52 protein-coding genes (2 of these 52 running past the window's edge) are annotated in these 56,821 nt (G+C 67.0%); 30 read left to right on the top strand and 22 right to left on the bottom strand.

The annotated features are described in order from the left end of the window. Together ACFPPA_RS03145 and ACFPPA_RS03140 are read left to right on the top strand one after the other, a co-directional pair. Positions 1-1,069 carry the 3' portion of a GH39 family glycosyl hydrolase gene (locus ACFPPA_RS03145; protein WP_377317190.1) on the top strand. Its footprint begins 482 nt before the window's first position, so only the last 1,069 of its 1,551 coding nucleotides appear in the window; the start codon falls outside the window, past its left edge; its stop codon occupies positions 1,067-1,069. A gap of 210 nt (positions 1,070-1,279) precedes the next feature. Further along, positions 1,280-2,176, top strand: coding sequence for an SPFH domain-containing protein (locus ACFPPA_RS03140; RefSeq protein ID WP_377317188.1), 897 nt, complete (start codon positions 1,280-1,282; stop codon positions 2,174-2,176). Positions 2,177-2,282: 106 nt separating this feature from the next. On the opposite strand, the gene ACFPPA_RS03135 is transcribed toward ACFPPA_RS03140, so the two are convergent. Continuing rightward, positions 2,283-3,860: a tryptophan halogenase family protein gene (locus ACFPPA_RS03135; RefSeq protein ID WP_377317186.1), complete on the bottom strand. Its 1,578-nt coding sequence runs from the start codon at positions 3,858-3,860 to the stop codon at positions 2,283-2,285. 150 nt (positions 3,861-4,010) lie between these two features. Here ACFPPA_RS03135 and ACFPPA_RS03130 point away from each other — a divergent pair, with 150 nt between their 5' ends. Beyond that, positions 4,011-6,431 (top strand): TonB-dependent receptor, encoded by a 2,421-nt coding sequence (locus ACFPPA_RS03130; protein WP_377317184.1) that lies wholly within the window; start codon positions 4,011-4,013, stop codon positions 6,429-6,431. Between the two features lie 379 nt (positions 6,432-6,810). Here ACFPPA_RS03130 and ACFPPA_RS03125 read toward each other — a convergent pair whose 3' ends face one another. Both ACFPPA_RS03125 and ACFPPA_RS03120 read right to left on the bottom strand, forming a co-directional pair. Further along, positions 6,811-9,417 carry a glycoside hydrolase family 3 protein gene (locus ACFPPA_RS03125; protein WP_377319432.1) on the bottom strand — a complete coding sequence of 869 codons (2,607 nt, stop codon included), beginning with the start codon at positions 9,415-9,417 and terminating at the stop codon, positions 6,811-6,813. Positions 9,418-9,495: 78 nt separating this feature from the next. Beyond that, positions 9,496-10,509 carry a LacI family DNA-binding transcriptional regulator gene (locus tag ACFPPA_RS03120; protein WP_377317182.1) on the bottom strand — a complete coding sequence of 338 codons (1,014 nt, stop codon included), beginning with the start codon at positions 10,507-10,509 and terminating at the stop codon, positions 9,496-9,498. Between the two features lie 320 nt (positions 10,510-10,829). Here ACFPPA_RS03120 and ACFPPA_RS03115 point away from each other — a divergent pair, with 320 nt between their 5' ends. From ACFPPA_RS03115 to ACFPPA_RS03100, 4 genes are read left to right on the top strand one after another with little or no spacing between them, the layout of a single operon-like run. Further along, positions 10,830-13,022, top strand: coding sequence for an alpha-L-rhamnosidase-related protein (locus ACFPPA_RS03115; protein ID WP_377317180.1), 2,193 nt, complete (start codon positions 10,830-10,832; stop codon positions 13,020-13,022). Continuing rightward, a complete protein-coding gene (locus tag ACFPPA_RS03110; RefSeq protein ID WP_377317178.1) occupies positions 13,019-14,518 on the top strand; it encodes an MFS transporter in 1,500 nt (499 codons plus the stop codon). The genes ACFPPA_RS03115 and ACFPPA_RS03110 overlap by 4 nt, the downstream gene beginning before the upstream one ends. Beyond that, positions 14,515-16,200 carry an alpha-amylase family glycosyl hydrolase gene (locus tag ACFPPA_RS03105; protein ID WP_377317176.1) on the top strand — a complete coding sequence of 562 codons (1,686 nt, stop codon included), beginning with the start codon at positions 14,515-14,517 and terminating at the stop codon, positions 16,198-16,200. The genes ACFPPA_RS03110 and ACFPPA_RS03105 overlap by 4 nt, the downstream gene beginning before the upstream one ends. 31 nt (positions 16,201-16,231) lie before the next feature. After that, positions 16,232-16,972, top strand: a complete 741-nt coding sequence (locus ACFPPA_RS03100) for a sulfotransferase family protein (RefSeq protein ID WP_377317174.1) — start codon at positions 16,232-16,234, stop codon at positions 16,970-16,972. A 36-nt stretch (positions 16,973-17,008) separates the two neighbouring features. On the opposite strand, the gene ACFPPA_RS03095 is transcribed toward ACFPPA_RS03100, so the two are convergent. The 4 genes from ACFPPA_RS03095 to ACFPPA_RS03080 all read right to left on the bottom strand — a co-directional run bounded on the left by ACFPPA_RS03095 (position 17,009) and on the right by ACFPPA_RS03080 (position 22,254). Next, positions 17,009-18,031 carry a LacI family DNA-binding transcriptional regulator gene (locus tag ACFPPA_RS03095; RefSeq protein WP_377317172.1) on the bottom strand — a complete coding sequence of 341 codons (1,023 nt, stop codon included), beginning with the start codon at positions 18,029-18,031 and terminating at the stop codon, positions 17,009-17,011. A gap of 189 nt (positions 18,032-18,220) precedes the next feature. Beyond that, positions 18,221-19,642, bottom strand: a complete 1,422-nt coding sequence (locus ACFPPA_RS03090) for a sugar porter family MFS transporter (protein WP_377317170.1) — start codon at positions 19,640-19,642, stop codon at positions 18,221-18,223. A gap of 312 nt (positions 19,643-19,954) precedes the next feature. After that, positions 19,955-21,784 (bottom strand): DNA helicase RecQ, encoded by a 1,830-nt coding sequence (gene recQ / locus ACFPPA_RS03085; protein ID WP_377317168.1) that lies wholly within the window; start codon positions 21,782-21,784, stop codon positions 19,955-19,957. A 128-nt stretch (positions 21,785-21,912) separates the two neighbouring features. Next, positions 21,913-22,254, bottom strand: coding sequence for an MGMT family protein (locus tag ACFPPA_RS03080; RefSeq protein ID WP_377317166.1), 342 nt, complete (start codon positions 22,252-22,254; stop codon positions 21,913-21,915). 82 nt (positions 22,255-22,336) lie between these two features. Between ACFPPA_RS03080 and ACFPPA_RS03075 the strand changes: the two genes are divergently transcribed. Further along, positions 22,337-22,741, top strand: a complete 405-nt coding sequence (locus tag ACFPPA_RS03075) for a hypothetical protein (protein WP_377317164.1) — start codon at positions 22,337-22,339, stop codon at positions 22,739-22,741. 23 nt (positions 22,742-22,764) lie between these two features. On the opposite strand, the gene ACFPPA_RS03070 is transcribed toward ACFPPA_RS03075, so the two are convergent. Continuing rightward, positions 22,765-23,877 (bottom strand): inorganic phosphate transporter, encoded by a 1,113-nt coding sequence (locus ACFPPA_RS03070; RefSeq protein ID WP_377317162.1) that lies wholly within the window; start codon positions 23,875-23,877, stop codon positions 22,765-22,767. A 90-nt stretch (positions 23,878-23,967) separates the two neighbouring features. Then, positions 23,968-24,597, bottom strand: a complete 630-nt coding sequence (locus ACFPPA_RS03065) for a DUF47 domain-containing protein (RefSeq protein WP_377317160.1) — start codon at positions 24,595-24,597, stop codon at positions 23,968-23,970. 134 nt (positions 24,598-24,731) lie between these two features. Here ACFPPA_RS03065 and ACFPPA_RS03060 point away from each other — a divergent pair, with 134 nt between their 5' ends. Further along, positions 24,732-26,054, top strand: a complete 1,323-nt coding sequence (locus ACFPPA_RS03060) for a hemolysin family protein (RefSeq protein ID WP_377317158.1) — start codon at positions 24,732-24,734, stop codon at positions 26,052-26,054. A gap of 123 nt (positions 26,055-26,177) precedes the next feature. Here the strand turns inward: ACFPPA_RS03060 and ACFPPA_RS03055 are convergent, their stop codons facing one another. Further along, on the bottom strand, positions 26,178-26,942 hold the full coding sequence (locus ACFPPA_RS03055; protein WP_377317156.1) for an RNA methyltransferase: 765 nt from the start codon (positions 26,940-26,942) through the stop codon (positions 26,178-26,180). A 123-nt stretch (positions 26,943-27,065) separates the two neighbouring features. On the opposite strand from ACFPPA_RS03055, the gene ACFPPA_RS03050 reads away from it, so the two are divergent. Beyond that, positions 27,066-27,869: an inositol monophosphatase family protein gene (locus tag ACFPPA_RS03050; RefSeq protein WP_377317154.1), complete on the top strand. Its 804-nt coding sequence runs from the start codon at positions 27,066-27,068 to the stop codon at positions 27,867-27,869. Here ACFPPA_RS03050 and ACFPPA_RS03045 read toward each other — a convergent pair. The 4 genes from ACFPPA_RS03045 to ACFPPA_RS03030 are packed head-to-tail and all read right to left on the bottom strand — an operon-like array spanning position 27,859 to position 31,310. After that, the gene (locus tag ACFPPA_RS03045) at positions 27,859-28,434 is read right to left on the bottom strand and encodes a hypothetical protein (protein WP_377317152.1); all 576 of its coding nucleotides are present in this window, start codon (positions 28,432-28,434) and stop codon (positions 27,859-27,861) included. The genes ACFPPA_RS03050 and ACFPPA_RS03045 overlap by 11 nt on opposite strands. Before the next feature lie 26 nt (positions 28,435-28,460). Next, complete coding sequence (gene hda / locus ACFPPA_RS03040) at positions 28,461-29,162, bottom strand: DnaA regulatory inactivator Hda (RefSeq protein WP_377317150.1); 702 nt, start codon at positions 29,160-29,162, stop codon at positions 28,461-28,463. Beyond that, positions 29,159-30,352: an AI-2E family transporter gene (locus tag ACFPPA_RS03035; RefSeq protein WP_377317148.1), complete on the bottom strand. Its 1,194-nt coding sequence runs from the start codon at positions 30,350-30,352 to the stop codon at positions 29,159-29,161. Before ACFPPA_RS03035 ends, hda begins: the two co-directional genes overlap by 4 nt. Beyond that, positions 30,321-31,310 carry a DUF2066 domain-containing protein gene (locus ACFPPA_RS03030; RefSeq protein ID WP_377317146.1) on the bottom strand — a complete coding sequence of 330 codons (990 nt, stop codon included), beginning with the start codon at positions 31,308-31,310 and terminating at the stop codon, positions 30,321-30,323. The genes ACFPPA_RS03035 and ACFPPA_RS03030 overlap by 32 nt, the downstream gene beginning before the upstream one ends. Before the next feature lie 161 nt (positions 31,311-31,471). Between ACFPPA_RS03030 and purM the strand changes: the two genes are divergently transcribed. Genes purM through ACFPPA_RS03015 form a run of 3 tightly spaced genes read left to right on the top strand, consistent with a single transcriptional unit; the run spans position 31,472 to position 33,934 of the window. Then, complete coding sequence (gene purM / locus ACFPPA_RS03025; protein ID WP_377317144.1) at positions 31,472-32,500, top strand: phosphoribosylformylglycinamidine cyclo-ligase; 1,029 nt, start codon at positions 31,472-31,474, stop codon at positions 32,498-32,500. Positions 32,501-32,519: 19 nt separating this feature from the next. Beyond that, on the top strand, positions 32,520-33,191 hold the full coding sequence (purN, locus tag ACFPPA_RS03020) for a phosphoribosylglycinamide formyltransferase (protein WP_377317142.1): 672 nt from the start codon (positions 32,520-32,522) through the stop codon (positions 33,189-33,191). Positions 33,192-33,226: 35 nt separating this feature from the next. After that, on the top strand, positions 33,227-33,934 hold the full coding sequence (locus ACFPPA_RS03015) for a DUF3108 domain-containing protein (protein WP_377317140.1): 708 nt from the start codon (positions 33,227-33,229) through the stop codon (positions 33,932-33,934). Between the two features lie 67 nt (positions 33,935-34,001). Here the strand turns inward: ACFPPA_RS03015 and murA are convergent, their stop codons facing one another. Beyond that, entirely contained in the window at positions 34,002-35,261 is a 1,260-nt protein-coding gene (gene murA / locus ACFPPA_RS03010) for a UDP-N-acetylglucosamine 1-carboxyvinyltransferase (protein ID WP_377317138.1), read from the bottom strand. 44 nt (positions 35,262-35,305) lie between these two features. Further along, on the bottom strand, positions 35,306-35,545 hold the full coding sequence (locus tag ACFPPA_RS03005) for a BolA family protein (RefSeq protein ID WP_377317136.1): 240 nt from the start codon (positions 35,543-35,545) through the stop codon (positions 35,306-35,308). Between the two features lie 212 nt (positions 35,546-35,757). Here ACFPPA_RS03005 and ACFPPA_RS03000 point away from each other — a divergent pair, with 212 nt between their 5' ends. The 12 genes from ACFPPA_RS03000 to ptsP all read left to right on the top strand — a co-directional run bounded on the left by ACFPPA_RS03000 (position 35,758) and on the right by ptsP (position 45,985). Beyond that, the gene (locus ACFPPA_RS03000) at positions 35,758-36,768 is read left to right on the top strand and encodes a KpsF/GutQ family sugar-phosphate isomerase (RefSeq protein ID WP_377317134.1); all 1,011 of its coding nucleotides are present in this window, start codon (positions 35,758-35,760) and stop codon (positions 36,766-36,768) included. Positions 36,769-36,879: 111 nt separating this feature from the next. Next, positions 36,880-37,428, top strand: coding sequence for a KdsC family phosphatase (locus ACFPPA_RS02995; protein WP_377317132.1), 549 nt, complete (start codon positions 36,880-36,882; stop codon positions 37,426-37,428). After that, positions 37,425-38,027, top strand: coding sequence for an LPS export ABC transporter periplasmic protein LptC (lptC, locus tag ACFPPA_RS02990; protein ID WP_377317130.1), 603 nt, complete (start codon positions 37,425-37,427; stop codon positions 38,025-38,027). Before ACFPPA_RS02995 ends, lptC begins: the two co-directional genes overlap by 4 nt. Beyond that, positions 37,984-38,574, top strand: a complete 591-nt coding sequence (gene lptA / locus ACFPPA_RS02985) for a lipopolysaccharide transport periplasmic protein LptA (protein ID WP_377317128.1) — start codon at positions 37,984-37,986, stop codon at positions 38,572-38,574. Before lptC ends, lptA begins: the two co-directional genes overlap by 44 nt. Before the next feature lie 3 nt (positions 38,575-38,577). Continuing rightward, positions 38,578-39,297: an LPS export ABC transporter ATP-binding protein gene (gene lptB, locus ACFPPA_RS02980; RefSeq protein WP_377317126.1), complete on the top strand. Its 720-nt coding sequence runs from the start codon at positions 38,578-38,580 to the stop codon at positions 39,295-39,297. Between the two features lie 105 nt (positions 39,298-39,402). Continuing rightward, positions 39,403-40,863: an RNA polymerase factor sigma-54 gene (locus tag ACFPPA_RS02975; protein ID WP_377317124.1), complete on the top strand. Its 1,461-nt coding sequence runs from the start codon at positions 39,403-39,405 to the stop codon at positions 40,861-40,863. A 167-nt stretch (positions 40,864-41,030) separates the two neighbouring features. Then, positions 41,031-41,354 (top strand): ribosome hibernation-promoting factor, HPF/YfiA family, encoded by a 324-nt coding sequence (gene hpf / locus ACFPPA_RS02970; RefSeq protein ID WP_377317122.1) that lies wholly within the window; start codon positions 41,031-41,033, stop codon positions 41,352-41,354. A 132-nt stretch (positions 41,355-41,486) separates the two neighbouring features. After that, complete coding sequence (gene hprK / locus ACFPPA_RS02965) at positions 41,487-42,437, top strand: HPr(Ser) kinase/phosphatase (protein WP_377317120.1); 951 nt, start codon at positions 41,487-41,489, stop codon at positions 42,435-42,437. Between the two features lie 4 nt (positions 42,438-42,441). Then, entirely contained in the window at positions 42,442-43,350 is a 909-nt protein-coding gene (gene rapZ / locus ACFPPA_RS02960) for an RNase adapter RapZ (RefSeq protein ID WP_377317118.1), read from the top strand. Positions 43,351-43,396: 46 nt separating this feature from the next. Continuing rightward, positions 43,397-43,789 (top strand): PTS sugar transporter subunit IIA, encoded by a 393-nt coding sequence (locus ACFPPA_RS02955; protein ID WP_377317116.1) that lies wholly within the window; start codon positions 43,397-43,399, stop codon positions 43,787-43,789. An 8-nt stretch (positions 43,790-43,797) separates the two neighbouring features. Beyond that, a complete protein-coding gene (locus ACFPPA_RS02950) occupies positions 43,798-44,067 on the top strand; it encodes an HPr family phosphocarrier protein (RefSeq protein ID WP_377317114.1) in 270 nt (89 codons plus the stop codon). A gap of 172 nt (positions 44,068-44,239) precedes the next feature. Further along, positions 44,240-45,985 carry a phosphoenolpyruvate--protein phosphotransferase gene (ptsP, locus tag ACFPPA_RS02945; protein WP_377317112.1) on the top strand — a complete coding sequence of 582 codons (1,746 nt, stop codon included), beginning with the start codon at positions 44,240-44,242 and terminating at the stop codon, positions 45,983-45,985. Between the two features lie 60 nt (positions 45,986-46,045). Here ptsP and ACFPPA_RS02940 read toward each other — a convergent pair whose 3' ends face one another. Further along, positions 46,046-46,948, bottom strand: a complete 903-nt coding sequence (locus tag ACFPPA_RS02940) for a LysR family transcriptional regulator (RefSeq protein ID WP_377317110.1) — start codon at positions 46,946-46,948, stop codon at positions 46,046-46,048. Between the two features lie 87 nt (positions 46,949-47,035). On the opposite strand from ACFPPA_RS02940, the gene ACFPPA_RS02935 reads away from it, so the two are divergent. Next, positions 47,036-48,076, top strand: a complete 1,041-nt coding sequence (locus ACFPPA_RS02935; protein WP_377317108.1) for a YeiH family protein — start codon at positions 47,036-47,038, stop codon at positions 48,074-48,076. 148 nt (positions 48,077-48,224) lie between these two features. Here the strand turns inward: ACFPPA_RS02935 and ACFPPA_RS02930 are convergent, their stop codons facing one another. Then, the gene (locus ACFPPA_RS02930) at positions 48,225-49,505 is read right to left on the bottom strand and encodes a two-component system sensor histidine kinase NtrB (protein ID WP_377317106.1); all 1,281 of its coding nucleotides are present in this window, start codon (positions 49,503-49,505) and stop codon (positions 48,225-48,227) included. Between the two features lie 99 nt (positions 49,506-49,604). Here ACFPPA_RS02930 and ACFPPA_RS02925 point away from each other — a divergent pair, with 99 nt between their 5' ends. The 3 genes from ACFPPA_RS02925 (at position 49,605) to ACFPPA_RS02915 (ending at position 52,899) form a co-directional block, all read left to right on the top strand. Beyond that, the gene (locus tag ACFPPA_RS02925; protein ID WP_377317104.1) at positions 49,605-49,976 is read left to right on the top strand and encodes a response regulator; all 372 of its coding nucleotides are present in this window, start codon (positions 49,605-49,607) and stop codon (positions 49,974-49,976) included. 119 nt (positions 49,977-50,095) lie between these two features. After that, positions 50,096-51,397 (top strand): NADH:flavin oxidoreductase/NADH oxidase family protein, encoded by a 1,302-nt coding sequence (locus tag ACFPPA_RS02920; protein ID WP_377317102.1) that lies wholly within the window; start codon positions 50,096-50,098, stop codon positions 51,395-51,397. A gap of 326 nt (positions 51,398-51,723) precedes the next feature. After that, positions 51,724-52,899: a GGDEF domain-containing protein gene (locus tag ACFPPA_RS02915; protein ID WP_377317100.1), complete on the top strand. Its 1,176-nt coding sequence runs from the start codon at positions 51,724-51,726 to the stop codon at positions 52,897-52,899. Between the two features lie 117 nt (positions 52,900-53,016). Here the strand turns inward: ACFPPA_RS02915 and ACFPPA_RS02910 are convergent, their stop codons facing one another. From ACFPPA_RS02910 to creD, 3 genes are all read right to left on the bottom strand, one after another. Beyond that, a complete protein-coding gene (locus ACFPPA_RS02910; RefSeq protein ID WP_377317098.1) occupies positions 53,017-53,622 on the bottom strand; it encodes a DedA family protein in 606 nt (201 codons plus the stop codon). A 130-nt stretch (positions 53,623-53,752) separates the two neighbouring features. Then, positions 53,753-54,445, bottom strand: coding sequence for a tRNA (adenosine(37)-N6)-threonylcarbamoyltransferase complex dimerization subunit type 1 TsaB (gene tsaB, locus ACFPPA_RS02905; protein WP_377317096.1), 693 nt, complete (start codon positions 54,443-54,445; stop codon positions 53,753-53,755). Beyond that, positions 54,442-55,821 carry a cell envelope integrity protein CreD gene (gene creD, locus ACFPPA_RS02900; protein ID WP_377317094.1) on the bottom strand — a complete coding sequence of 460 codons (1,380 nt, stop codon included), beginning with the start codon at positions 55,819-55,821 and terminating at the stop codon, positions 54,442-54,444. Before creD ends, tsaB begins: the two co-directional genes overlap by 4 nt. Positions 55,822-56,019: 198 nt before the next feature. Here creD and lepB point away from each other — a divergent pair, with 198 nt between their 5' ends. Then, complete coding sequence (lepB, locus tag ACFPPA_RS02895; protein WP_377317092.1) at positions 56,020-56,694, top strand: signal peptidase I; 675 nt, start codon at positions 56,020-56,022, stop codon at positions 56,692-56,694. A 4-nt stretch (positions 56,695-56,698) separates the two neighbouring features. On the opposite strand, the gene ACFPPA_RS02890 is transcribed toward lepB, so the two are convergent. Further along, positions 56,699-56,821 carry the 3' end of a VOC family protein gene (locus ACFPPA_RS02890; RefSeq protein ID WP_377317090.1) on the bottom strand. Its footprint extends 246 nt past the window's final position, so only the last 123 of its 369 coding nucleotides appear in the window; its start codon lies beyond the right edge, outside the window — the gene reads right to left on this strand; the stop codon is at positions 56,699-56,701.

Below are 56,821 nucleotides of genomic sequence, written 5' to 3'. Positions count from 1 at the left end.
GGACGCGATGATCACGGCGTTCGCGAAGCATCTGGTCGAACGCTACGGCATCGACGAAGTATCGAGCTGGTACTTCGAGGTGTGGAACGAGCCGAACATCGGCTTCTGGGTCGGCAAACCGGCACAACCCACCTACTTCACCCTGTACGACCACACCGCCCGTGCGTTGAAGGCAGTCAGTCCGCGCCTGCGCGTGGGCGGGCCGTCCACGGCGCAGGGCGCGTGGGCCACCGATTTCCTGGCCCACGCGAAGAAGGACAACGTGCCGGTCGACTTCGTCAGCACCCACGTCTATGGCGACGACACTGCCGACAACGTGTTCCATACCGACGAGAACATCCCGCGCCGCGACATGGTCTGCCGCACGGTGGACAAGGTGCACAGGGAAATCCTCGCCTCGCCCTACCCGCACATGCCGCTGATCTTCAGCGAGTACAACGCCAGCTACGCGAACCTGCCCAACGTCACCGACAGCGTGTTCATGGGCCCGTGGATGGCCAACACCATCCGCGAGTGCGCGGGCAAGATCCAGATCATGAGCTACTGGTCGTTCTCCGATGTGTTCGAGGAACAGGGCGTGGTGCGGAACCCGTTCTACGGCGGCTTCGGCCTGATCGCCGCCGATCGCATCCCCAAGCCCTCGTTCAACGCGTTCGCGATGCTGCACAAGCTGGGCGACCAGCAGCTCGCCAGCAAGTCCGATTCCGCCCTGGTCACCCGGCGAGACGATGGCACGGTGGTGCTGGCGTTGTGGAACTACGCGCCGCCGGTCGGCAAGACCGCCAGCTACACCCCGGGCGAACCGGTCGGCAGGCCCAGACACTTCCGCATCGATGTGAAACATCTGGCCGCCGGTGCCCACGCCACCGTGTGGCGACTCGACGCGACCCACGGCAACGCGGTCGCGCTGTTCGATCGCATGGGCCGACCCGACTCACCCAGCCGCGAACAGATCGCGCAGCTGCGCGAGGCCGGCCGGCTGCCTGCGCCGGAACAGCTGGACCCGGTCGAGGGCAGGTTCGAGATCACCATTCCGCCGCAGGGACTGGTGCTGGTCGAGCTGCACTGACACGCTGATCGGATCCACGGACCCGCATCGAGGCCGCATCTGTCGCGGCCTCGATGCATTCGGGTTGCGCCAATTGCATCGATGGCCCGACACTTCGCGGTAGCCGGAACTCGGCTCCGATACGACGACAAGGCCAGCGGGCCGGTGGGCCGGCAGGGGAAAGGCCGGCCCGCACACCAGCGCCCATCACCACAAGAAGGATCTGCAGACATGCGTCAGATGTTGAATATGCCGGGCTCGTCATGGCGACTGATCATCCCCGCCGCCTTGGTCATCGTGCTGTTGCTCAGCTCGTTCTTCGTGGTTCCTCCGAACCAGATGGCGGCGATTCGCTGGATGGGCGGCACCGTCACGACCAAACAGCCGCTGGGCACGGGCGTGCACTTCAAGGTGCCGTTCCTCGAGCAGGTCGATTACCTGCAGACCTCGCAATCGACCTACTTGCTGCCGGAGTTGTCGGTGTACACCAACGACAACCAGGCAGTGGCGATTTCCATCTCGGTCATCTACCAGGTCCCGCCAGCGGCCGTGCTGCATCTGCTCTACGACGTCGGTCGCGCCGGCAACTCCGACATCGACACGACCATCGTGCCGGTCGTGCGTGATCGCGCGCTTGCCGTGTTTGCGAAGTACAACACCTTGAACATCTCGGACTCGCGCGCGCAGATCACCGAACAGATGAAGAAGGAAGTCGCCGAGGCACTCGGGCGCCTGTTCGGCATCAACGTGGTCGACGTACAGCTCACCTCGATCAAGTATTCGCCGGTGTTTTCCGAGTCGGTAGAGAACGCGGTCAAGGCCAAGGCGGAGGCGGTGCAGGCGGAAAACACCGTGTTGCAGCGCAAATACGAAGGCCAGCAGAAGACCGTCACCGCCCAGGCCGAAGCGCAGGCGAAGATCGAGCAGGCCAAGGGCACCGCCGAGTCCACGGTGCTGGAAGCCACCGCGCAGGCCAAGGCGATCCGGCTGGTCGGCGAGGCGTTGCAGGGCAACCCGCAGTACACCCGCTTCTACGCCACCCAGCACTGGGACGGCACCCTGCCGCAATACTTCGGCGGAAGCGGCGCCGTGCCGTTCGTGGACATTGGCGGCAAGGGCAGCAAATAGCCGCCGCCCTCTCGCGGACATTTCCAGCAAGAGAACCTGCGAAGTCAGGTGGCGGGCATGCCCGGCATGGGCATGCCCGCCCGCGTTATTGACGGTCGGCGCCGATCTACGCAGCCACCCCCGCCGCGTGGCCCCGTTGCACATGCTCCCGGCACAGCTGTTCGACCAGAGCACGGTGATCCGGCAGGTCGTTCAGTGCATGCCCGGCGATCTGCCGGATCATCGCGAATTCACGCTGCGCCGCCTCCATGTGGGGATAGGCGCTGCGCATCGGTTCCAGGTCGGTCCTGAACTCCATGCCGTAGAGAACGTACTGCCAGCTGGCCGGCATGAACATCTCCAGGTCGGTGACGAAGTCCAGCCGATGCGGCGGCCGGTGCCGCCATAGCTGCAGCCGCTCCTGCAGGGTCGCCGGGATGCTGGCCGGATCGGTATTGTCGATCCAGAACGCCGAGTCGCGACGCTGCGACAGGCAGTAGTGCATCTTGATGAAGTCGATGATGCGGTCGTAGCGCGCGACCATCATCTCGTTGAACTTCCGCGCCGTGCCTTCCATGTCGTCGCGGTCGCCCGGCAGCAGATGGGTGAGCATGTACGCGGCCAGTTCGATCAGCGCGATGCCGGTGGACTCCAGCGGCTCGACGAAGCCGCCGGCCAGTCCGATCGCCACGCAGTTCTTGCGCCAGTGCTCCGGCCGGTAGCCGGTCTCGAATTTCAGGTGCAGGGCCTCGAGCCCGTCGGCGGCCGTGCCGACGTAGCGCCGCACCAGCTCTTCCGCGCGCTCGGCGTCGCCGTGCCGGGACGAATAGACGTAGCCGATGCCGCGGCGCTTCTGCAGCCCGATATCCCAGATCCAGCCGGTTTCCTGTGCGGTGGATCGGGTGAACGGCAGGATCGGCGAGTCCGCTTTCGGATACGGCACCTGCAGCGCCACCGCGCGGTCGACGAACAGCACGTCGCGACGGCTGCGGAACGGCGACTGCATGGCGTTGCCGATCAGGGCGCCGCGCAAGCCGGTGCAGTCCACGTACAGATCGGCCGACAGCGGCCCGAGCTCGGTGGTCACGATGCGTGCGATGGCGCCGTGCTCGTCCAGTTCGGCGCGCTCGACCGTGGCCAGGTGGCGTGTGACGCCCAGGCTCTGGCCATGCTCGGCCAGCGTCGCGGCGAAGCAGGCGGCATCGAAATGGTAGGCGTGGTTCAACGGCCCCTGATAGTCCGGATCGCTGGCACGCTTGGGCGCCCGCCCGTGATCGACCAGATGGCTCTGCATCGTCACCGCTTCGGCGAAAGCGGTGCCTTCGGGGGCACCACCCAGCAGCCAGTAAGGCAGCAGTTCGGGGCTGCCGCCGCGCTGGCTGGGCGTGCTGAACGGGTGGAAAAAGCGATCCGGCCCCGGCGTGTTCGGCGGCCGCACCCAGTTGACGTACTGGATGCCCTGTTTGTAGGTCGCGGTCGCGCCGACCAGGAATCGCCGTTCGTCCAGGCCGATCGCGGCCAGGGTGCCCCGGATCGACGGGAAGGTGGCCTCGCCGACCCCCAGCAGGCCGATGCTGGCCGATTCGACCAGCCCGACCTGGATGCTTTCCGGTGCGGCGCTGTTCAACGCCTTGGCCAGATAGCATGCCGTCAGCCAGCCGGCGGTGCCGCCGCCCACGATCAATATCTTTTGTATGCGTGGCATGTCGCCTCCTCCTGGCTTGTTGCTTCGCAGCAAGCTTATCGCGGAATTTCGCAGTAGCATCGCGGCCATGACAGCGCTGTCATACCAATTTGACAGCGCTATCATCGAAAGACTACCGCATGATCACGACGATTTGGGGAGAGGGTGAAAATGAAACTACGCTACTCAGCACTGTACATCGCCATGGCTGCCGTACTGGCCTCGGGCGCTGTTCACGCGACCGGGCAGGAAGCAGATGCGGCGCCGAAGAATGCTCCCGATGCCAGCAAGGTGAAGACGCTGGCCTCGGTGCAGGTCACCGCGACCAAACGCGAGACGCCGCTGCAGAAAACCCCGGTGGCCATCAGCGCCATCAGCGGTGACACGCTCGACAAGGAACGCGTCATGACGGTACAGGACATCACCCGACTGGTGCCTGGCCTGCAGGGCACTTCCGAGGGTGACCATGGCGTGGTGACCCTCACCCTTCGCGGCATCGGCAACGACAGCGCCAAGACCGAATATGCCGACCCGGAGGTCGCGACCTTCGTCGATGGCGTGTACTCCCCTCGGGCCGAGGCGGCCGCCAGCCTGCTGCTGGACATGGACGGTGTGGAAGTGCTGCGTGGCCCGCAGGGCACCTTGTGGGGCCGCAACTCCACCGCCGGTGCGATCAGCTTCACCACCATGAAGCCGGACATCAACGGCGGCTTCTACGGCAATGGCACGATCGAGGCGGGCAACTACAACCAGAGCGGCGTGCGTGCGGCGGTGAACCTGCCGATCAGCAGCACCTTCGCCATGCGCGTGGCCGCCGTGCACGAGCAGCACGACGGTTACGTCGATTACCAGAATCCGGTCGGCCAGATCCCCACGGTCGCGCAGCAACAGGCGAACTATCTCGCCTCCGGCGGCGATCCGGCGAGCTTCCAGCCGATCGACACGAACCTGTTCGTGCAGAAGGGCAAGAAGTATGACGCGCAGGATCAGTCGGCTTACCGCGTGAGCGCGCGCTGGAAGCCCAGCGACAGCTTCGTCTGGGATCTGTCCTACGAGGATTTCAAGGATCGCGGCACGCCCAACATGAACCTGATGCAGCAGCCACGACCGGGCCAGAAGTTCTGGTCGGCGCTGATCGACACCGCGCCTTACCTGGACCGCACGTCCAGGTCGGTGCGCAGTCGCATGGACTGGACCATCAACGACGACATGGAACTGAGCTACATCGCCGGCTACACCCGCTACTCGGGCAAGGGCGACTTCGACCAGGACGGCGGCGTGAACGTGCCGACCAGCTTCACCACCAACGGCTCGTATCAGGAAGACCGCACCAACTTCTCCAACTACGTCAGCTCCAGCCACGAGTTCGATCTGAAATCCACCGGCCAGAACACCCTGGACTGGATTCTCGGCGCGTACTACGAGCATGAAAACAACAACATCCGCTTCGATATCCCGATCATGAACGGCACCCAGCAGGGTACCGTGGGCTGGCAGGGCTCGTTCATCCAGCCGGAAGAGCGGGTCACCTCGACCGCGGCCTTCGGCCAGGCGACCTGGCACATGAACGACACCTGGCGGCTTACCGGCGGCGTGCGCTGGTCGCATGACAAGCGGGAAAACAGGGGTGGCATCAACTGGGGCTGGGGCTACGATCCGGCCTTTCCGCAGCAGCCGATCTCGCCCGGAGAACAGCCTGGCGACGTCGGCTTCAACATCAGCCAGCACAACGACGCCACCTACAGCAAGAGCAAGCCGACCTGGCTGGTCCGGCTGGATCACGACATGGGCAGCAATGGCCTCGTCTACGCCAGCGTGTCCACCGGTTACAAGTCGGGCGGCACCCAGGATGGCGGCGCCCTGTACAAGCCGGAGACGCTGACCAACTACGAGATCGGTGCCAAGTTCTCCTTCCTCGGCGGGCACATGACCTGGAACAGCGCCGCCTACTATGAGGTCTTCAAGAACTACCAGCTGTCGGCGCCGGTCACCTATCCCGACGGCACGCATGGCCTCGGTTTCTCGAACGTGGGCGGCGAGACCAAGGTGGCCGGTTTCGAATCGGAGCTTGCCTACCAACAGAGCAACGACCGCGCCAACCTGGTCCTGTCGGTGATCCCGAAGAAGAAGCTGGGTACCGAGAAGTACGCGGCCAGCAACGACTACTACGTGCCGACGGCCTGCCCGCCTGAATCGACCATCAGCAACAACTGCATGGACATTTCCGGCAACGATCTGCCGCACGCACCGGACCTCTCGCTCACCGCCATCTACGAGCACGATTTCGTGTTGAGCAACGGCGGCCGCCTGACCCCGCGCGTGAGCGCCCAGTACCAGAGCGCGCAGTGGCTGAGCTGGTTCAACTTCGGTGCCGGCGACAAGCAGAAGGCGTATACCCGCGGCGACCTCTCGTTGCGCTACACCGAGCCAAACGAGAAGTGGTACGTCAACGCCTACGTGCAGAACGTATCGGACGGCAAGGTCAAGAGCAGCGCCGCGGGCAGCACGTTGCTGGCCAATGGCACCGTGGCATTCACCTCCCAGTACCTGCCGCCACGCACCTACGGCGTCCAGGTCGGCTTCTGGTTCTAGGCGTCGATGCAGTTCCCTCCTGGCGACTGACTGCTCCCTTCCAGTCGCCATCGGATGCCCCCGCAACGGGGCATCCTTTTTTTTGCCTCGTTCCGGGCGCTTGGTGCGACGTGATTCGACACGCGACGCCGACAGCAGCCGGGGGCTCTGCGGCCGGGCTCGTCTGTCACGGCTGTCCCTGGTCGGAATCCGCAGACGGGCGATGCTCCTTGCCGGTGACAGGAAGCCTGCCAAGGCAGCACCCGACCGTCCTGTTCGCACGAGGGCCGGGTGTGCCGGCACAGCGCGCCGACGCGTCCGTGAGGTGCCGCGCGGCAGGCCGGCCGCTCAGCTGGCGGGCGACCCGGGCGGGGCCGCGCCGCGACGGAATCGAGGTGGCCTAATGCTGCCGGCAGTCCAGGGTCCTGTCCGCGACGGTGCCCAGCGCCACTTCGGCAATCGCGATTCGCTCGCCGGCGCTGCTGCTCCAGCGGAAAGGCGAGTCCAGCTTTTGCATGTCGGCGCCGGCGGCGCGGAAGCATTTCAGCGGGATGCCCACGCGCAGCCACTGGCCGCGTGGCAATGCGGCCAGCCCGTTGCCGATCGGCAGCCTGGCGCTGCAGCCGCTGCCGCAGGACACGCCGAGCGTGGTGCCCTCGGGTGACAACGCATCGATGCGCAAGGTGGTCACCAGCAGCACGTCGCCGTTGGTCTCGCGGTCCAGGTCGAGCGGTGCCGTCGTGGTCAGGGCAACGCTTGCCTCGCCCGCACCGGACCAGCGCAGACTGCGGGCATCCTCCTGCGCCTTGTAGTCGAGCGCGCCGACCAGCAGGCTGCCATCGGCGGCGCCCGATGGCGTGGCGGTGACGTCCATCGACTTGCCGTTGGCGCCGGTGATGTCGAGGGCAAAATCCCGCGCCGGTTTGCCATGCGCGAAATAGACGCCCGCACGAGCTGTTTCCAGGACCATGCCCGCGACCTCGGGCAGCTGCCCGACGCTGGACGGATGGGCATAGCTCAATCCATAGCCATACGGAAACTGCGGGTGGTAGTCGGCCTGGCCCACGTTGAGTGTCGTCTGCACCGCGGTGCGCGGCCACGAATACCCCAGCTTGCCGTGAAAGTCGTGCGCGACCCGGCCGTCACGCGTGCGCAACAGCACGTCGGCCACGCCCTCGCCTTCGCTGCCGGGCAGCCACGCGACGACGAACGCATCGGCGGCATTGATCTCGCGATTCATCCACAGCGGACGTCCACCGAGGAACACCGCCACCACCGGCACGCCCTGCCGGTGCAGGCGGCGCAACAGGTCGAGGTCGTGATCGTCGCCCGGCCGGTAAGCAAGATTTGGCAGGTCGCCCTGGAACTCCGCGTAGGGATCCTCCCCGAACACCACGATGGCCGCATCGGGCTTCTGCCGGTAGGTGCCATCCACCGACAGCACGGCGGTGCCACCGGCCGCCTTGACCTGCGCGTCGATGCCGGCCCAGATCGAGGTCGCGCCGGGGAAGTTCGCGTTGGTCAGCCCGGTGCCCTGCCAGGTCAGCGTCCAGCCGCCGTTCTGCTTGGAGATGTTGTCGGCCCCGTCGCCGGCCACCAGGATGCGCTTGCGCGGGTCCAGTGGCAGCAGGCCATGCTGATTCTTCAGCAGCACCAGCGACTCGCGCACGGCGCGTCGGGCCAGCGCGCGATGCGCCGGATTGCCGATGATGTGCACGGCATCGACCGCCAGCGGGTTGGCACTGGGCAGCCCCCCCTTGAACATGCCCAGGCGCATCTTGACGCGCAGGATCCGCGTCACCGCATCGTCGACGCGGCTCATGGGGATCGCGCCCGACTTCACTTCGGCCAGGGTGTGCCGGTACAGCCCCTTCCACGAATCCGGCGCCTCCAGCATGTCCAGCCCGGCGTTGTAGGCCGCGGCACAATCCTCGTTGGTGCAGCCGGGCACCTGGCCATGCGCGTTCCAGTCGCCCAGCACGATGCCGCCGAAGCCCATGCGCCCCTTCAGCACGTCGGTGATCAGCGCCTTGTTGCCGGCCATCTTCACGCCGTTCCAGCTGGAGAACGAGACCATCACGACCTGCACGCCCGCCCGGATCGCCGGCGGATAACCGGCCGCATGCACGTCGCGCAGCACGGCCTCGCTGACCTCGGCGTCGCCCTGGTCCTTGCCGTCGCGGGTGCCGCCGTCGCCGACGAAATGCTTGGCGGTGGCGAGCACGTGATCGGCATCGAGAAACTGCGACGTGCCCACCGCGCCTTCCAGCCCTTCCACGATGGCGGCGGCATACTGCGCCACCAGCTTCGGATTCTCCGAATAGCCTTCGTACGAGCGCCCCCAGCGATTGTCCTGCGGCACCGTCAGTGTGGGCGCGAACGTCCAGCCGATGCCGCTGGCCCGCAGCTCCTGCGCGGTGACCTCGCCTATCTGGCGGATCAGTTCCGGATCGCGCGTGGCGCCCAGCCCGACGTTCTGCGGGAACAGCGTGCTGCCGACCAGGTTGTTGTGGCCATGCACCGCATCGATACCGAACAGCACCGGAATCGCCGGGCGTCCGTCCGAACGGTCGATCGAGGCGCGATGGAACGCGTCGGCCAGCTGCTGCCATTGCGCCGCAGTGCCGTACTGACCGCCGTCCGGCCCGGAGTTGCCACCGGCCAGGATCGAACCGAGCCGGTATTTGCGCACGTCCTGCGGGGTCACGTACTTGATGTCGGCCTGGATCATCTGCCCCACCTTGTCCTCCACCGACATCCTCGCCAGCAGCGCCCCGACCCTGGCCTCCAGCGCGGGATCGGGCGGCAGCGGCGAGGTCACCTTCGGCCACAGCTCCGGATGCACGGTGGCTGCCGCGCCGGCCGCGGGCACGGGCGAGGCTTGCAGGAACAGCACGCCGGCGATCGACACGGCAGGAAAGATACGTTGCAGGACAGATTTCCGGGGGGAGGACAGCGACACGTCGGAGCTCCAGGCAGGCGCGCAGGCGATGCGCGGAAGCCGCAGAGTGACACAGATGACAGCGCTGTCAATTCGCAAAGCAGCATGACCGCCCGGCAGGCTCGCGCGCCTGCCGGGGAAGTTTCAGGGAACGGGTGCGGTCGAGCCGCGGATCTCCAGCGAAAACGGCATCTGCTGCAGCTGGCCATGGCCGCGGCCGCGCAGCACTTCCAGCAGCTGCAACGCCGCGACCTTGCCCATCTCGCGACTGGGCTGGCGGATGGTGGTCAATGCGGGCCACAGCTGGCTCGCCAACGGGATATCGTCGAACCCGCACACGGAAAGATCCTGCGGCACCTTCAGGCCGCGCTCGTTCGCCGCCCACATCACGCCGGTCGCCATGTCGTCGTTGGCGGCGAACACCGCCGTGGGCCGCTCCGCCAGCGCAAACAGCTGCCGCGCCGCCGCCACGCCGGAGCTGAACGTGAAGGCGCCCTGCACCACCAGCGCGGGATCCACGGTCAGTCCCGCGGCGGCCATCGCCTCGCGATAGCCGGCCAGTCGCCAAACGCTGGCACCGTGGTCGGCAATGCCTTCGACATGGGCGATCCGCCGATGCCCCAGCGACAGCAGATGCTCCACGATCGTGCGCGCCGCCTGCTGCTCGTCCATGGTGACGCCGATGTTGCCGTCGCGGGTCCGTGGCGACACGCTGGCATACGGCACATTGCGCTCGCGCAGGCGCTTGAGCAGCGGCGCGTAGTCGGTGATCGGCGGGGTGAGCACGATGCCGTCCGGGTGATGATCGGAAATCAGCGCATCGAGCCGGCGGATGAAATCGTCCCCGCGCATCCGCAGCGGACGCACCATCATGCTGTAGCGATGCGAATCGCAGGCCTCCAGCACGCCGTCCTGGATCTCGGCCAGGTAGGTCGAGGCCGGGTTGTCATTGTTGTCGTACAGCATCGCCACCAGGAACGAACGATTGCCCGCCAGGCTGCGCGCCGACGGCAGCGGACGGTAGTCCATCGCCTCCATCGCGGCGAGCACGCGCTTGCGCGTGGTGTCGCTCACGTTGGCCTCGTCGTTGAGTACGCGGGACACCGTCTTGGGCGATACGCTCGCCGCGCGCGCCACATCTTCGAGGCGTACCCGCATGGATTCTCCCGGTGTTGTCACGCTATCGATCAACTATGCCGCCATAGCCGGCCGGTTTACAAGGACTCTTCCTCTTGTCGCGGGCGGCTTGCGATGCCCTGCGCGCCCGGCAAGCGCCGGCCGTCCCGAATGAATACGTATGCAGGTGCTGGCTGCTGCATTGCGACGCTCCCTACCATGCGAGGCCCACACTCGAACTTGCCCGTCGTCGATGCTGCAGTCGCAGCATGCAGCGCAAGTCCCGCCGTGACATAACAGCTGCCGGAGAGCTCACTGATGACGATCGACATGACCCGTGCCACACACCCCGCGCTGTCCCCATGCTGAGCCTGCTGCTGGCCGCGACCATGGCCGCCGGTCCCGGCGTCGCCCCGGCCTGGCACGACGGACTGGACTGGCATGGCGTGCATGTCGGCATGCAGCGCGATGCCGGGGATGCCTACACGCTGGCGTGGCCGTTCGGCCAGCGGGTGATCCCGGCGCAGCCCTTGCAGGTGGATACCGCCAGCGTGCTGTTCAACGGGCTCTACGCGATGGCCCAGGACGACCTCAAGCTCGACTCGGTCACGGCGATTCGCGACGGCGCGTTCGATCACGGCCAGCCGATTCCCTGCCACTGCTTCGAGACCGGGATGAAATGGCCGTACGTGTGGACACGCGACCTGTCCTACTCGATCGACCTCGGGCTGTGGCGGTTCGACCCGACGCGGGCGCGCAACGGGCTGGAGTTCAAGTTGTCCGGCGTGCGCGTGCCCACCGCGCCGCAGGGCCTGTACGTGATGCAGGACACCGGCTCGGGCGGCAGCTGGCCGATCAGCACCGATCGCGTGGTGTGGTTCCTCGGTGCGCGGCACCTGCTGGGCGACCGGGCGTTTGCGACGCAGGTGCGGCAGGCGCTGAACGACACGCTGGCGCAGGACCGGCAATACGCGTTCGACGCGCGGTTCGGGCTGTACCGGGGCGAGACCTCGTTCATGGACTGGCGCGAGCAGAGCTACCCGGCATGGACCGCGGCCAACGTCGGCTTCATCGCCCAGTCGTATGCGCTGTCCACCAACGTGCTGCATTACCAGGCACTGCAGCTGGCCGCCACGCTGGCCGATGCACAGCATGAAACGAAGACCGCTGCCGGCTACCGCGCCCAGGCAGCCGCCCTGAAGCAGGCCATCAACGCGCACTTCTGGCGTGCCGACCGCGGCATGTACATGAGCTACCTCGGCGGCGACGGCACCCCGGTCGACACCTACGACCTGCTCGGCATCTCGCTGGCGGTGACCAGCGGCGTGGCTGGGGGCGAACGCGCGCGGCAGACGCTGGCGAACTACCCGAGCTGGCCGGCCGGCAGCCCGGTCATGTGGCCCGAGCGCGCCGACCAGCCGATCTATCACAACCGCGCGATCTGGCCGTTCGTCAGCGCCTATGCATTGCGCGCCGCGCGCACGGTGAACGATCCGGCGCGCATCGCCCACGAGATCGAGTCGGTGATGCGCGGTGCGGCGCTGTACGGCTCCAACCTCGAGAACTACGAGCTGCTGACCCAGGGCCAGCATCTGGACGACGGCAAGCTCAGCGGCCCGGTGGTGAATTCACCCCGCCAGCTGTGGTCGGTGGCGGCCTACCTCGACGTCGTCACCGAGGGCGTGTTCGGCCTCGGCGAGGACGGCCGGGTGGAACCGAAGCTGCCCACCGCGCTGGTGCCGATGCTGTTCGGCTCGCGCGACTCGATCACGCTGGACCTGCCCGATCGCCGTATCACCCTGCAACTGCCGAAACAGCGCGGCGGCAATCTGCTGGTCACCGATCGCCGCACCACGCAGGGAAACACCACGGTGGTGATGCTCAAGGCGGTGCAGGTGGATGAGTTGCCGCTGCGCATGGACGCACCGTTGTACGCGCCGGTCGCGCCAGCGGCCCCGCGGCTCGAGCCGGCTGGCAACCGGTGGCACGTGCAGACCGACGGCAAGGTGCAGCTATACGTCAATGGCCGGCGCGGCGCGACCGTCGATGGCCAGGGGCAACTGCCGCGCACGGGAGCCCTCACCTGCGTCAGCGCCACCCGCGTCGACGCCCATGGCCTGGAGTCGCTGCACAGCCCCGCGACCTGCGCGGGCGACGTGGCGCGAGTCGGTGGCGACTGGCCACGTGCATGGACCGCGCCGGCCAGCGGCAGCTACCGTGTGTCGGTGGACTATCGCAACGACCATGGCCCGATCAGCACTGGCGTCACCGCGGCGGTGAAGATGCTGGCGATCCGCTGCGACGGCAGCGAGCTGCAGCGCGTACCGCTGGTGATGCCGCACAGCGTGGGCACGCAGCGTTCCACCCATGGCCAATTCACGGCGCAGGCGCATGCCCGCTGCCACTTCGCGCTGGAGGACGGCGTCAACATGAGCTACCTGCAGCACTTCGCGCATTACACCGGGGGTGCCGGCGGCATCGACGGTGCATTGAACAACGCCGGCATCGACGATCTGCTGATCGCGCCGCTGGCCAGGGGAACCACCACACCATGACCAGAAAACCCGAGCTGTCGTTCTGGCAGATCTGGAACATGTGCTTCGGCTTCCTGGGTATCCAGTTCGGCTTCGCGTTGCAGAACGCCAACGTCAGCCGGATCTTCCAGACGCTGGGTGCCAACGTCGACGACATCCCGATCCTGTGGGTGGCCGCGCCACTCACCGGACTGATCGTGCAACCGATCATCGGCCATTACTCGGACCGCACATGGAACCGTTTCGGCCGGCGCCGGCCGTATTTCCTGGCCGGCGCGCTGCTGGCGACGCTGGCCCTGCTGGCCATGCCCAACTCACCCGCGCTGTGGGTGGCCGCGGGCGTGCTGTGGATCATGGATGCCTCGTTCAATGTGTCGATGGAACCGTTCCGCGCCTTCGTCGGCGACCAGTTGCCGGTGCGCCAGCGCCCGCTGGGTTTCTCGATGCAAAGCGTGTTCATCGGCGTCGGCGCGGTGGTCGCCTCGCTGATGCCATGGCTGCTGGCGAAGGTCGGCGTCAGCAATGTGGCGCCCGAAGGCGCCATACCGGACACGGTGAAGTACGCGTTCTACGCCGGCGGTGCCGTGTTGCTGGGCACCGTGCTGTGGACCGTGCTGTCCACCCGCGAATACCCGCCCGAGCAGTTGCGCGATTTCGACGATGCCAGCGAGCAACCCGCCGCGGATGCCACCCGCGCCTGGCTGCCAGGCCTGCTGCTGCTGGCCGCCGCCGCGCTGGTGTTGCTGGCGATCCGCCACTTCGCGCTGGAGAAAGAACTGTATGTCCTGGTCGGTGGCCTGGCCGTGTTCGGTGGGCTGTTCGCCTGGCTGGCCTTCACCCGCAGCGCCGGCATGCTGCGCCAGGTGATGGGCGACCTGTACAACATGCCCGACGCGATGCGCCGGCTGGCCGTGGTGCAGTTCTTCTCGTGGTTCGCCCTGTTCGCGATGTGGATCTACACCACCCCGGCGGTCACCGCGGTGCAGTTCGGCAGCAGCGATCCGCATTCGGTCGCCTACAACACCGGTGCCAACTGGGTCGGCGTGCTGATGGGTGCCTACAACGGCTTCGCCGCGCTGGCGGCGATCGCGATACCGCTGCTGGTGCGCCGCATCGGCCTGCGCTGGAGCCACCTGATCAACCTGTGGCTGGGCGGCGCGGGGCTGCTGTCGTTCCTGTTCATCCGCGACCCGGACTACCTGCTGGTCTCGATGGTCGGCGTGGGCTTTGCGTGGGCCTCGATCCTGTCGCTGCCCTACGCGATGCTGTCGGACAACCTGCCGGCGCAGAAGATGGGCGTGTACATGGGCATCTTCAATTTCTTCATCGTGATCCCGCAGCTGATGGCGGCCAGCGTGCTCGGCCTGCTGTTGCGGCTGTGCTTCCACGACCAGCCGATCTATGCGCTGGCGCTGGGCGGCGCCAGCCTGTTCGTGGCCGGCCTGTTCACCCTGCGCGTGCACGAACCACTCGGAGACGTGCCGGTCACCGCTGCCGTGGCGGGAAACCACCGATGACATTCCGCAGGCACCCGCTGGTCCTCGCCCTGCTGGCCGCTCCGCTGGCCGCCGGCGCCGCACCCGTCTCCGTGCCGGAATTCGTCGGTACCGATGCACCGTTCGCCGCCAACGCGATCTACTTCGTGATGACCGACCGCTTCGTCAACGGCGATCCGTCGAACGACCACCGCGACCAGGGCGGCGCACATCCCACCTGGGACATTCCGGTGCCCGGCGCGCCCAGGGGCCAGAGCGCGAACATCGGCTACCTCGGCGGCGACTTCAGGGGCGTGCTGGACAACGCCGGCTACATCCGCGGCATGGGCTTCGGCGCGGTGTGGATCACGCCGATCGTGGACAACCCGGACCAGGCCTTCACCGGCGGCGACCCGGTGCGCTGGGGTTCCAAGTTCACCGACCGCGGCAAGACCGGCTTCCACGGCTACTGGGGCATCAACTTCTACAAGCTGGACGAGCACCTGCCCAGCAAGGGCCTGGACTTCGCCCGGTTCACCACGAAGATGCATGCGGACGGGCTCAAGGTGGTGCAGGACATCGTGGTGAACCACGGCTCGCCCGCGTTCACCATGCCGGTGCGCCAGCCGCAGTTCGGGCAGATCTTCGACAAGAGCGGCAAGCTGATCGCCGACGAGCAGAACCTGCCGCCGTACCGGCTGGACCCCGTGCGCAACCCGCTGCACCGCTTCTACCACGCCTACGACGACCTGGTGCAGCTGTCCAACAACGACGACCAGAGTCCGGCCGTGCTGGACTACATGGTCGGCGCCTACGAGCAGTGGATCGAGCAAGGAGCCGATGCGTTCCGCATCGACACCATCAGCCACATGTCGACCGGCTTCTGGCGGCAGTTCAGTGCGCGCATCCGGGCGAAGCATCCGGGTTTCTTCATGTATGGCGAGGCGTTCGACTACAGCCCCGACAACATCGGCAAGTTCACCTGGCCGCAGAACGGCGGCATCAGCCTGCTCGACTTCCCGCTGCGCGGACGCACGGCCGAGGTGTTCGAGCATCCGGACAGCGACTACGCGCAACTGCTCGACCGGCTCTATCTCGCCAACGGCCCCTATGCGAATCCCTACGAGCTGGTGACGTTCTACGACAACCACGACATGGCCCGGCTCAACGCCTCCGACAACGGCTTCATCGATGCCGACAACTGGCTGTTCACCGCGCGCGGCATCCCGGCGATCTACTACGGCTCGGAAACCGGCTTCGAACGGGGCAAGGCCGAGCACCAGGGCAACCGCAACTACTACGGCCAGCAGCGCATCGACGCGGCCGCGAAAAGCCCGATCTACCGGCAGCTGAAGCGTATCGCCCTGCTGCGTGAGCACACCATCGCCCTGCAGCGCGGACTGATGCTGCCGATCCGCTTCGCCGGCCAGCAGGCATCGTTCTATCGGGTCTACCAGAAAGGCGACACCCACCAAATCGCCCTCGTGCTGCTCAACAAGGGCGACCGGGCCGCTGCGTTCGACATCGGCGACAAGCTTCAGGCGGGCGATTGGAAGCCCGCGCTCGACGGCACACCGATCGACGTGCAGCCGAATGGCAAACTGAAAGCGACCGTGGCTGCGCACGATGTACAGGTCTACCTGCTGGATGCCACGCCAAGTCGGCCCGACCTGGTGGCCGAGCTGACCCGGCTGATGCGCGAGCGCGGACACCCCGAACACTGACAGGCCGGTCCATGCCGGCGGGGGGATCGAGATGAGCCTGAAGATCATCGGCGCCGGCTACGGACGCACCGGCACACTGTCGACCTGGACGGCACTGCGTGAGCTCGGCTTTCCCTGTTATCACATGATCGAGGTACTCGAGAACAAGGCCAACAAGTCGCATCTCGACTTCTGGCGTGCGGTGGCCAACGCCCCGGCCGGGACCCGGCACGACTGGGAGCAGGTGTTCTCCACTTATACCGCCGCCGTGGACAACCCCGCCTGCTGCGTCTGGCGCGAACTGATGGAGGCGTATCCCCAGGCCAAGGTGTTGCTGACCGTGCATCCTCGCGGCGCCGAGGCGTGGTACGAAAGCACGATCGACACGATCTACTTCACCGAGACCATGTGGCAGTTCAAGGTACTGGAATGGACCACGCCGTTCGGACGCAAGTTCGGCGACATGTCGCGCAAGCTGATCTGGCAACGCGCCCACCAGGGCACCATGAACGACCGCGACGCAGCGATCGCGCTGTACCACCGGCACATCGCCGAGGTGACCGCCAGCGTGCCGCCCGAGCGCCTGCTGGTGTTCTCGGTCGACCAGGGCTGGGCGCCTTTGTGCGAGTTCCTGAATGTGCCGGTGCCGACGACACCCTTCCCCAACGTCAACGATCGCGCGGCGGTGAAGCAGACCCTGCGCCAGCTGACCCGCGGCGCCTACGTGATCGTGGGCCTGGCAACGGCCGCGGTGGGTGGGCTGGGCTATCTGGCGTTTCAGCTGCTGTCGTAGCCGGCCAGCAGGGACCGGGCGCGCAGCGCGTTCGGCTCAGCGCAGGCTCGAGCCCCGCACCATCAGCTTCACCGGCAGCACTTCGCTTTCGACCGCCTCGCCGCGGATCAGTCCGAGCAGGCTCTCGACCAGCACCTCGCCGGCCTGGCGGGTGTCCTGCAGCACGGTGGTCAGCGGCGGGTTGACGAAACTGGCGGTGGCGATGTCGTCGAAGCCGGCCAGCGCCACGTCCTGCGGCACGCGCAGGCCATGGTCGCCGAGCGCGCGCATGGCGCCGATCGCGATCAGGTCGCTGGCGGCGAAGACCGCATCGAAGCCGACCTCTCGCGCGATCAGGCTGCGCATCGCCTCGTAACCGGAATGCTCGGTACTCTCGGCGTTTTCCTGCAGGGCGGGATCGATCGCCACCCCGGCCTGCTCGAGCGCATCGACGTAGCCGCGGTAGCGGCCGAAGAACTCCGGATAATGGCTGGAGGCGTCGCCGAGGAAGGCGATGCGGCGGCAGCCACGTTCCAGCAGGTGCCCGGCCACGGCCTGCCCACCGCGAAAGTTGTCACAGCCGATCGACACCCCGGGCTGGTCGGGCAGCACCGCACCCCAGCGCACGAAACAGGTGCGCTGGGCGACCAGTTTCTCCAGCTTGTCGCGATGGGTCAGGTAATCGCCATAGCCGAGCAGGATGATGCCGTCGGCTTTGTTGCTGTCGGCGAAATCGGCATGCCAGTCGTGCGAGAACTGCTGGAACGAGATCAACAGGTCATAGCCGCGCTGGGCGCAGGCACGGGTGATCGAACCGAGCATCGACAGGAAGAACGGGTTGATGTGCGATTCGTCGGCCGTGGGGTCCTCGAACAGCAGCAGGGCCAGCGTGCCGCTGTGCATCCGGCGAAGGTTGGAGGCGTTCTTGTCGAGCTTGTAGTTGAGCTGCTCGGCGGCAGCCTGGATGCGCCGCCGGGTTTCCTCATTGACCAGCGGGCTGCCGCGCAACGCCCGCGACACCGTCGCCTGGGAAACCCCGGCCAGGTGGGCGATGTCGATGGATGTGGCTTTGACTTTCATCTGCAGCGTGATCCGGAAGCTTGTCGTCAGACACCAGCTGACCGGCCATGGATTGGCCGTCGTTGATTCCGAATCCTAACCGCTTTGCGCGCCGCCTGTGGTAGATGCTGCAGCACGGGTCGACACCGCGGCGGCCGGGCAGTGCCGCCGGGGCGGCCGCCCCGGCGGAAAAGCGCCGCTCCATGATCCTCAGGCCCGCATGTCCTCCAGCTCGACGCCCTTGGTCTCGCGCACCGCGTACAGCACGAACATCAGCGACAGCAGCGCAAAGCCGGCGTACAGGCCGTAGGCGAAGGTCAGGCCAAGCTCGGCCAGCGCCGGAAACGTGCTGGTGATCGCGAAGTTGGCCAGCCACTGCGCCGAGGCGGCCACGGCCAGTGCGGTGGCGCGAATGCGGTTGGGGAACATTTCGCCCAGCAGCACCCAGACCACCGGGCCCCAGCTCACCCCGAAGAACACCACATAGGCATTCGCCGCGACCAGCGCCACGATGCCGACCGAGCCGGGCAGGCTCAGCTCGGCCCCGCTGCCGGTGGCCTGCGAAAAGCACCAGGCCATCGCGCCCAGGGTGACCGCCATGCCGGCCGAACCGATGACCAGCAACGGCTTGCGACCGATCTTGTCGACCAGCGAGATCGCCACCAGGGTCACCAGCACGTTGACGATCGAGGTGGCCACCGTGATCGTGAACGAATCGGCCTCGCTGAAGCCGACCGAGTGCCACAGGGTGGACGAGTAGTAGAAGATCACGTTGATGCCGACGAACTGCTGGAACACCGAGAGCAGGATACCGACCCACACGATCGGCAGCAGGCCCGCCGCGGCACCGCGCAGATCGCTGAGCCGCGGCTTGTGTTCCGAACGCAGGCTGTCCTCGATGTCGGCCAGCTTCTTGCCCAGCGCCTGGTCGTTGTGCATGTCCAGCACTTCCTGCAACACCACCCGGGCCTCGGCCAGGCGGCCCTTGGCCACCAGATGGCGCGGCGATTCCGGCACGCCCAGCACCAGCAGGCCATAGACCAGCGCGGGCGTCACCGCCGCCAGGAACATCCAGCGCCACGCCGGCAGCCCCAGCCACAGGGTATGCGCCGCGCCACCGGCCAGGTCGGCCAGCCAGGCGTCGCTCAGCAGCGCAGCGAAGATGCCCAGCACGATCGCCAACTGCTGCATCGAGCCGAGCCGGCCGCGGATCCGCGCCGGCGCCACCTCGGCGATGTAGGTCGGTGCGATCACCGAAGCCACGCCCACGCCGATGCCGCCGACCAGCCGCCACACGATCAGGTCCCAGACGTGAAACGCCAGTCCCGAGCCCAGTGCGGCGGCCACCAGCAACACCGCCGCCACCTGCATGGTGCGCACGCGCCCCCAGCGATTGGCCAGCATGCCGGCGTACCAGGCACCCAGCGCCGAACCGAGCAGGGCGCAGGACACCGCGAAGCCGGTTTGCGCCGCGTCCAGCGAAAAGCTGCCACGGATCGCATCGACCGCGCCGTTGATCACCGCCGTATCGAACCCGAACAGAAAGCCGCCCAGTGCCGCTGCCGCCGCTATCAAGACCACCCGCACGGTTGCGTGCTGGCCCAGCCCGTCTGTCGCTTTCACTGAACTCATTGCGTCTCCCCCAACGTGATGGCGTGTCTTGCGTTCGATTCTGGGATGCACCCGCATCGCTGTCCGATTGAATACGTATGCAGTGGCTCAGGCAACCGGGTCGCCGGCCGGCACGCTCCCCTGCCTGCGCCCCGACACCAATCGCGCCATCCCTTTCCACCACGATGACAGCGCTATCAATTCGAACGAGCATAGCGCGACCGTCTCGTCCATGGGAACACCGATCATGCGGTACGACCGCTCTTCGGAACGGCAGGCGTGCGGTCCGGTGCATGCCCCGACGCGTCCACCCGGCGCCGCGAATGGCTCAGCTCATTCGGCCGCGTTGATCACCGCAAGGAAGTCGCGTCCGTAGCGCTTGAGCTTGGCCTCGCCCACGCCGCTGATCGTGGCCAGCTCGTCCTCGTTCGCCGGCAACGCCCGCAACATCGCCAGCAGGGTGGCGTCGTGGAAGACCACGTACGGCGGCACGCCATGCTGCCTGGCCAGTTGCGTGCGCAGGGCGCGCAACTCGTCCCACATCGGCTGCTCGTAGGCCTCGATGCCGAGACTGCCGCCACTGCTCTTGTCGCCGGTGATCAGCTGGCTGTCACGACGACGACGGCTGCCGCGCTCGGGCCGGGCGTCCTCGCGCAGCTTCACCGGCTGGCCGCCGCTGAGCACGGCGCGACTGGCGGCGGTCAGCCGCAGCGTGCCGTAGCCTTCGGCGTCGGCCTCGAGCAGGCCGGCGGCAAGCAGCTGGCGGAACACCGAGCGCCATTGCTTCTCGTCCATCTCCGCGCCGATGCCGAACGTGCTCAGCCGATGGTGGTCCAGGCTCAGTGCGCGCTCGGTCTCCTCGCCGCGCAGCACGTCGATCACGTGGCCGGAACCGAAGCGCTGGCCGGTGCGGTACACCGCCGACAAGGCCTTCTGCGCCGGCACCGTGGCATCCCAGGTCTTCGGCGGCGCGATGCAGTTGTCGCAGTGGCCGCAGGGGCCGGGATAGGTTTCGCCGAACGCGCCCAGCAGCAGTTCACGACGGCAGCCGGTGGCCTCGGCGTAGGCCAGCAGCGACTCCAGCTTCTGCCGCTCGACCCGCTTGCGCTCGTCGGCCGATTCGGACTGCGCGATCATCTGGCTCATGGTGACCACGTCGGACAGCCCGTAGATCATCCAGGCCTCGGCCGGCAGGCCGTCGCGGCCGGCACGACCGGTCTCCTGGTAGTAGCCCTCGATGCTGCGCGGCAGATCCAGATGCGCCACGAAGCGCACGTCGGGCTTGTCGATGCCCATGCCGAACGCGACCGTGGCCACCATCACCACGCCGTCCTCGCGCAGGAAGCGTTTCTGGTTCTTCGCACGAGTGGCTGCATCCAGCCCGGCGTGATACGGCAAGGCCTCGATGCCGGACTCGGTCAGCCACTGCGCGGTGTCGTCCACCTTGCGCCGGCTGAGGCAATAGACGATGCCGGACTCGCCCTGGTGACCGAGCAGGAACTCGCCCAGCTGGCGCTTCGCGTTGTGCCGCAGGCCGACCCGGTAGCCGATGTTCGGCCGGTCGAAGCTGGACACGAACTGGCGCGCCTGCTGCAGCGACAGGCGCTCGACGATCTCCTCGCGGGTGCGCGGGTCGGCGGTCGCGGTGAGCGCGATGCGCGGCACCGCCGGGAAACGCTGGTGCAGGATCGCCAGCTCGCGGTACTCGGGCCGGAAATCATGTCCCCACTGCGACACGCAGTGCGCCTCGTCGATCGCGAACAGGGCTACCTCGGTGCGCTCGAGCTGGGCCCGGAAGCGTCCGGTCAGCAACCGCTCCGGCGCCACGTACAGCAGGTTCAGCTCGCCGGCCAGCAACTGCCGCTCGACCTCGCGCTGGTCCTCGCCACTCAGGCTGGAGTTGAGATAGGCCGCCGACACGCCGGCTTCGCGCAGCGCATCGACCTGGTCCTGCATCAACGCGATCAGCGGCGACACCACGATGCCGGTACCCTGCCGCAGCAAGGCCGGGATCTGGTAGCACAGCGACTTGCCGCCGCCGGTCGGCATCAGCACCAGCGCGTCGCCGCCGTCACTGAGATGGTCGACCACGGCCTGTTGCTGGCCGCGGAAACTGGGATAACCGAAAACGCTTTGCAGCAGGTCGAGGGCAGTGGGATTCATCGGCGACATGCTAGCAAACCGGCGGATCCAGCCTGTCGGCGCGGGATCCGCCGGATGTCAACGATTCGATCGCATTCGTGCAGGGCCATGCCGGCGAACCCGGGGATCCCGAGGACGGACGAATGCCCTCAATCCCCCGGCATCCCCCACAGGGCGTGATCCAGGTCGGCATCCAGGCCGAACCGCGACAGCGGCACACGGCCATTCTTCACCTCGACACCCTCGGCCCGCAGCAACCGGCATTGCTCGCGAAAGCCGCGGCTGCCCGGCGGCATCGCGATGTGTCCGCTGGCGCGCAGTACCCGGAACCACGGCAGCACCATGCCCTCGGGAACTTCGCCGAGCAGCCTGCCGACCAGCCGGGCGCGCCCCGGCAGGCCCGCGCGGGCGGCGATGGCGCCATAGCTGGCGACCCGCCCGGGCGGGATCGCGGCGATGGCGGCGAAGATGCGATCGTTGCGTTCGTTCATGGCTGATCCATCGGCGGTTGACGCGACTCGAACGGGAATACGTGGCAGAGTAACCGGTGCCCCTCCCAGCGGAAATCGCAACATGCGTCACTTCGAAGCCGTGCGTTCGCACATCGGCAGCCAGCACGAGCTGCACAACAACGACCCCTACCTGATCAGCTTCGATCTGCCGGTCCGGCAGGAGCGTTACCAGGGCATCTACCTGGCCGAGCTCGAGGACGAATCGGGGCGGCGTTACCTGCGCGTATCCACCCCGATCGGTCCGCTCGCCGGCACCGATCCGAATCGCTGCCTGCGCTTCAACTGGCAGCAGCGCACCGGTTTCCTCGCCGTGGCCGACCTGGACGGTTCGCCGTACCTGCACCTGTGCGAAAACCGCCTGTACGAATTTCTCGATGCCCCCGAGCTGGAACGCGTGGTGCATGAACTGGGCTCGCTGGGCGACCAGCTGGAGCAGGTGATCGCCACCGGCGCGGACTCGTTCTAGCCGCCCGGGCGGGTTGTGTTGCGCTAGAACGCCAGCTTGACCGCCATCACCAGGCCGTAGGCCAGCAGCGCGGTGACCGGCAGGGTCAGGATCCAGGCCCACACCATCCGCTCGACCACCGACCAGCGGATCGCGTTGAAGCGCTTGGCCGCGCCCACGCCCATGATCGAGGCCGACACGTTGTGGGTGGTCGACACCGGGATGCCGAACACCGAAGCGGTCAGGATCACCAGCGCCGAGCTGGTCTCGGCCGCGAAACCGTTGATCGGGTGCAGCTTGACCATCTTGTGGCCCAGCGTCTTGATGATGCGCCAGCCGCCACCCGCGGTACCCGCGGCCATGGTCAGCGCCGAGACCACCTTGACCCACACCGGGATCGCGAATCCGCCCGCCGGATTCTCCGCGACGCGCAGGAAACCCAGCCACACCGGCAGGTGGTCGAACTGATGCGTGGCGGTGGCACCGGCCAGCGCCAGCGCGATGATGCCCATGCTCTTCTGCGCGTCGTTCATGCCGTGCGCCACGCCCATCGCGGTGGCCGAGACGATCTGCGCCTTGCCGAAAAAGCCGTTGACGAACGGCGTGCGCCCGAATCGGCGTGACCAGCCGTGGCGGTTCGCGAACCAGGCCAGCAGTCCATACAGGCTGCCCATCAACAGGAAGCTGATGACGAAGCCGGCGGCCGGCGACAACACCATCGGGACGATCACCTTGGGGATCACGCCGTGGCCCTTCAGCCAGCTGCCCTGCTCCCAGATCACTGCGCTGAAGTTGCTGCCCGAGGCCGCGATCGCCGCCCCCACCAGGGCGCCGACCAGGGCATGACTGGAGCTGGACGGCAGGCCCAGCCACCAGGTGATCAGGTTCCACACGATCGCGGCCAGCAGCGCGCAGATCAGCAGCTGCGAGCTCATCTCGATCACGCCGGCGTTGATCAGCCCCGAGGCGATCGTGGCCGCCACCGCCGTTCCCAGGAACGCACCGATCAGGTTCGTGCCCGCCGCCAGCAACACCGCCTGGCCGGGAGTGAGTACCTTGGTCGCCACCACCGTGGCGATCGAGTTGGCCGTGTCGTGGAAACCGTTGATGTAGGTGAAAACCAGCGCGATCAGCACCACCGCGATGACGACACTCATGCGCGGCTCCCGGCCACTTCCGGACAGGCCACCACCGGGGACGGCCGAGCGGCCGGGCAATTCCTCATGCACAGGCTCACGGCGGCGACCTCAGGAGTTCTTCAGCACGATCGAATAGACGATGTTGCCGACGTCGCGGCACTTGTCGATCGCCTTCTCGATCAGCTCGAACAGATCCTTCGCCAGCATCGCCCGCATCGCGTCGCCGCCTTCCACGTAGAGCGTGCGATACGGCGCCAGCAGCATGCGGTCGCCCTCCGATTCCAGTGCCTGCAACTGATCCTGCAGCTTCTTCACCGGGTCGATGCGCAGGCCGCGGCGCAATTCGCCGATCATCCGGGCGACCACCTCGCTGGAGCGCTGCAGCACCAGTGCGCGCTGGCCGAAATCCACCCCGTCCAGCCGGGAAAACACGATCTCGTATCGTTCGGCGAACTTCTCGATGGTCTTGGGGATCTTGTACAGCGCCGAATTCAGCGCCTCGATGTCCTCGCGGTCCAGCGCCGTGACGAAGGTGTTCACCAGCCCTTCGCTGATCTGCGCGGCCAGCTCCTTCTCGCGGGCGCGGGTGGCCGTGAACGCGGCCATCACGGCGGCTTGCCCGGGCGTGCTCAGCAGCTCGTGCAGGGCCTTGGCGCTGTCGCAGACGGTGGCCGCGCTCTGTTCGAGCAGGCCGTAGAACTTGTCGCCTTTGCCGAAAATCGTCTGCAGTGAAAACATGCGGGCCATGCCTGAGTGAGCGAGATGACGGTAATGTTACAGGACACTCAGGCCGCCCCGAATCGACACCAGATGAAGTACAGCCCCCGCTACCCTTACACTGTGCGCATGCCCCCTCCACCATCATCACCGCGATGCTGACCGAAATCGCGCTCGTCTTCGTGCTGTCCCTGTGCAACGGCTTCTTCGCGTTGTCGGAAATGGCCCTGGTGGTGTCACGCAAGAGCCGCCTCAAGCAGATGGCCCGGACCAGCCGCAAGGCCGCGCTGGCGTTGCGCCACGCCGAGGCACCGGAATATTTCCTGTCCACCGTGCAGGTCGGCATCACCCTGGTGATGCTGATCACCGGTGCGGTCGCCGGCGATGCGCTGGGCACGCACATCGCCGAGGCGCTGCAGGGTGGCCGGCTGGGCTGGTTGCTGCCGTATGCACGGATCAGCGGCATCGTGCTGGGCTTCGTGCTGATCTCGTTCATCCAGATCGTGTTCGGCGAACTGGTACCCAAGCGGCTGGCGCTGTCGTCACCGGAAAAGCTGTCGTCCTACGTGGCGATACCGATGCTGCTGCTGTCGCGGCTGACCTCCCCGTTCGTGTGGCTGCTGAACATATCCAGCAACCTGCTGCTGCGGCTGCTGCGGGTGAAACAGCAAGGCAGCGGGGTGGTCACCGAAGACGAGATCCGCATGCTGGTCGCGGAAAGCGCCGAACAGGGCGTGCTCGACCGCGACGAGCACAACATGGTCAATCGCGTGCTGCGTCTGGGCGACCGCACGGTGGACAGCGTGATGACCCCGCGCATGCGGATCGCCTGGCTGGACATATCGGCCTCCCGCGAGGAAAACATCGAGGTCATGCGGCAGACCCCGTATTCACGCTATCCGGTCTATCGCGGCGACGAAAGCGACGTGGTCGGCGTGGTCGAGGTCAAGCTCATGCTGCACAGTTTCGCCGAGGGCAGTCCGGAGCTGTTCGGCCACCTGTCCAAGCCGCTGTTCGTGCCGGCGGCGGCGCGCGCGCTGGATCTGCTGGAGGAATTCCGTGACGCCGAGACCCCGCTGGCACTGGTCGTGGACGAATACGGCGACATCGAGGGCGTGGTCACCGTCAACGACCTGCTGGCCGCCGTGGTCGGCGCCAGCCAGATCGGCCATGGCGGAGCCGACGAGGACGGCCCCATCGTGGAACGCGCCGATGGCAGCTGGCTGATCGACGGCAGCCTGTCCACCGACGACCTGCGCGAACTGCTGCGTATCAGCGAGCTGCCGGGCGAGCAGGATCACGATTTCCGCACCGTCGCCGGCATGGTGATGACCGCGCTGGGCCATGTGCCGCAGACCGGCGAGGTGTTCGCCTGGCACGGCATCCGCTTCGAGGTGATCGACCTCGACGGTGCCCGCATCGACAAGCTGCTGGTCACCCCCGCGCCATCGCTGGAACTGCCCGACGACGAGCAGTAGGCGTTCGGCCGCCACTTTTGTGGGAGCGGCTTCAGCCGCGATGCTCTTGCCTTGAAGTGGTTCGGAACAAAGGCATCGCGGCTGAAGCCGCTCCCACAAAAAGCGCACTATCCGGTTGTCCAGCTAATCGCTCGTGCCCTTGGCCAATGCCGCCATGCGCTGGGCGTCGGCCAGGATGCCGTGCAGCACCCGCAGCTCGCGCTCATCCATCTGCGCGCGCTGGAACAGCTTGCGCAGGCGCAGCATGATCGTGGTCGGCGTGCGGCCCTTGTGGAATTCGATATCGTCCAGCGTCTGCGCCAGGTGCTCGTAGAACTTCTCCATCTGCGCCGCATCGGCCGGCAGCTCCGCCGGCACCGGCGGCAACGGCGCCGGCAGCTCGTCGAGCATCGCCACGCGCAGTTCGTAGGCCATCACCTGCACCGCCTGCGACAGGTTGAGCGAGCTGAAGTCGTCCACGCTGGGAATCCGCACCATCGCGTGGCAGCGCGCCAGCTCCTCGTTCTCCAGCCCGCTGCGCTCGTTGCCGAACACCAGCGCCACCTGTTCGCCCCGCGCAGCGGCGGCCAGCGCCTGCGCTGCGGCCTCGCGCGGCGACAGCTCCGGCAGGGTCACCCCGCGCCGGCGCGCGGACAACCCCAGCGCCAGGTTGCAGCCGGCCAGGCCGTCGACCAGCTCCGCGTGCACGCCCGCCTCGGCCAGCACGTCATCCGCGCCGGCGGCCAGCGCGCTGGCCTCCCGATCCGGGAAACGCACCGGGGTCACCAGCTCCAGCCGCTGGAAACCCATCGTGCGGATCGCCCGCGCCGCACTGCCGATATTGCCCGGATGCGAGGTGCGCACCAGCACGTAGCGGATGCGGGCGGCGAGGTCGTGGAGGTCGTTCATGCGATGCACGGCGTGGCGAGGGAACGTCCAAGGATAGTGGAGACGGGCCTCCGCGGCCCGGTCCGGGCCCGCCTCTGCTAGAATCGCCGACCGCAACCCCGCTCTCTTCCAAAGTCGAAACCCATGGCCCGACCCCACGTCACGATCGCGGCGCGCGCCGCCCGTTCCGCAGGCAATGTGATCCTGCGCTACATGAACCGCATCGACGGCCTCAATATCGTCGAGAAGCAGCAGCTGGACTTCGTCTCGGAGGTCGACAAGCTGGCCGAAGCGGAGATCATCAAGGAACTGCGCCGCGCCTATCCCGATCACGCGATCCTCGCCGAGGAAAGCGGCGCGATCGGCAAGGGGCCGCTGCAGTGGGTCATCGATCCGCTCGACGGCACCCACAACTACCTGCGCGGCATCCCGCACTTCAGCGTGTCGATCGCGCTGCTGGAGAAGGGCGTGCCGATCCATGCCGTGGTATTCGACCCGCTGCGCGACGAGCTGTACACCGCCAGCAAGGGTGACGGCGCCTACCTCAACGACCGCCGCATGCGCGTCAGCAAGCGCGAGAACCTGGGCGGCGCGATGATCGCCACCGGCTTTCCGTTCCGCCAGCGCGAGCATCTGGTGCCGCAACTCGACATGACCCGCGCCATCCTGGGCCAGGCCGAGGACATCCGCCGCTCCGGCTCCGCCGCGCTGGATCTGGCCTACGTCGCCGCCGGCCGCTACGACGGCTACTTCGAGATCGGCCTGAAGCCATGGGACATGGCCGCCGGCGTGCTGCTGGTGCACGAAGCGGGCGGCCGCTACTGCGACTTCGCCGGCCGCGACGGCATCCCCGAAAGCGGCAACATCATCGCCGGCAACCTCAACGTGGCCAAGGCGATGGTCGACGCGATCGGCCAGCAGGCGACGCCGGCGTTGCTCAAGGCGTGAGCACGTCATTCATCGCGTCGGCGTCCAGGTCCAGCCGTGGACACCGCGCCGGATCGGCATCGCCGATGCGATGCACCTGGATCGCATCCTGCCGTGGCGATGTCTGAGTGCCTGGCGAGCCCACGTCGCTCCAGAACATGCCTGTTCCGCCCAGGCCGGACGGAGTGAGTCGCAGCTCGACCGTGTAGCCCGCATCGACCGTGCGATCGAGCTCGAAGCTTGCCGAACGGTCGTCCACGACCGACCAGACGAGAAATCGCCTGGGTGCCAACCCCGGATAGAACACCCATCCACCGGGAGCGCCATGCACCGGATCAAGCGTGAGGCAGCCGTTGATTTGCCCCCGTTCCAGCCATTTGCCTCGCGCCTGGCCTTGCGCGTCGCGCAGCGGCCGATCGAACAGGACCAGCGTGCCGGTGCGATATGTCGTGGCCGGACACGATCCCTGGCAGAACATGACCGCATAAGTGCCGGCATACACCGGTGGCTGCGTGGGCGCATCGTTTTCCGCTGCGGTGGCGTGGAACGCCCAGAAGCCGAGGATAGGCAACAGCCACTTCAGCATGATCAACGCCTCCTGGCCTGATGACGCTAGCGGTCGCCGGCCTCGCGCAGGAAGCCGCGCAAGAACGGTACCGTAATGCGCCGCTGCGCGGCGAGCGACGCTGCATCGAGTCTGTCGAGCAAATCGAGCAACGCGCCAAGGTCGCGCGCATAACGCGCAAACAGCCAGTCCAGCACACTGTCGTCCAGTTCGATGCCGCGCGAGGCGGCCTGCGCTTTCAGTACGGCGCGGCGTTCGTCGTCATCGAGCGGCTTGAGCGCGAACTGGGTACAGGCACCGAGCCGCGAGCGCAGGTCGGGCAGCTCGATGCCGAGCTGCGTCGGAATCGCATCCGCAGCGAACAGCAGTGCGCTGCCTTCGGCGCGGGCGCGGTTGTAGAGGTCGAACAGCGCATGCTCCGCGTCGCGGTTGCCGGCAATGGCGCCCAGATCGTCCAGCGCCAGCAGCTCGCTGCCGGCGACGCCGCGCAGGGCCGCCGCGTGGTCCGTCAACGTGGCCAGCGGCAGGTATTGCACCCGCCGTCCGGCCGCGCTCGCGGCCTGGCAGGCCGCCATCAGCAGGTGACTGCGGCCACTGCCGCTGGCGCCGTGCAGGTAGACCCACGGAGCTCCGGGTTCGAGCGCCAGCGCCTGCACCGCGGCCAGCGCGGCCGCATTGGCGCCGGCATGGAAATGTTCGAAGCGCTGGCGGCGCGGCCAGCGCAGCGCCAGCGGCAGCTGCGGAATCATGGCGCGACCTGGTCGTCCGGCGCGGGCGCCGGCGCATCGTCCTCGCCGCCGGGAGGCACGATGACGGCCGCCCGGCCAATACCCGGATCGCCCCCGCCGGCCTCGTTGTACAGCTCGCTCATGCGATAGCGTTCCAGCACGTAGCGCAGCAGCACCATGATCACCGAGGCGGCCGGCAGCGCCAGCAGCACGCCGAAAAAGCCGAACAGGTAGCCGCCGGCCAGCACCGCGAAGATCACCGCGACCGGATGCAGTCCGATCTTGTCGCCGACCAGCTTGGGTACCAGCACATAGCCTTCCAGCAGCTGGCCGATCGCGAACACGCCGCAGACCAGCAGCACATGCGTCCAGTCGCCGTACTGCACCAGCGCCGCCACGATCGCGGCCACGAAGCCGATGATGAACCCCAGGTACGGCACGAAGCTGAGCAGGCCGGCGACCATGCCGATCAGCGGGCCCACGGTCAGCCCGACCACGCCCAGGCCGGCGCCGTAGAACACGCCCAGTCCGAGCATCACCAGCAGCTGGCCGCGCACGAATGCGCCCAGGATCCTGTCCGCCTCGCGTGCCAGGTGCGCGATCGTCGGCTCGATCGAGCGCGGCAGCATGAGATCGATCCTGGCCACCAGACGGTCCCAGTCGCGCAGCAGGTAGAACGCCACCACCGGGATCAGCACCAGGTTGGTCAGCCACATCACGATGCCCAGGCCCGAACGCGACACCTTGCCGATGACCGTGCCGGCGACGCCACCGATCGAACCGATATGCGAGCGGATCGCAGCCAGCAGCCGATCGCTGTCGAACGTGTGCGGATCGAGGTGCAGGCGCGCCTGCAGCCACGGCCACACGGTGTTCTGTGCCCAGTCGCCGTAGCGCGGCAGGTTGCTGATCAGGTTCTCGACCTGTCGCGCAATCAGCGGGATCAGCAGCAGCAACACGCCACAGAACAGCACCAGGATCAGCACGAAGACGATCGTCGCCGCCCACATCCGGTTCAGCCCCAGCCGCTCCAGCCGATCGGCCAGCGGGTCGCCCAGATAGGCCAGCATGGCGGCGATCGCAAACGGCATCAGGACCGGTGCCAGCAACCAGATCAGATAGACGATGAGCGCCGTGATGGCAAAAAGCTGCCAGCGACGGGAGTGGTCCTGGCTCACCCTAGTGGCCCTGCAGCCAGCGCAGGTTGGCATCGGCGCCCGGATGCGGCTGACCCTGCAGCAGCAGGCGGCCGCCGGCGGAGAGATTCGCGGCCAGCCCGCTGATCGGCAGGGTGGACTTGATGTCCAGCAGTACGCCGTCGTTCTGCGCTGCGACCGTGGTCACCTGCTGGATCGCGGGGTCGGCCGCCAGGATCGCCAGCAGGTCGGCATAGTCGACCGCCGAATCAAGCCCGCCGACCCACAACCTGCCCTCGCTGGCGGTGGCACCGATCACGTTGAGCTGCTTGCCGAGGCGGTCGACCATGCCGTTGCCTGCATCGGTCAACAGGGCGCCACCGGCGCTGCCCTGGCTGCTCCAGCGCTGCGCCTGCCCGCCCGAAATCAGGGTCCAGTCGGCGCTGTCGCCATGCAGTTGGCCCAGCAACACCAGGCCGGTGTGGTATTGCCGATTGATCGTCGCCAGGGTGGCCGGATCGATCGCGGCGACCTTCGCCAGATCCGGCGCAGCGCCCGCGGCGGGATACACCACGCCGGTGCCGCGTGCCGCCGCCACCGTGGCCAGGTTCGCCAGGGCCGACTGATCCAGCAGGCGGCCGTCCGCCCCCTGCACCAGCAGCAGCACCGGCGGCTTGATGCCCGCACTCGCCACACCCAGTTTCGCCACCAGCCGGCGTACCGACGAAGGCGAAAAATCCACGTCCAGCACCAGGCCGGTCGCGGCCCGCTGGTACTGGAACTTCAGCACCAGCGAGCCGGCACCGCTCAGCGCCGCGGCATACCCGGGGTTGCTGCGAAGGTCCTGGCCGCCGGCCACCCGCGTCATCACCTGTCCCAGCGCGGTGGCAAAGGCCTGGTCGCGCTGGGCATCGCTGGTGTCGGTGACCGGGACGGTGACCGAGTACGGCGAACCGGACGTCTGCGCGTGCAGCGGCGGCAGCACGGCAAGACCCAGCAGCAAGCTGAGGAAGAACAGGCGGGACAGGCGCATGGAGGTGGGTATCTTCTGCAGGAAAACTCCGGGGAAGTCTGCCCAATCGCGCCCCCAGCGTCCATCGAAGCCGTCACCGCCCCGGCCGACGCCGCACGACGACCCGGCATCCGCGCCGCATCCTGCTAAACTCGCGCGTTTAATCCACGCCGGTTTTCGCCATGTCAGACGCCCTAACCTACCGCGCCGCCGGCGTCGATATCGATGCCGGCAATGCCGTGGTCGAACGCATCAAGCCGCTGGTCAAGCGCACCTTCCGTCCCGAAGTGATGGGCGGACTGGGCGGTTTCGGCGGCCTGTTCGACCTTTCCGGCCGTTACAAGGAACCGGTACTGGTCTCCGGCACCGACGGCGTGGGCACCAAGCTGAAGCTGGCCCAGATCCTCGGCCGCCACGACACCATCGGCATCGACCTGGTCGGCATGTGCGTCAACGACGTGCTGGTGCAGGGTGCCGAGCCGCTGTTCTTCCTGGATTACTTCGCCACCGGCAAGCTGGACGTGGACACCACGGTGGCCGTGGTCGGCGGCATTGCCCGGGGCTGCGAGCTGGCCGGCTGCGCCCTGATCGGTGGCGAGACCGCCGAGATGCCCGACATGTATCCGCCGGGCGAATACGACCTGGCCGGCTTCACCGTCGGCGCGGTGGAAAAGTCGCAGATGCTCACCGGCGAGGCGATCGAGGCCGGCGACGTGATCCTCGGCGTGGCCTCCAGTGGCCCGCATTCCAACGGTTACTCGCTGATCCGGCGCATCCTCGATCGCGCCGGATCTCCGCTGGACCTGGACCTCGGCGGCGCGACGCTGGCCGATGCGCTGATGGCGCCGACCACGATCTACGTCAAGCCGATGCTGGATCTACTCAAGAGCGAGCCCGTGCACGGCATGGCTCACATCACCGGCGGCGGCCTGAAGGAAAACATCATCCGCGTGGTGCCCGATGGCCTGGGCATCGCGTTGCAGGCGTCGGCCATCGTGCTGCCGCCGGTGTTCGACTGGCTGATGCGCGAAGGCAACGTGGCCCGCGAGGAAATGTGGCGCACGTTCAATTGCGGCATTGGCTTCACCGTGATCCTGCCGCGCAACGCGGTGACGGCCGCTTCGGCGCTGCTGGCCAGGCACGGCCTGGCCAGTTCGCTGATCGGCGAGGTCGTGCCGGCGCAGGGCGACGAGCGCGTGCACATCGGCTGATCGAACCGCGGCGCTCCCGATGACCACCTCGCTACCGCGCATCGCCGTGCTCGCCTCCGGGCGCGGCAGCAACCTCGCCGCGCTGCTGGCTGCGCGCGAGCGTGGCGAGCTGCCGGTCGACTTCGTGCTGGTCGGCAGCGACAAGGCCGCCGCCGGCGCGCTGCGACTGGCCGAAGCGGCGAACATCCCGACCCTGGCGCTGGACCCGCGCGGCTATCCCGACCGCCTCGCATTCGACCTCGATCTGTTCGCCCGCATCGCCGCCAGCGGGGCCGAGTGGCTGGTGCTGGCCGGCTTCATGCGGATCATCGACGCCGCCGCGCTGGGCCCGTGGGTCGGCCGTATCATCAATATCCACCCCTCGCTGCTACCGAAATACCGCGGCCTGCACACCCACCGCCGGGCGCTGGAAGCAGGCGACCGCGAGCATGGCGCCAGCGTGCACTTCGTCACCGCCGAACTGGATGGCGGCCCGGTGATTGCCCAGGCGCGCCTGGCGATCCAGCCCGGCGACGACGAACTGCAACTGGCGCAGCGGCTGCTGCCGCTGGAACACCGCTTGTTGCCGGCCGTGCTGCGCCTGCTGGCCGAGCGGCGCCTGCAATGGGACGGCCACGCCGCCCGATTCGATGGCCGTCTGCTGTCGGCGCCACTGCTGCTCGGCCCGCAAGGCCTGACGCCGCAGGAGTGATCCGCGGTTCAGCCCGGGGCCGGCAGACTCGGCACATGACTATCCGACCCCTGCTCCCCCCTCTCGTCGCCATCGGCCTGCTGTTTGCCGCGCAAGCTGCCTTCGCCGCCCCACCCGGCGGCTTTACCGCTACCTACAACGTGCTCCAGGGTGGCGAGCCGATGGGTGTGGCCACGGTGAGCCTGCGCGCGGCCGGTCACGGCGAATGGACTTACAGCAAGGACGTCAAGGGCACTGCCGGCCTCGCGGCCATGCTCGGCGCCAGTGTCCAGGAGACCTCGCAATTCCGCTGGAAGGGCGACGTACCCGAAGCGATCAGCTACGACTATCGCCTGCAGACCGGCTTCAAGAACAAGCAGCGCCATCTGCGCGTCGACTGGAACAAGGACCAGGTGACCGTCGACGAGGGCAAGGGTGCCCGGACCTACGCGGCCAGCCCCGGCATGGTCGAGCGCAACAGCCTGCCGCTGGCACTCGGACTGGCCCTGCGTGACGGCAAGAAGCAGGTTGCCCTGCCGGTGGCGGTGCGCCAGGAGGTGCAGACGCAGAACTTCGAGGTCAGCGGCAGGGAAACCGTCAAGGTCCCCGCCGGCAGCTTCCAGGCCCAGCGCGTCGACCGCACCGATGCCGACCGCGGCTTCAGCGCGTGGTATGCGCCCAACCGCTACCCGCTGCCGGTGAAACTGTCGCAACACGACGGCGGCGACATGGAAATGGAGCTGGTGAGTTACCGGGCCAACTAGGCACTCGCCGCAGACAGCAAAAAGCCCGGATCTTCCGGGCTTTCTGCTGTCTGCGGCAGCGGACGACTCAGTTCGGCAGGCGGCGAATCTTCGCGCCGAGCACGCCGAGCTTTTCCTCGATGTTCTCGTAGCCGCGATCGATGTGGTAGACGCGGTCGACCACGGTATCGCCGGTGGCGACCAGGCCCGCCAGCACCAGGCAGGCCGAAGCGCGCAGGTCGGTGGCCATGATCGGCGCCCCGCTCATCTGCTGCACGCCCTGGATCACCGCGGTATTGCCCTCGAGCTGGATGTTCGCGCCCAGCCGCTGCAGCTCGTGCGCGTGCATGAAGCGGTTCTCGAACACCGTCTCGGTGACCACGCCGGTGCCTTCGGCCACGCAGTTGAGCGCGGTGAACTGCGCCTGCATGTCGGTCGGAAACGCGGGGTACGGCGCGGTGCTGATGTTGACCGCCTTCGGCCGGCGCCCGCCCATGTCCAGCTCGATCCAGTCGTCGCCGGTGGAGATATGCGCGCCGGCTTCCTCCAGCTTGGCCAGTACCGCGTCGAGCGTATTGGCCCGCGCATGCCGCGCGCGCACCTTGCCGCCGGTCATCGCCGCGCCGACCAGATAGGTGCCGGTCTCGATGCGGTCGGGCAGCACGTCGTGCTCGGCGCCGTGCAGCCGCTCGACGCCATGGATCACCATGGTGGACGTGCCCGCACCCTCGATCTGCGCACCCATGGCGATCAGGCAGTTGGCCAGATCGACCACCTCGGGCTCCTGCGCGGCGTTCTCGATCACCGTGGTGCCCTGCGCCAGCGTCGCCGCCATCATGATGTTCTCGGTCCCGGTGACGGTGACCATGTCCATCAGGATGCGCGCGCCCTTCAGCCGTTTCGCCCTCGCCTTGATGTAGCCGTTCTCGACGGTGATCTCGGCACCGAGCGCCTGCAGCCCGCGAATGTGCTGGTCGACCGGACGCGATCCGATCGCGCAGCCGCCGGGCAGCGACACCTCGGCCTGGCCGAAGCGCGCCACCAGCGGGCCCAGCACCAGGATCGAGGCGCGCATCGTGCGCACCAGATCGTATGGCGCCACGCAGGTGCTGGTGGTACGGGGGTCGACATGCATCTTCATGCGATCGTCCAGCACCAGCTGCACGCCCATCTGGCCGAGCAGCTCGATGAAGGTGGTGACGTCGTGCAGGTGCGGTACGTTGCCGATGCTGACCGGCTCATCGGCCAGCAGGCAGGCCGCCAGAATCGGCAATACGGCGTTCTTGGCGCCGGAAATACCGACCTCGCCATTGAGCGGCGTGCCGCCACTGATCAGGATCTTGGCCATCGTTGTCCTTCAATAAACGGGAGGGGGAAGCACGGCTGCGGCCATCAATGGCGCGCCGCGGCTTCCTCGGGTGTCAGGGTCTTCAGCGCCAGCGCGTGGATCGCGCCACCCATCAGATCGCCCAGCGTGGCGTAGACCAGCCGATGCCGGGCCAGCGGCAATTTGCCGGCGAACTGGCTGGCGACCACGGTGGCCTCGAAATGCACGCCATCGGCACCGTCGACCTCGACCTGGGCACCGGGCAGGCCGTTTTCGATCATTGCCTGGATGCGGGCTGAGTCCATCGGGGGGTGTTCCATGGCGGGAGCGGGGTCGAAAAGCTGCGGATTCGGTCGCTGCCGGAATCCATTGCACTGACTTATGACGTTAAAATGCGAATATGCCATGGTAATGGAAATCTGCTGGCGCAGAAACGACAGCGATTCCAGATCGGCATCACCGATGTCCCGGCGCCATGACACCGGCGGCATCCGAACCCTCTCCCACCCGAGCGCCCATGAACGCACGCATCGCCCCGCCCGCCCCGACCCACCTGGACCCGGATGCCATCTCGCTCAGTGCGCGCACGGTGATCGCCACCGAAGCGGCGGCCGTGCAGGCGCTGGAATCGCGGATCGGCCCGGACTTCGTCGAGGCATGCCGGCTGATCCTGCAGTGCAAGGGTCGCGTGGTGGTCAGCGGCATGGGCAAGTCCGGGCATGTCGCGCGCAAGATCGCCGCCACCCTCGCCTCCACCGGCACGCCGGCGTTCTTCGTGCATCCGGGTGAGGCCAGCCACGGCGACCTGGGCATGATCCTGCCGCAGGATGTGGTGCTGGCATTGTCCTATTCCGGCGAGACCGACGAGCTGCTGTTCATCCTGCCGGTGATCAAGCGCCAGGGTATTCCGCTGATCGCGATCACTGGCAAACCCGACTCTTCGCTGGCCCGCGAAGCCGACGTGCATCTGGACGGCAGCATCTCCAGCGAAGCCTGTCCGCTGGGCCTGGCACCGACCACCAGCACCACGGTGGCGCTGGTGCTGGGCGACGCGCTGGCGATCGCGCTGCTGGAGGCGCGCGGCTTCACCTCGGACGATTTCGCCCGCTCACATCCGGCCGGCAGCCTCGGCCGGCGCCTGCTGCTGCACATCAGCGACCTGATGCATACGGGCGACGACGTGCCCCGCGTTTCGCCGGACGCCAACCTGACCTCGGCACTGGTCGAAATGACCCGCAAGCACCTGGGCATGACTGCCGTGGTCGATGCCGAGCAGCGGCTGCTCGGCGTGTTCACCGACGGCGACCTGCGCCGCGCGCTGGATGATGAAGGGGTCGATCTGCGTGGTGCCACGGTCGCCGAACTGATGACGCACGGCCCGAAGACGATCGGCGCCGACAAGCTCGCCGCCGAAGCGGCGCAGTTGATGGAAAAACACCAGATCCATGCGCTGCTGGTCGTCGATGACGAGCAGCGTGTCGTCGGCGCGTTGAACATTCATGATCTGCTCCGTGCGCGTGTGGTCTGATACCTGAGGAATGAGTGTGGAGAAGCGAGAAACGAGTAGCTCTCGCCTGCGCCTTCACTTGTTTCTCACTTCTCCACACTCGCTTCTCACCCCTTACTACCTGCCCAAGCCGTGACCACGACCTATCTCGCCAACCTCCCTGCCGACCTGCTCGCCCGCGCGGCCAAGATCCGCCTGGCGGTGTTCGACGTGGACGGCACCCTGACCGACGGCCGCCTCTGGTACGGCGAGGACGGTCGCGAGGCCAAGGTGTTCCACGTGCATGACGGGCTCGGCCTGAAACGGCTGCAGGCCAACGGAGTGCAGGTCGCACTGATCACCGCGCGGATCAGCCATCCGGTCGCGCTGCGCGCCGAGGAACTGGACATCAATCACGTCTACCAGGGCCAGGGCGACAAGCGCGCCTGCCTGCTGGAGTTGCTCGACGCACTGCGCCTGCAACCGGAACAGGTGGCCTTTGTCGGCGACGACCTGCCCGACCTGGCGCCGATGCGCCTGGCCGGGCTGGCGGTGGCGGTGGCCAACGCGCACCCGTGGATCGCCGAGCAGGCGCACTGGCGGACCGGCAACCGCGGTGGCGAAGGCGCTGCACGGGAAGTGTGCGATCTGATCCTGCAGGCCCAGGGCAAGAGCGATGCCGAGCGGGAGCGCTGGCAATGAACCTGCGCCTGTGGCTGCGCGACCGGCGACTGCCGGCCGCCACCCTCGCCATTGCGCTGGCCGCCGGCGTGAGCCAGTTGCTGCTGTGGTGGCTCGGACCGGCCCCGCGAACCAACGATTTCGTCGGTCCGCCGCGCTCGGGCTACACCCTGACCAACGCCAGGGTCAGCGAGTACAACGCCGAAGGCCGGCCGAGTTTCTACCTGCAGGCACCGCACCTGGAACGTCGCGAAGGCGACGACTCGCTCTACCTCAACTCGCCCACCTTCCAGCTCCCGGCCAAGCAGCCCGGCGTACCGGACTGGCATGGCAAGTCGCTGTACGGCTGGGTCAACAAGAGCGGCACCCTGCTCAAGCTGCAGGGCCCGGTCGCCATGCACCGGCCGGCCTTCGACAAATCGCCGGCGACCGACCTGCATACCTCCGATGTCACCGCATGGCCGAAGGAAAACCGGCTGGAGACCGACGCGCCGGCGCGGATCATCCAGGGAGCCTCTACAATCAGCGGGGTCGGCATGCGCGCCAACCTCACCAACAAGCACCTGGAGTTGCTCGATGATGTCCACAGCACATTCATGCCGGCCGAGTCGCACCGCTAGGCTCGCCCTGCTGGTCCTGGGGCTGGCCATGCTGCAGCCCGCGCTTGCGCGCAAGGACGATCGCCAGAAGCCGGCCAATATCGCGGCGAAGTCGTTCGATGCCACCCAGCAGGACAATGGCGTCATCCACTACAAGGGCAGCGTGCTGCTCACCCAGGGCACGCTGAAGGCCACCGGCGCCCTCGCCACCGCTTACCTGGACTCCGGCAACAGCGTCACGCGGGTGGTCATCACCGGCAGCCCGGCCCACATCGAACAGCTGGACGACAGTGGCAACCTGATGCAGGGCGACGCCGCCTCCATCGACTATGACAACATCAAGCAGGTCGCCGTGCTGACCGGCAACGCCTCGGTCAAGCAGAAAGGTCGGGGCGAGGCGCACGGCGACAAGCTCACCTACAACACCCAGACCAGCCAGATGACCGGCGAGAGCAACGGCGACGGCATGGTGCACATGACCTTCCAACCCAGGTCGAAACCGGCCACTGCGCCCGCCGCTCCGGCCACGACGCAGAGCAGCCCGACTCCCGCGCAGGAACAACCCTAGAAAATGCTCTCCGCCGAAGGTCTGCAGAAAAGCTTCAAGGCACGTCAGGTCGTACGTGATTTCGCCTTCTCGATCCGCGAGGGCGAGGTCGTCGGCCTGCTCGGCCCCAATGGCGCCGGCAAGACCACCTGTTTCTACATGGTGGTCGGCCTGATCGAGGCCGATGGCGGCACGATCAAGCTGGACAAGCAGGACATCACCGGGCTGCCGATGCATGCGCGCGCCAAGCTGGGCATCGGCTACCTGCCGCAGGAAGCCTCGGTGTTCCGCCGGCTCAGCGCGGCCGACAACATCATGGCGGTGCTGGAGCTGCGCAACGGCCTGAGCGCCCAGCAGCGCAGCAGCGAGCTGGAAAGCCTGCTCGACGAACTGAAGATCGCGCACATCGCCGACCAGAAGGGCATCAGCCTGTCCGGCGGCGAGCGGCGCCGGGTGGAGATCGCCCGGGCGCTGGCCGCGCAACCGCGTTACATGTTGCTGGATGAGCCCTTCGCCGGGGTCGACCCGATCTCGGTCGGCGAAATCCAGCGCATCGTGCGACACCTGAAGGAACGCGGCATCGGCGTGCTGATCACCGATCACAACGTGCGCGAGACCCTGGGCATCTGCGACCGGGCCTATATCCTGAACGAAGGCGAGGTGCTGTCACGCGGCACGCCGGCGCACATCCTCGCCGACGAGAAGGTGCGCGAGGTCTACCTGGGCCGCGAATTCCGCCTCTGAAGGCGCGCTCCGGGGCTGTTTCACGTCACGATTTGCCGCCACTGGCTATGGCCGCGTCCGCGGCCACGCGCTAGGATGGTCGCAAGTCCCTTCGACCTGGCTGGTATGAAACCCGCACTGCAGTTTCGCCTCCACCAGCAGCTGACGCTGACGCCGCAATTGCAGCAGGCGATTCGTCTGCTGCAGCTGTCGCAACTGGAGCTGGAAGCCGAACTGCGCCAGATCGCCGAAAGCAATCCGCTGCTGGAATTCGCCGAGGAAGTCGAGGACGAAGAGTCGGTCGACGGCGCGGAAGCGGAAAGCGAATATTCGGGTGCCGAGACCGCCGCCGGCAACCGTGAAAACGACAACGATGAAACCGGCGATTGGGCGGATGGCGGCGGAGTCGCCGAGTCGCCGATCGATTTTTCCAGCAACAGCGTGAGCAGCAGCGGCACCGGCTCGCGCGGCGATGACGATTTCGAACCGCAGAACAGCGCGCCGGAGAATCTGCAGCAGCACCTGTTGTGGCAGCTGAACCTGGCCTCGTTCAATCCGCGTGAACACCTGATCGCCACCGTGCTCATCGATGCGCTGAATCCCGCCGGCTATCTGGTCGAAGGGCTGGAGGCGATCCTGGTCGCACTGCCGGCGGACATGAACGCCAGCATCGAGGAAATCGAGGCCGTGCGGCGCCAGCTTCAGGGCTTCGACCCCACCGGCGTGGGCAGCCTCGACCTGCGCGACTGCCTGCGCGTGCAACTGGAGCAGTTCGCCCCGGACACCCCCCAGCGCGAGCTGGCCCTGCGTATCGTCGACAGCGAGCTCGAACTGCTTGCGCGCAACGACATTGCGCGCCTGGCGCGGCGTCTGCGTGCCGACGAAAACGATGTGACCGATGCCGCCTTGCTGATCCGCAGCCTCGATCCACGCCCGGGCGCGGCGCTGGACACGACCCCGGTGGAATACGTGGCACCGGACGTATACGCGGTGCGCGACGGTGGCCGCTGGCGGGTCAGCCTCAATCCGGACTCGCAGCCGAAACTGGGGCTCAACCAGCATTACTGCGGCCTGATCGCCAAGGCCCGCGGCGAGGACGCCAGCTGGATGCGCGGCCAGCTGCAGGAAGCACGCTGGCTGATCAAGAGCCTGGAGTCGCGCGCCGAGACCCTGCTCAAGGTAGCCGACGCCATCGTGCGCCGGCAGAGCGCCTTCCTCGACTACGGCCCCGAAGCCATGCACCCGCTGGTGCTGCGCGAGGTAGCCGAGGAAGTGGGCATGCATGAGTCCACCATCTCGCGCGTCACCACGCGCAAGTACATGCATACCCCGCGCGGCACGTTCGAGCTGAAGTATTTCTTTTCCAGCGGGGTCTCCACCGAGGATGGCGGCAGCGCCTCGGCCACCGCGATCCAGGCCATGCTGCGCAAGCTGATCGACGCCGAGGACGCCCGCAAACCCCTGTCCGACCTGGCGATCGCCGAGGAGCTGCAACGCAAGGGCATCCAGGTGGCCCGCCGCACCGTCGCCAAATACCGGGAGGGGCTGCGGATTCCCACCTCCAGCGAACGCCAGCGTGCCGGCTGAGCCGTGCCGCCGATGCGAAGGAACTTGATTGATGCGAAAGCGTTCTCATATCGGTAACGGATGATCAAAGATCATTACAGATGATTGATGATCGGCCACTCTCGCAACGAGGATGGCCGATCCACCCCGCCGCCGAAAGGCGGCACGCACCACCCAGGAGGCGCACTATGCAATTCCAACTCAGCGGCCAGCAGATCGAAGTCACCCAGGCCCTGCGCGACCACGCGACCGCCAAGCTCGATCGCCTCACGCGCCTCGACGACAAGCTGATCAGTCTGGTCATAGTCCTGTCCGTCGACAAACTGCAGCAATGCGCCGAAGGCACGCTGGGCGTGACCGGCACCACCCTGCATGCGGAAGCGGCCGAACCGGACATGTACGCGTCGATCGACATCGTGTTCGACAAGCTGGTCAGCCAGTTGCGCAAGCACCGCGAAAAGATCAGCGACAAGCATCAGCAGGAAGCACGCGAAGCCCGCCTGTACGGCTGAGTCCCGCCACGGCCCGCCCCCTTCCGGGGCGGGCTTTTTCCTTTCTGAACACCCGTTCCCGTCCAAGCTGGCACAATGGTCGCGTCGCCGCAGTCGCCCATCCGGGCTCACCATGCGGCACGAGGGCCTTGCTTGGATCGGATCAGCGCGCGACAACTCTACGATGGCGTCCACGAACGCATGGGCCTGCGCTGGCTGTCCGGCATGCGCGGGGAATCGCGCGCGCTCGAGCCGGGCGCGACCCAGTCGCGCCGGCCGTCCCTGATCGGCTACCTCAACGTCATCTACCCGAACAAGATCCAGATCATCGGCTCCGAAGAGCTGAACTATCTGGATGGGCTGGATTCGCGCCAGCGCTGGGAGGTCATGCACAAGGTCGCCGCCTACCAGCCGGTGGCGCTGATCGTGACCAAGGACCAGACGGTTCCTGCCGATCTGCGCGAGGTCGCCGAGGAAACCAACACCCCGCTGTGGATCAGTCCCAAGCGCGGGCATGAGTTGCTCACCTACCTGCAATACCACCTGGCACGCATCCTGGCGGCGAAGACCACCCTGCACGGCGTGTTCCTCGAGGTCTTCTCGATCGGCGTGCTGATTACCGGCGAGGCCGGATCGGGCAAGAGCGAGCTGGCGCTGGAACTGATCAGCCGCGGCCACCGGCTGGTCGCCGACGACGCCACCGAATTCACCCTGATCGCGCCCGACGTGATCGACGGCACCTGCCCGGAGCTGCTGCAGGACTTGCTGGAAGTGCGCGGTCTGGGCGTGCTCAACGTACGCGAGATGTTCGGCCACATGTCGGTCAAGGCATCCAAGTACCTGCGCCTGGTGGTTCACCTCAAGCCCTTGCGCGACGGCGAGGAAACCGATGCACTGACTCGTCTGACCGGCGACATCGGTCACCGTCAGATCCTCGACGTGCCGATGCCCATGATCACCATTCCGGTGGCCTCCGGACGCAACATCGCGGTGCTGGTGGAAGCGGCGGTGCGTAGCCACGCGCTGAAGAGCAAGGGCATCGATCCGGCACAGACCTTCATTGACCGCCAGGCGCATCAGCTGCGTCGGCTGCCTCCATGGTGAATGCATGAGCGAGCACAAGACTTCCCAGCTCGACCCGCGGGTCGATCCACGCGACATCCACCTGATCGTGCTCAGCGGCCTGTCCGGCGGCGGCAAGACCGTGGCCTTGCGCGCGCTGGAAGACCTGGAGTTCTACTGCGTCGACAACCTCCCCTCGGCCCTGCTGCCGCAACTGGTGAACGCGGTCATCGAAGGAAGCGGCAGCCAGAAGCATCAGCGCATCGCGGTGGGTGTCGACGTGCGCAACCGCAGCGTCGATTTCACCCAGATGCCGACCGTACTGTCGGGGCTGGCCGCCGCCGGCGTGCAGGTGCACCTGATCTTCCTGGATTGCCGCGATGAGGTGCTGATCAAGCGTTATTCGGAGACCCGCCGGCGCCATCCGCTGGCCGCGCAGGGGCTGTCGCTGGCCGATGCGATCGCCGAGGAACGCCGGCTGCTGCGCCCGCTGATGGGGATTGCCGAGAAGGTGATCGACTCCAGCGATCTCAATGTGCATCAGTTGCGCCGCCTCGTCGCCACCGGTTATGCGCAGGCGACCGAGGGACTGACCCTGATGTTCGAGTCCTTCGCGTTCCGTCGCGGGCTGCCGCTGGATGCCGACTTCGTGTTCGACGCACGCTGCCTGCCCAACCCCCACTGGCAGGCCCATCTGCGCCCCCTGTCAGGCAAGGATGCCCCGGTGCGTGAATTCCTCGACAGCGAGCCGCTGGTGGGCGAATACTTTGCCGATACCGCACACTGGCTGGACAAGTGGCTGCCTCGCTTCGAGCAGGACGACCGCAGTTACCTGACCGTCTCGATCGGCTGCACTGGCGGCCGGCATCGCTCGGTCTACCTGGTCGAAAAGCTCGCCGCCCATTACCGTGATCATCGCCAGGGCGTACTCACCTTCCACCGCGAGCTTGAATGATGACCGCGCCTTCGAACCACCACCCCACTCCCGAAGGTCGGCAGACATGAGCGTCGGCGTGCTGTTGATGACCCACGAGGCAGTCGGCAAGGCGCTGATTTCCGCCGCGCACCACGTGATGCCGAAACTGCCGTTGAGGGTCGCCGCGGTGGAAGTGCCGCCGCACGCCGACCCAGACGTGATGCGCACACTCACCGCCCACCACGCACGCGAACTCGACCAGGGCGAGGGCGTGCTGATCCTGGCCGACCTCTACGGCGCCACCCCGTGCAATATCGGGCTTTCCCTGGGCGCCCTCGGCGTCCATCTTCACTGCGTATCGGGCCTCAACCTGCCGATGCTGCTGCGCGTACTCAACTATGCGGAAAAACCACTGGATGAACTGGCCGAAATCGCGGCCAGCGGTGGCCGCGGAGGAATCTTCATCGACCATGCCTGACTTTAACCATGCTTGAACAAGAAATCGTCGTATCCAACAAGCTCGGCCTGCACGCCCGCGCATCCGCCAAACTGGTGCAACTGGTGCAGGGCTTCAAATCCACTGTATGGCTGGTAAGCAAGAATCGCGAGGTCAACGCGCAGAGCATCATGGGCGTCATGATGCTGTCAGCCGGTATCGGCACGGTGCTGACCATCCGCGCCGACGGGCCGGACGAGGCCTCCGCCATCGGCGCGGTAGCTGAACTGTTTGAACGGAAATTCGACGAAGGAGCGTAATGGAACCGGGAATCGGACATCGCAAACCCCGCAAGGCAACCTCCCCGAGGTCGCCGGAAATGGGTACGGGCCGCTTGCACGGAGGCGGCCGTCCGGCTGTCGATCGCGCCCGGCCGACGCTTTCGATGCCGCACTCCCCGCACCGCATTCGTCCGCCCGCCGGAGCCAGGCCATGAGGCAGGTGCTCAGCGGAACGGTGGCAGCCCACGGCATGGCCCTTGGCCGTGCCCGGCTGGTACAGCCCAGTCGCTACACCGTCGACACGCGTCCGCTGGCCGAGGAAGAGATCGAGGGCGAGCTGCAACTGCTGCACCAGGCGCTGGACACGGCGCGGCAGGAACTGCGCGAGCTGCGCGGCAAGCTGCACGGCGCGCTGGCGCGCGAGGTCAACGAATTCATCGACGCCCACAGCCTGCTGCTGGATGACGCGGAACTGCTGCGCGGGCTGGACGATCTGGTGCGGATCGGCCACTACCGTCCCGGCGCCGCACTGAAGAAGCAGCGCGACCGGCTGTCCGCCGTGTTCGAGGCGATGGACGACCCCTACCTGCGCAGCCGCAAGGAAGATGTCGAGCAGGTGATCAACCGGGTCATCTCCGCGCTGCAGCGGCAGACCAGCCCGGAGGAGCGCAAGCTGGCGGCCCGGGTCGGCGAGATCCTGATCGCCGACAGCGTGGCGCCGGGCGACATGGCGCAGCTGGCCGGCAACGGCCTGCTCGGCGTGGTCGGCAGCTCCGGCAGCGCCTATTCGCACAGCGCGATCCTGGCCCGCAGCCTGGGCCTGCCGATGCTGGTCGGCACCCGCGACGCGCTGTCCAACATCCACGACGACGACCTGATCCTGCTCGACGCCGAGCGCGGCGAGGCGGTGGTGCATCCGACCGCCCAGGACCTGTCGCATTACCGCGCCTGGCAGCGCGAGGCCGCCAACGAGGGGCGCCGCCTGGCCAAGCTGGCGAATGCACCTTCGCGCACCCGTGATGGGGTCGACGTCTGCCTGCTGGCCAATGCCGAGACCATCACCGACGTGGCGATGGCACGCGCCCGCGGGGCCGACGGGGTCGGTCTGTACCGCACCGAGTTCCTGTTTCTCCGCAAGCGGGCACTACCCTCCGAAGACGAGCAGTTCAATGCGTATCGGGATCTGGTGCTGGGCATGGGTGGCCTGCCGGTCACCATCCGTACCATGGACCTGGGCGCCGACAAGGCCGATGCCGCCGGCCTGGCCACCCGCGGCGAGGAGAACCCGGCGCTGGGCGTGCGGGGCGTGCGACTGTCGCTGCGCCATCCTGCGGTGTTCTCCACCCAGATCCGCGCGATCCTGCGCGCCGCCTGTTACGGCCCGGTGCGCGTGCTGGTGCCAATGGTGACCCAGCCGGACGAGATGATCGCGGTGCGCACGCTGTTCAAGCTGGCACGGCAGGAACTGAAACGCGAGAACATCGACCTGCCGGAGAAGCTGCCGCTGGGTGCGATGATCGAGGTGCCCGCCGCTGCCATCAACGTGCGCGCACTGCTGGAGTACTCGGACTTCCTCTCGATCGGCACCAATGACCTGGCCCAGTACGTACTCGCCGCCGATCGTGGCAATGACGCCCTGGAAAACATCTACAACCCGCTGCAGCCGGCCTTTCTGCGCCTGCTCTCGCATGTCATCAGCGCCGGTCGCCGGGCGAAGAAGCCGGTCAGCCTGTGTGGCGAAATCGCCGGCGACGTGAATTTCACCTCGTTGCTGCTGTTGCTGGGTCTCAACGAATTCAGCATGCACCCGAGCCAGATCCTGCATGTCCGCGACCGTCTTGCCACGCTCGACCGCGCCCATCTGCGCCGTCACGCCGCGCAATTGTTGCGCGTGCATACCCACGAACAGGCCGAGGCACTGCTGAACGACATCGTCAACGCACTGCTGCCCGCCTGACGCTTTCCATCTTCCGCGCAGCATGGCCCGTGTATCGATCGCGTTTCGCCCGGGACGCGCTCACCCACCCGAGCCGGTGTCGCCGGAATCGCTCAACGCCAGAAACGCATCGAGCAGGGCACCGCGATATTTCTGCTTGTGCAGCAGCAACGAAAGCTTCCGATGCAGATCGAGGAACGGGGTTTTCAGCGCCTTCAGGCGCCCCGTCGCCAGCGCGTCGGTGACCGCCACGGCAGGCAGGCAGGCGATCCCCAGCCCTGCCACCACTACCTGCTTGATCGCTTCGATCTGATCCAGCTCCAGCACGGTTTCGCCGGGCGGCAGTTGCGCCAGCACGCGCTCGCTGGTCGCTCGCGTGGCCGATCCCGGCTCGCGCAGCACCCAGCGCGCACCGGCGAAGTCCGCCGGCTTCAGGCTGCGCTTGCGCGCCAGCGGGTGCTCCGGCGCCGCACACACCACCAGCAAGTCGTCACGCCACGGCCGCACTTCCAGCATCGGATGGGTAACCGGCCCTTCGACGCAGCCGATGTCCAGGCTGTGATCGAGCACGCCGGCAGCGATCGCTTCGGTGTTCGCCACACGCAACCGGATCGCCACCTGCGGATGCGCACGAACGAATGGGCCCAGCAGCTCGCCCACCCGATAGTTGCCGACCGTGTTGCTGGCACCGATGCGCAACTCGCCGCCCAGCACCGCGCCATCCTCGCTGCCGCGCCGGCCGAACTCGGCATGCCGCTCCAGCAACTCCTGCGCCAGCGGCAGCAGCTCGCGCCCGCGCGCATTCAGGCGCAGGCGGCCGCGTTCACGCGCGAATACCGGCGCATCCAGCTGCCGCTCCATTTCGGCCAGCGCCATGCTGGCGGCCGGCTGGGTCAGGTGCAGACGTTCGGCGGCGGCGCGCACGCTGCCAAGCAGCGCGATCTGAACGAATACCTCGAGTTGGCGCGGGCTGATGTTTATCATCAGCGCATTTTATATATCCCATCAGATATTCCAAGTTTTCCTGATGGGTGGCGACGCGGACAATGCGCGAATCGCCGGAGTCCACCCATGAACACCCCATCCATTGCCGCCGTCATTCATCCCAGCATGCGCAGTCGCCTCCCCGGCCTGTTGCTGGCGCTGGCGATCGGCCTGCTGGCCTTGCTGCTGGGACGCCGGGTGCCGCTGATCGGCGGCCCGGTGTTCGGCATCGTGCTGGGTATCGTGGTACGCAACCTGTTCACACCGGGCGAGATCTTCACTCCCGGCATCCAGTTCGGCGGCAAGCAGGTGCTGCAATGGTCGATCATCGCGCTGGGCTTTGGCTTGAGCCTGGGTCAGGTCGCGAAAACCGGCGTGCAGTCGCTGGCAGTTACCGCGGTCACCATGAGTACGGCGTTCTTCGCGGCCTGGTTGCTGGGCCGCTGGCTCGGCGTGCACGACAAGCTGAAGATCCTGATCGGCGTGGGCACCGCGATTTGCGGCGGCTCGGCGATCGCGGCGATCACGCCGATCATCCGCCCCGACGACCACGATACCGCGTTCGCGATCTCCACCATCTTCCTGTTCAACCTGGTCGCGGTGCTGCTGTTCCCGCTGCTCGGCCACCTGATGCACATGTCCGACCTGGGCTTCGGCCTGTGGGCGGGTACCGCGATCAACGACACCTCCTCGGTGGTCGCCGCCGGCTACAGCTACAGCCATGTGGCCGGCGACTACGCCACCATCGTCAAGCTGACCCGCGCCACCCTGATCATCCCGGTGAGCCTGGTACTGGCGCTGGTGGTGGCCGCTGGCGAAAAGCGTCGTCACAAGCAGGCGGGCAGCGTCGGCCACTTCAGCCTGGCCAGCATCTTCCCGTGGTTCATCCTGTGGTTCCTGGTTGCCTCTGGCATCCGCACCGTGGGGCTGATTCCGGTGGCGATCCAGCCGGCCATCCATATGCTGGCCGAGTTCCTGATCATCGTGGCGCTGACCGCGATCGGCCTGTCGGCCAACCTGCGCAAGATGGCATCCACCGGCGTGCGACCGATCCTGCTGGGCCTCGGTGTGTGGATTGCGGTGGCGGTGAGCAGCCTGCTGGTGCAGTGGGTGATCGGCCAGCTTTGAAAACGGACATCCACAGCCAGCGGGGGACGCACGACCGTCTCGAGTCGCCCTCGGCCGGGGAGCGGTTCGAAGCCGCGGGCAGGCATGGGGTGGCCAGTGGCATCGGCGGGGAACGTCATGCCGATGAACATGCGGCCGACCCCATCGCTCACGCCGGCGCGCTGATCTCCACGGGTTCGTTCATCTCGCCGGCCGCATTCGATCCGGCGCGCGGGAACGCCAGCGTCATCGTGGTGCCCACGCCGGGCTGCGACTGTACATCGACAAAGCCGCCCCACTGGCGCATCAGTCCATAGACCTGCGCCAGACCCAGCCCGGTGCCCTTGCCTTCGGCCTTGGTAGTGAAATACGGCTCGAACAGGCGCTCCCGGGTCGCGGCGCTCATGCCCGAACCCTCGTCGCTGACCGATATCGTCACGTACTCGCCTGGTGCCCGTATCGTGCTGGCCACGTCGTCGGAAATCGACATCCTGCCGAAGGCCACCGCGATCGGTCCGCTTTGGTCGCATGCGTCGCGCGCGTTGATGCACAGGTTCATCAGGGCCTGCTCGATCGAATGCGGATCGGCGAAGGTGAAGTATTCGCCGGCCGAATCATCCACCAGCAGACTGATACCCGGACCCATGCTTTGCTGGATGAAACCCTCGATGCCGGCGGCAAGAGCACGGACCTCGACCAGTTCCGGCTGATAGGCGTGCACGCGGGCGAAGCCGAGCAGCCGCTTGGCCAGGATCGCCGCATGCCGCACACCCTCCATGGCATATTCCAGCATCCGGCGCTGATCGTTGGCGAGCCGCTCAGGCCGGTCCAGCACCGCGCTCAGACTCATGGTGGCGGTCTGCAGCATGTTGTTGAAATCGTGCGCGATGCCGGCCACCAGCTGGCCGATCGCCTCGCTTTTCTGCGCCTGGCGCGAAACCTGTTCGGCCACCGACTGGGCCAGCGTGGCGATGTCGAGCTTTTCCTGCAGCGCGGTCTCCCGTTGGGCGCCGGCATGTTGTGCCGCGCTGACCACGGTAAGCCGGCTCTTGAGGTTGCGGGTGATCGCATCCAGCGCATCCTGCACGCGCATCTGTTCCGTGATGTCGCGACTGATGATCAGTACGCTCTGAACCTGGCCGGCGTCGTCAAGCAAGGGGGTCAGCGTGGACATCCACCACTTTTCCTCACGCTTGGGGCCGGAGGACATGCTGGTGAACTGCATCCGTTTGCCGCGCCGGGCACCCTGCAATGCCTCGCCGGCGCGCACGCGGGAGGATTCGGGCCACAGCGAGACCCAGGTGCGCTCGATCGATTGCTCCGGCTCCTTGATGCCCAGCAGCCGGCAGCCGTTGCGGTTGGTGAAAGCAACATGCCCGGTGGCATCGATCTGCATGACGCCATCCAGCGATGCCTCAACGATTTGCTTGTAGTACTCGGCAACGCTCATGCTGAAAATCCTCGTGTTCCGCAGGATAGTCCCTTCGAGTCATCACCGCGTGTGCACGGTGCAAGCAGCAGTGTCGACTCTCACTACCGTTGGATACGCATGCCCCCCCTGGACGATCAAACCATCCTGCTGGTCGAGGATGACGTGAAGGCCCGCGAGATCACCACCATGATCCTCGAGGCCGAGGGCATCCATGTCTATGCTGCCGCCAACGCTCGCGCCGCCTGGGAGCTGTTTGGCCAGCACCCCGATCTCGACCTGGTGATCAGCGACATCAACATGCCCGGCGGCATGAACGGCATCCAGTTGACGCAGAGGATTCGCCACGATGATCCGTCGATGCGGGTGGTGCTGGTTTCCGGCAACCCGCAATCGAGCTTCAGCGACCTGCCGGAAGGCATCCTGTTTCTGCCCAAGCCGTTTGATCGGCAAGCGCTGCTGGGTGCCGTGCAGGCATCACGGCGTCACTGAGGCACAGGCGGCGCGGTGCAACGGAGCCGGATGGCGCAGGCGCGCATCGCTTGATCTAATGCAATGGATATTCTGACCGGCGCCAGCGCCCCGACGCCCCTTCCAGCGGAATCGCCATCTTGATCGAGCAATCCCTCGCCCTGCCCTGCGGCCACATGCTGGCCAACCGTTTCTGCAAGGCGGCGATGACCGAAGGTCTGGCCGACCCCCTGGGCCGCGCCACCGCGGCACACCAGCGTCTCTATGCGAAATGGGCCGGTGGCGGTGCAGGCCTGCTGCTCAGCGGCAACATCATGATCGACCGACGCTACCTCGAGCGCGCCGGCAACGTCGTGGTGGAAGACGACTCGGGCATCGACGCGCTGAAGGCCTGGGCGGATGCCGTCCACGCCAACGGCAGCCAGTTGTGGGCGCAGATCAGTCACCCCGGCCGGCAATGCCCGCGACTGGTCACCCTGACGCCACTGGCGCCGTCGGAAGTCCAGCTCGCCGTGGCCGGCAACTTCGGCAAGCCGCGCGCGATGACCGAAGCGGACATCCTCGACGTGATCGCCCGTTTCGCGCGTACCGCGGGCGTGTTGAAGGCGGCCCGCTTCGATGGCGTGCAGATCCACGCCGCACACGGTTACCTGCTGTCGCAGTTCCTGTCGCCGCGCACGAACCGTCGCACGGACCGCTGGGGCGGCACGCTGGCCCACCGCGCCCGCCTGCTGCTGGAGGTGATCCGCGCCGTGCGCGCCAACGTGGGTGTCGACTACCCGATCGCGGTGAAGCTCAACTCCTCCGACTTCGTGCAGGGCGGTTTCACCCTGGAGGAATGCATCCAGGTGGTGGGCTGGCTCAGCGAGGCCGGCATCGACCTGCTGGAGATTTCCGGCGGCACCTACGAGCAGCTGGAATTCTTCAAGGCCCATGACGAGGCCGAGATTCGCGACAGCACGCGTCAGCGCGAGGCGGTGTTCTTGAAGTACGCCCGGTCGATCAAGGCCGCAGCCAACATGCCGGTGATGGTCACCGGCGGCTTCCGCACCCTGGCCGGCATGGAAGCGGCGTTGCGGAGTGGCGACACCGACATGATCGGCATCGCCCGTCCGTTCTGCCTCGACCCCGACTTCCCCGCCCGGATGCTGGCCGGCAGCCTCGCCGCGTTGCCGGTGCCGGAGGACCGGCTGGTGCTGGGCAAGGGCTACCGCGGCCCCAACAGCAAATCCCCCACGATGCGTGCATTCAACAACCAGGCCCAGGCGGGCTGGTACTACCACCAGATCGAACGCCTCGGCGCCGGCCTCCCACCGCAACCGGCACTGTCGCCATGGCGTGCGCTGCTGGGGCACTTCAGGAAGGACTTCGGGCGTGCGATGGCACGCAAACGGACGCGGGCGGAGCCGCCGCCGACGGCAGGACTTGCCCCGGAGTCATAGCGAATTTTCCGGGCCGCGGCGCACTTCCCTCGCGGGGGATGATCGCGCGACCCCTCAGCGGTGAGTCGTCACCGTTGTCTTGGCGCCATTCCCCGAACGTGGACACATTCCGGCTGCCGGGGGCTCAAGTCCACCCGTCAGCTGCCGTCATCTTGGGTTGATCCCCCTTCGAATTCGGACAAGCCCCACCGGCCGCGAACGCCGGGACAACACATGATGCAGGGTGGAAGGCGTGACGGCAGCCGGATGAACCGGGTGCCGATGGCTCGTCGAGTCTCTGACGCCCACGTGTCCACTGCCACGGCAACCAAAGAAGGTGAACGTCCATGTCGCCGGATCGCGCGAACTCGGCAGGCGCCGACACTCAGTCCGCGCCGCCGTGGCCACAACGTCTGTCGGAGTTGTTCCTGAGCACGGACCCGCGGCGGCGAATCCGGATCACCCAGTGGGGGATCACCGTCATCGTCTACGCGAGCAGCGCGCTGGTGGTGAAGTTCGCCTTGCGGCCAGGTTCCGCCGATGAAATCGGCTATGCCGGCTGGTGCGCCTTTCTGGTGTTGTTCCTGACCGGCGTCTACGTGGCGCTGCGCAGCGGATGGAGCGAGCGCTTCGCCGACCCCGCACTCACCACGGCGCAGATGATACTGGGCTCCATCGGCGTGGAATGGGGCTACGTGCTCTGCGGACCGGCCCGTGGCGCGACCCTCTATCCCCTGCTGCTGATCTTCGCCTTCGGTGCCTTTTCGCTGAGCTGGCGCCGGATCATGTGGCTGACACTGTTGACTCTCGTCAGCCTGGTCGCCACGGTGGCGGTGCTGGAAACGTCAAGAACCGGCGACCCCGGCGGCCTGCTCAAGACGAGCGAGCTGCGCCTGGATCAGATCAACGTGCTGATGATCATCATCGTGCTGCCGGCCTTGTCGGTCACCGCGGCGCGCTTGTCGATGCTTCGCTACAAGCTCCGCTCGCAGCGCAGCGCATTGTCCGAAGCGATGGAGGAAGTCCAGCGACTGGCCACCCACGACGATCTGACCGAACTGGTCAATCGGCGCCACATCCAGCAACGGCTGGCCCAGGAACTCAGCCGCTTTCAGCGCCATGGCAGCCCGTTCAGCGTGGTGATCATCGATCTCGACTTCTTCAAACGGATCAACGACACCCATGGCCATGCCTTCGGCGACCACGTGCTGCAGGCATTTGCCGCCGAAGCCGTGGCCACGCTGCGCGCCTGCGACCTGATTGCGCGCTGGGGTGGTGAGGAGTTTCTGGTACTGCTGCCGGACACCCGCGCAGCGCAAGCGGCAACGATCATCCGGCGCCTGCTCAAACGGATGCCCACGATGCCCCATGCCGGCGGGCCACCGCTGACATTTTCGGCGGGCGTGACCGAATGCCGCCGGGACGAGGCCGTGGAGGATGCGGTGGCACGTGCGGATGCGGCGATGTACGAGGCGAAGGCATCGGGACGCAATGCGGTGCGACTGAAAGAGACGACGACCTAGTCAGGCCAGGGGCACAGCCCGGATCAGGGACGACAAGGTCGGTCCCGGCGAGTTTCGTGCGCTTGCCGACCGGGAGACCGGACCTGCTGCGCCCCGCCACCCACCGGAGTCGCCGGCTCAGGCACGCCGCATCTGGCGAAGGTGACGCCACACATAGAGCCCGATGGCGATGAGCAGGCCGCCGGCGATCAACCCGTCGAAGCGATGGAAATAGACACCCAGCGTGTCCCAGTGTTCGCCCAGCTTCATGCCGATCCAGGCCAGGCCCCAGCACCAGAGGAAGGAGCCGAGGAAGGTGTACACACTGAATCGCCATGGCGACATGCGCACCACGCCGGCAGGAAAGGCGATGAAGGTGCGGATGACTGGCAGCAGGCGACCGACGAAGATGGTGATGTCGCCGTGTCGTTGAAACCAGCGATCGGCCAGATCGAGGTCGTGGCTGGAGATCAACATGTACTTGCCGTAGCGCTCGATCAGCGGGCGACCGCCCCACGCCCCGACGGCGTAAGCCAGCCATGACCCGATCAGGCAACCGACCGCTCCGGCCAGGGCGACCATGCCCAGCGTCAGCGTGCCCTGGGATACCAGGTAGCCCGAAAACGGCATGATGATCTCGGAGGGCAACGGAATGCAGGCACTCTCGATGCCCATCAGCAGCACGATGCCCAGGTATCCCAGCCGGGAGATCACCGCGATGACCGCACTGGCGAGCAGAGCCAACCATTTTCCCAGCATGCGGCACCCGCCACTTTCTCAACGATGAAGCGTCATGGTACCGCGTCGATGGAGATGGCTGTGCCAGCGGCGCCGGAGGAAGCGCATGGCCGCGCATGGCCCCGGACCGATCCACTCAGGCCTTGCCCTGCTCCACCAGCGTCAATGCCACCTTGTCGCGCAGGTACACCGGCAGGGCCAGCTCGGGCGCCAGCACGCGACCGGCCCTGAACTCGCGCATCGCCAGTTCGGCGACATGCGCGGCCTGCGGGTAACGCATGCCGTCGGCGGAATGCAGGATGCCGGTGAGGCGCTGGCTCAGCACCGTGGCATAGGTGGCCCAGCCGCTGCCGACCACCTGCCATGTGGCGGCCTCGGGCAGCGACAGCGTGTCCGCGGTGCAGACCCGCTCCTTGTCCAGTGCGACCAGGCCGCCGTTGCCGTCGCGGCGGTAGCAGGCGGCGTAGATCTCGCCCATGCGTGCGTCGATCACGGCCAGGATCGCGGTGTGCTCCTCTTCCGGCGCTTCCAGCGCCAGCGCGGCCAGCGAGGAGATGGTGATCACCGGCAGATCCAGCGCCAGCGCCATGCCCTGCGCCAGCGACACGCCCAGTCGCACGCCGGTGAACGCGCCGGGCCCTCGGCCCACCGCGATCGCGTCCAGCGCCAGCCGGCCGATGCCGGCTTCGGCCAGCAGCGCGTCGGCCATCGGCAGGACCAGTTCGGTATGCCGACGTGGCGCGATCTCGCTGCGGGCGATCAGTTCGTCGCCGTGGATCAGCGCGACGGAGCAGGCTTCGGTGGCGGTTTCGATGGCGAGCAGATTCATGATCGTTCCATGATAGCGGCTGGCGGCCCGGACGAGGCCGCTGCCGCGGTGGTCGGTCCCGGGGTCATCGGCACGTAGGCATACCAGTCGATGCGGCGGGTCAGGTACATCATCAGCGCCACCATCACCAGCAACACCAGGGCACCGATCAGCAAGGCGTACTGCTCGGCCGCGATCAACCCGTACAGCATCGCGTAGATCAGCCCCAGCACGCCGCCCAGCAGCATCCCGGCGCGCCGGGCCCGCAGGACCGCCATCGCGTAGCCGCCCACGATCAGCACCACCGCCGACGCGGCCAGCGCATACGCCGCGCCGAAGCCGATCTGTTCGGACAGTGCCAGCAGCACGACATAGAACGTGGCCAGCGCGGTACCGACCAGCAGGTATTGCACCGGGTGCACGCGCAGCCGACGGAGCACCTCGAACAGGAAGAACGCAACGAACGTCATCGCGATGAACAGCAGGCCGTATTTGCCGGCGCGCACGTTGCGCTGGTACACGTCCACCGGCTGGTACAGCTGCACGCCGAAGCTCGACGCCTGCAGCGCCGGTTTCATGCCGTCGTCGGTATCGCTCCAGTGCTGGCCGTAACTGCGGTTCAGATCGAGCAGGTGCCAGTGCGCGCTGAAGCCGTGGGTGTCGAGCTGATGCTCCAGCGGCAGCGCCGCGCCCACGAAACTGGGGTCGCGCCACGGCGCGCGCATGTTCACGTCGGTACTGCGGGCCAGCGGCAGCAACTGCAGCGATTCGGTGCCGGCCAGCTCGAGTCCGATCTCCACGTCGATGGATTGATCTGCCAGCGCATCCAGATCGATCGGCACCACCACGTTCGGCCACGGACCCAGCCGCTCTGCCGACGAATCGAAGCGGGCGGGCCTGCCGTTGATGCGCAGGTCGGTGATTTCCCGCAGCCCGCGCAGGTCGCCGATCGGCAACCGCAATTCGGCCTTGCCACCCTGCCATGACGCGCTGCTGCCGTGGCGGAAGCGGGCCAGGTCCTGCGCCCGGAACTGCGCGCTGAGTTTCACCGTGGAGACGAATACCGGCACGCTGTAGATGCCGTAGCTGCGGGTCTGCACCGACATCGCCACGTCCATCTTCAGCGTGTCGGCGAGCATGCTCTCGCTGCCTGCGCGCAGCTGGTACGGCTGGTTTTCCGCCACGCCGACCTGGCGCATGGTCGGCACCACCAGCACCGGGCCACCGAGCACCTGGTCGCCGCCCCAGCCCTGCGCGATCTGCGTGACCGCCGTCTCGCGCAGCTGCTGCCGCTCCTGCACCAGGCCATTCACCTGCATCAGCGGTATCGTCATCAGCAGCGCCAGCACGCCGATGCCGAGCACCTTGGCGGTCACCGTCTGTGTCCATGCAGCCATCACACGCTCCTCCCTCGAATGGAGCGTCGATCACAGCAGTCGCAACGGCCCGGCCGCAGGCGAGCGGGGCCGCCGCGGGGGCGACAATCTGACTTTGCGATGTTCGTGCAACTTCGCCCGGCGGTGGCGGTCACTTGCAGAAGCCATCGGTGAAATCGCCCCGCCCGGGGCCACGCATTCGTCCATCGGAGGGGAACCATGCGCAAGATCGCAACGTTTCTGGCCCGCAACAAGGGCTTCATCACCTTCCTGTTGTGCATGATCATGTTCCGCAGTGCCGTGGCCGACTGGAACGTGGTGCCGACCGGCTCGATGCAGCCCACCATCCACATCGGCGACCGCATCCTGGTCGACCGCATGGCCTATGACCTGCGCCTGCCGCTGACCCACATCAGCCTGCTGCACCTGGCCGACCCGCAGCGCGGCGACATCGTGGTGCTGGATTCGCACGCCGCCCACGAGCGATTGGTGAAAAGGGTGATCGGCTTGCCCGGCGACCAGGTCGCCATGCGCAACAACGTGCTCTTCATCAATGGCCTTGCCGCCAGTTACCGCCCGACTGCCCGCAGCGGCATCCACGACGATCGACTGGACCCGGCGCATTACGAAATCGAACGCTACGGCAGCATGCGCCACGCGATACGCCTGTCCGACGCCGGGCCCGGGCGCGCCAGCAACTTCGGCCCGGTGACGGTGCCGGCCGGCCAGTACCTGCTGCTCGGCGACGACCGCGACAACAGCATGGACTCCCGCTACTTCGGATTCTTCCCGCGCAACGAATTCCTGGGCCGCTCACGCCACGTGGTGGCGTCGCTGGACCCGGCCGATCACTACCTGCCGCGCGCGGATCGCTTCGGCGCAAGGCTCGATTGACGCCTCACGCCGGCGGCTGCCACAGCTCGATGCGGGTGCCGTCGGGATCCATGATCCAGCCGAAACGGCCGAACTCGCTTTCTTCGATGCGCGGGTCGACTTCGACGCCGGCAGCGCGCAGTTGCGC

The sequence above is a fragment of the Rhodanobacter ginsengisoli genome, assembly GCF_042657065.1.
GTDB classification, from domain to species: Bacteria; Pseudomonadota; Gammaproteobacteria; order Xanthomonadales; family Rhodanobacteraceae; genus Rhodanobacter; species Rhodanobacter ginsengisoli.
Note: the sequence above shows the minus strand (reverse complement) of the source record. Positions and strands in the feature narration are given on the sequence as shown.

Coding starts and splice junctions, on each gene's coding strand:
- lptA (WP_377317128.1), top strand. CDS start 37,984: ATGATGTCCACAGCACATTCATGCCGGCCGAGTCGCACCGCTAGGCTC.
- ACFPPA_RS03110 (WP_377317178.1), top strand. CDS start 13,019: ATGACCAGAAAACCCGAGCTGTCGTTCTGGCAGATCTGGAACATGTGC.
- ACFPPA_RS03140 (WP_377317188.1), top strand. CDS start 1,280: ATGCGTCAGATGTTGAATATGCCGGGCTCGTCATGGCGACTGATCATC.
- ACFPPA_RS03080 (WP_377317166.1), bottom strand. CDS start 22,254: ATGAACGAACGCAACGATCGCATCTTCGCCGCCATCGCCGCGATCCCG.
- ACFPPA_RS03130 (WP_377317184.1), top strand. CDS start 4,011: ATGAAACTACGCTACTCAGCACTGTACATCGCCATGGCTGCCGTACTG.
- ACFPPA_RS03035 (WP_377317148.1), bottom strand. CDS start 30,352: ATGCCAACCTGCGCTGGCTGCAGGGCCACTAGGGTGAGCCAGGACCAC.
- ACFPPA_RS02915 (WP_377317100.1), top strand. CDS start 51,724: ATGTCGCCGGATCGCGCGAACTCGGCAGGCGCCGACACTCAGTCCGCG.
- lptB (WP_377317126.1), top strand. CDS start 38,578: ATGCTCTCCGCCGAAGGTCTGCAGAAAAGCTTCAAGGCACGTCAGGTC.
- ACFPPA_RS02930 (WP_377317106.1), bottom strand. CDS start 49,505: ATGAGCGTTGCCGAGTACTACAAGCAAATCGTTGAGGCATCGCTGGAT.
- lptC (WP_377317130.1), top strand. CDS start 37,425: ATGAACCTGCGCCTGTGGCTGCGCGACCGGCGACTGCCGGCCGCCACC.
- ACFPPA_RS03090 (WP_377317170.1), bottom strand. CDS start 19,642: ATGAGTTCAGTGAAAGCGACAGACGGGCTGGGCCAGCACGCAACCGTG.
- ACFPPA_RS03135 (WP_377317186.1), bottom strand. CDS start 3,860: ATGCCACGCATACAAAAGATATTGATCGTGGGCGGCGGCACCGCCGGC.
- ptsP (WP_377317112.1), top strand. CDS start 44,240: ATGAGGCAGGTGCTCAGCGGAACGGTGGCAGCCCACGGCATGGCCCTT.
- purN (WP_377317142.1), top strand. CDS start 32,520: ATGACCACCTCGCTACCGCGCATCGCCGTGCTCGCCTCCGGGCGCGGC.
- rapZ (WP_377317118.1), top strand. CDS start 42,442: ATGAGCGAGCACAAGACTTCCCAGCTCGACCCGCGGGTCGATCCACGC.
- ACFPPA_RS03075 (WP_377317164.1), top strand. CDS start 22,337: ATGCGTCACTTCGAAGCCGTGCGTTCGCACATCGGCAGCCAGCACGAG.
- creD (WP_377317094.1), bottom strand. CDS start 55,821: ATGGCTGCATGGACACAGACGGTGACCGCCAAGGTGCTCGGCATCGGC.
- ACFPPA_RS03120 (WP_377317182.1), bottom strand. CDS start 10,509: ATGCGGGTACGCCTCGAAGATGTGGCGCGCGCGGCGAGCGTATCGCCC.
- ACFPPA_RS03065 (WP_377317160.1), bottom strand. CDS start 24,597: ATGTTTTCACTGCAGACGATTTTCGGCAAAGGCGACAAGTTCTACGGC.
- ACFPPA_RS03055 (WP_377317156.1), bottom strand. CDS start 26,942: ATGAACGACCTCCACGACCTCGCCGCCCGCATCCGCTACGTGCTGGTG.
- ACFPPA_RS03105 (WP_377317176.1), top strand. CDS start 14,515: ATGACATTCCGCAGGCACCCGCTGGTCCTCGCCCTGCTGGCCGCTCCG.
- murA (WP_377317138.1), bottom strand. CDS start 35,261: ATGGCCAAGATCCTGATCAGTGGCGGCACGCCGCTCAATGGCGAGGTC.
- hpf (WP_377317122.1), top strand. CDS start 41,031: ATGCAATTCCAACTCAGCGGCCAGCAGATCGAAGTCACCCAGGCCCTG.
- ACFPPA_RS03095 (WP_377317172.1), bottom strand. CDS start 18,031: ATGAAAGTCAAAGCCACATCCATCGACATCGCCCACCTGGCCGGGGTT.
- purM (WP_377317144.1), top strand. CDS start 31,472: ATGTCAGACGCCCTAACCTACCGCGCCGCCGGCGTCGATATCGATGCC.
- ACFPPA_RS03115 (WP_377317180.1), top strand. CDS start 10,830: ATGCTGAGCCTGCTGCTGGCCGCGACCATGGCCGCCGGTCCCGGCGTC.
- ACFPPA_RS02940 (WP_377317110.1), bottom strand. CDS start 46,948: ATGATAAACATCAGCCCGCGCCAACTCGAGGTATTCGTTCAGATCGCG.
- ACFPPA_RS03050 (WP_377317154.1), top strand. CDS start 27,066: ATGGCCCGACCCCACGTCACGATCGCGGCGCGCGCCGCCCGTTCCGCA.
- ACFPPA_RS02950 (WP_377317114.1), top strand. CDS start 43,798: ATGCTTGAACAAGAAATCGTCGTATCCAACAAGCTCGGCCTGCACGCC.
- ACFPPA_RS03045 (WP_377317152.1), bottom strand. CDS start 28,434: ATGCTGAAGTGGCTGTTGCCTATCCTCGGCTTCTGGGCGTTCCACGCC.
- ACFPPA_RS02955 (WP_377317116.1), top strand. CDS start 43,397: ATGAGCGTCGGCGTGCTGTTGATGACCCACGAGGCAGTCGGCAAGGCG.
- ACFPPA_RS03015 (WP_377317140.1), top strand. CDS start 33,227: ATGACTATCCGACCCCTGCTCCCCCCTCTCGTCGCCATCGGCCTGCTG.
- ACFPPA_RS02935 (WP_377317108.1), top strand. CDS start 47,036: ATGAACACCCCATCCATTGCCGCCGTCATTCATCCCAGCATGCGCAGT.
- hda (WP_377317150.1), bottom strand. CDS start 29,162: ATGATTCCGCAGCTGCCGCTGGCGCTGCGCTGGCCGCGCCGCCAGCGC.
- ACFPPA_RS03000 (WP_377317134.1), top strand. CDS start 35,758: ATGAACGCACGCATCGCCCCGCCCGCCCCGACCCACCTGGACCCGGAT.
- ACFPPA_RS03070 (WP_377317162.1), bottom strand. CDS start 23,877: ATGAGTGTCGTCATCGCGGTGGTGCTGATCGCGCTGGTTTTCACCTAC.
- recQ (WP_377317168.1), bottom strand. CDS start 21,784: ATGAATCCCACTGCCCTCGACCTGCTGCAAAGCGTTTTCGGTTATCCC.
- ACFPPA_RS02925 (WP_377317104.1), top strand. CDS start 49,605: ATGCCCCCCCTGGACGATCAAACCATCCTGCTGGTCGAGGATGACGTG.
- ACFPPA_RS03060 (WP_377317158.1), top strand. CDS start 24,732: ATGCTGACCGAAATCGCGCTCGTCTTCGTGCTGTCCCTGTGCAACGGC.
- ACFPPA_RS02975 (WP_377317124.1), top strand. CDS start 39,403: ATGAAACCCGCACTGCAGTTTCGCCTCCACCAGCAGCTGACGCTGACG.
- lepB (WP_377317092.1), top strand. CDS start 56,020: ATGCGCAAGATCGCAACGTTTCTGGCCCGCAACAAGGGCTTCATCACC.
- tsaB (WP_377317096.1), bottom strand. CDS start 54,445: ATGAATCTGCTCGCCATCGAAACCGCCACCGAAGCCTGCTCCGTCGCG.
- ACFPPA_RS03100 (WP_377317174.1), top strand. CDS start 16,232: ATGAGCCTGAAGATCATCGGCGCCGGCTACGGACGCACCGGCACACTG.
- ACFPPA_RS03030 (WP_377317146.1), bottom strand. CDS start 31,310: ATGCGCCTGTCCCGCCTGTTCTTCCTCAGCTTGCTGCTGGGTCTTGCC.
- ACFPPA_RS03005 (WP_377317136.1), bottom strand. CDS start 35,545: ATGGACTCAGCCCGCATCCAGGCAATGATCGAAAACGGCCTGCCCGGT.